Origin of the sequence: Pseudomonas sp. PI1, assembly GCF_000812405.1 — a bacterium.
Classification (GTDB): Bacteria; Pseudomonadota; Gammaproteobacteria; order Pseudomonadales; family Pseudomonadaceae; genus Pseudomonas; species Pseudomonas citronellolis.
The window spans coordinates 1-56,790 of the sequence record NZ_JWMC01000057.1 but is presented as its reverse complement, the minus strand read 5'-3'; the positions used below and the strand labels follow the sequence as shown (position 1 = coordinate 56,790).

Here is a 56,790-nt window from a genome sequence, read left to right as displayed (position 1 = left end):
CAATGCCTTGATCCGATGCAGCTTAGCGAAGCCTTCGGCGGTTTTCAGGAAAGCCGCGCCACCGGGGTGATCTGCCGTGGGTCGGTGCGCAGCTCGATCAGCGCCGGCTTGCCGCAGGCCTGGGCGCGCTGGAAGGCGGCGGCGAAGTCCTCGGTGCGCTCGACCAGCTCGCCGTGGGCGCCGAAGGCCCGGGCCAGGGCGACGAAGTCCGGGTTGTGCAGTTCGGTGGCGGAGATGCGCCCTGGATACTCGCGCTCCTGGTGCATGCGGATGGTGCCGAGCATGCCGTTGTTGACCACGATGACGATCAGCGCGGCGCCGAACTGCACGGCGGTGGCCAGTTCCTGCGGGTACATCATGAAGCAGCCGTCGCCGGCGAAGCACACCACCTCGCGCTGCGGCTCGCGCAGCTTGGCGGCGATGGCGGCGGGGAAGCCGTAGCCCATGGCGCCGTTGGTGGGCGCCAGCTGGCTGCGGGCGGCGCGATAGCGGTAGAAGCGGTGCACCCAGACAGCGTAGTTGCCGGCGCCGTTGCTGATCACCGCGTCTTCGGGAAGGGTTTCGGCGAGGTGGCCGACCACCGCGGCCAGGTCCACGCCCTGCAGTTCGGCGGGGCTGGCCGGCGGGGTGGAGTAGGCCAGGTAGTCGGCGCGGGCCTCGGCGGTCCACTCGGCCCAGGGGCGGTTTTCCAGGGGCGCCAGGGCGTCGAGGGCGGCGGCCATGGCCGGCAGGCTGGCCTGGATCGGCAGGTCGGCCTGGTAGACGCGGCCCAGCTCGCTGGCGTCGGGGTGGACGTGGATCAGCGTCTGCTCGGGTTTCGGGCTGCGCACCAGGGTGTAGCCGGCGCTGGGCGTCTCGCTCAGGCGCGAGCCGAGCACCAGCAGCAGGTCGGCCTCCTGCACCCGCGCGGCGAGCTTGGGCGAGGCACCGAAGCCGAGCTGGCCGACGTACTGCTCGTCGCGGTTGTCGTACAGGTCCTGGCGGCGGAACGAGGCCACCACCGGCAGTTCGTTGGCCCGGGCGAAGCGTTGCAGGGCGCGGCGCCCGGCCTCGTCCCAGTCGGTGCCGCCGATCACCAGCAGCGGCTTGCGGGCGCGGGCGAGCAGGCTGCGCAGCTCCTCCAGCGCGGCCAGCGGCGGGGCGACCTGCGCAATGCGCGGGGCGGGCGCATCCGCCACCTGCGCGGTGCCGAACAGCACTTCCTCCGGCAGGGCGACCACCACCGGGCCGGGGCGGCCGGACTGGGCCACGGCGAAGGCCCGGGCGACCACCTCGGGAATGCGCTGGATGTCGTCGATCTCCGTGGCCCACTTGGCCAGGCCGCCGAACATCTGCCGGTAGTCCACCTCCTGGAACGCCTCGCGGCCCTTGAAGGCGCTTTCCACCTGGCCGACGAAGAGGATCATCGGCGTGGAGTCCTGTTTCGCCGTGTGCACGCCGTTGGCCGCGTGGGTGGCGCCCGGCCCGCGGGTGACGAAGCAGATGCCCGGGCGCCCGGTGAGCTTGCCGTAGGCGTCGGCCATGTTCGAGGCGGCGCCTTCGTGGCGGGTGACGATGGTGCGGATCGAACGCGCGTCGTGCAGGGCGTCGAGCACCGGCAGGTAGCTTTCGCCGGGGATGCAGTAGACGGTGTCCACCGCGTTGCGCAGCAGGGCTTCGACGAGGATCTGGCCGCCATTGCGGGCGGGAAGGTCGGACATGGTGCGGGCTCCTGTGGAAGTCGGGACGGCGGCTTTCCGGGCCGCGCTGGCGCGTCGATCTTCGGCCCAAAGCCTGCACCGCGCCAAGCGAGCTTTCTTCGGGTAGTCATTCCACCCCGGAATGACTCCTGCGACAACCGGCCCCTTCGGCCGCGCGGATCATGGTCTAAGGTTCTCGGGGCCATGGCTAACCGCGAAAGGAGGCCCACCATGCGCCATCGAGGATTCCACCCGCTGTACGCCGCACTGCTGCTGAGCGGCAGCCTACCGGCCCTGGCCGCGCTGCCCCAGGCACCCGGCTACGTCGACGACAGCGGCTACCCGGCGGCGGCCAGGCAGCGCATCCTGCCGCCGATGTTCGAGCAGAAGCTGGCCAGCACCCGCTACCTGGCCAAGCCCGACGATCCGCTGATCACCCTGGCCGAGTCCAGCGGCTTCCGGCAGACCAGCGACTACCAGCAGACCCGCGAGTACCTGAAGAAGCTGGCCGATGCGTCCGGCGGCAGGTTGCAGCTGAGCGAGCTGCCGGAAAAGAGCGCCAGCGGCGAGTCGATGCTGCTGGTGACCGCGTCCACCGAGGCCGACAAATCGCCGGCCGGGCTGAACGGCTCGGGCAAGCCGACGCTCTTCGTCGAGGCCGAGATCCACCCCGGCGAGGCCAACGGCAAGGACGCCATGTTCATGCTGCTGCGCGACATGACCGCCGGGGCCAAGCCACTGGCCGGGCTGCTGGAGAAGGTCAACATCCTCTTCATCCCCACCGTGAACGTCGACGGCGACCTGCGCCGCAGCCCCTACGGGCGCATCAACCAGAACGGCCCGGAGGTCACCGGCTGGCGCGTCAACGGCCAGAATCTCAACCTCAACCGCGACTTCACCAAGCTCGACAGCGCGGAAATCCGCAACGTCGCCTGGGTGTTCAACCAGTACGACCTGAGCTTCTTCGCCGACACCCACTCCACCGACGGCGCCATGTACCCCTACGACAGCTCCTACTGCCACAATGGCAACGGCTGGTCGCCGGCGTCCAGCCAGTGGATGGACAAGGTCATGCGCGGCCCGGTGTACAAGGAGCTGGAGGGCGACGGCCACGTGGTGCACGAGTGCATCAGCCTCAACGACAACCAGGACCCGGCCAAGGGCTACTACCCCTACCGCACGGACCTGGCGCGCTTCTCCAACCAGTACGGCGACATCCGCAACGTGCCTTCGATCCTCATCGAGCAGCACGCGCTGCACCCGTATGAAACCCAGGTGCTGGGCAACTACGTGATGCTCAAGGCGATGTTCCAGGTGATCGGCGACAACGCCGAGTCGCTCAAGGCCGCCATCGCCAAGGACCGCGAGCGCCTGGAGGCGCAGAAGGAGGTGATCCTGACCTGGAAGCCGGGCAAGGAGCAGCACACGCCCTTCGTCGTCGGCGACTACCGCTACGAGCAATCGCCCATCACCGGCGCGAAGACCATCGTCTGGAGCAACAAGCCGAAGACCTTGCAGGTGCCGATCAGCGACAACTCGGTGCCCGACCTGGTGGTCAAGCGGCCGAAACAGTACGTGGTGCCGGTGCAGTGGAGCGAGGTCATCGCCCGGCTCAAGGCCCACGGCATCCGCATGAAGACCCTGGAGCAGCCGACCGCCATCGAGGTCACCCTGTACCGCATGGACGACATCAAGCTGGCCGGCGGCTTCGAACCGGACCGCGCCGCGGCCAACGAAATCCCCGGCTACGAGGGGCACCTGCTGGTCAGCGGAACCGGCAAGCCGTTCCAGCGCCTGCAGACCTACCCGGCCGGCTCGGTGGTGATCGACACCGACCAGCCGCTGGGTGTGCTGGCGATCAACCTGCTGACCGCCGAGAGCCCGGATTCCTTCTGGTCCTGGGGCTTCTTCAACTCGACGCTGGTGTCCGCGGAAGAGCCGGAGGAGTACGTGATGGAGCCGATGGCGCGCAAGATGCTCGCCGAGGACCCGCAGCTGAAGGCGGAATTCGAGAAGAAGCTGAAGGAGGACAAGGCCTTCGCCAAGGACCCGCATGCGCGGCTGGAATGGTTCTACCAGCGCACGCCCTTCTATGACGTGAATGCCTACGTCTACCCGGTTGGCACGGTGTTCTGAGGGACAGAGGCTCTTCCTACGAGAAGCCGGGCCCGCCGGTATGGTAGGGCTCCGCACGCGATGGACCGAACGCCGGCCCTGCCGGCGCAATCGCGGATGAATCCGCTCCTACGACGGCATTTCTCCTGTACCTGTAGGAGCGGGCCCTGCCCGCGAATCGCGCGCAGGGCGCGCTCCTACAGGGGAATGGCGCAGGTGGGGCAGCGTAAGCGGATCTCATCCGCGAATCGCGCCGGTGGCTTGGTTCATCGCGGACAAGGTCCGCTCCTACGAGGAAACTCCATGCCTCACGACAACTGTAGGAGCGGGCCCTGCCCGCGAATCGCGCGCAGGGCGCGCTCCTACAGGGGAATGGCGCAGGTGGGGCGGCGTAGGAGATCTCATCCGCGAATTGCGCCAGTAGCTTGGGCTATCGCGGACAAGGTCCGCTCCTACGAGGAAACTCCATGCCTCACGACAACTGTAGGAGAACAGCCCTGCCCGCGATTCGCGCGCAGGGCGCGCTCCTACAGGGGAATGGCGCAGGTGGGGCAGCGTAGGAGCGGATTCATCCGCGAATCGCGTCGGAGCCTCCGGCTATCGCGGACATAGCTCAGGACTTTCTCCGCACAGGTGATCATGTCGTCGACATAGAAGTATCAGACGCGCCCGGACGCCTCAGACATTCACCGCCTCCGCCTCGATGAAGGGCCACAGTTCGGGGCGCAGGGCCTTTTCGGTGACCAGGTCGACGCTGCTGCCCAGCAGGTCCTCGAGGTAGAACTGCACGCCGAAGTAGCGCTCGGAGGTGGCGGGGCCGTCGAAGGCCACCAGGATGTCCACGTCGCTGTCGGACCTGGCGGCATCGCGCACGGTGGAGCCGAACAGGGCTAGCCTGACCACGCCGAAGCGCTCGGCCAGCTCGGGCTTGCAGCTTTGCAGCAGGTTCAGGGCGTTGGTGCGGTTCATGGCGGTGGCCGGGCTCCGGGGATATGCCAGAAGGTAGCACAAGCGAAAAGCACAAGGCCCGCATTCGCGGGCCCTGTGGATGACGCCTGTTACAGGCTGGCGATCTTCTCGCGCTGCTGGATCAGGTTGGTCACCGCCTGCTCGGCTTCGGCGAGCTTGGCGCGTTCCTTCTCGATCACTTCGGCCGGGGCCTTGGCGACGAAGCCTTCGTTAGCCAGCTTGCCGCCCACGCGCTTGACCTCGCCTTCCAGGCGCTGGATTTCCTTGTCCAGGCGCGCCAGCTCGGCGGCCTTGTCGATCAGCCCGGCCATGGGCACCAGCACCTGCAGCTCGCCCACCAGCGCGGTGGCCGACATCGGCGGTTCCTCGCCTTCGTCGAGCACGCGTACCGACTCCAGCTTGGCCAGCTTCATCAGCAGCGGCTCGTTGTCGGCCAGGCGGCGGTGGTCTTCGGGGGAGGCGTTGTTCAGCACCAGGTCGATGCGCTTGGCCATGGAGATGTTCATCTCGCCGCGGATCTGGCGGATACCCAGCATCAACTGCTTGACCCACTCGATGTCGCCTTCGGCGGCGGCGTCGATCTTCGCCTCGTCGGCCACCGGCCAGGGTTGCAGCATCAGCGTGTCGCCGCTCTTGCCGGCGGAGGCCTTGATGCGCTGCCAGATTTCCTCGGTGATGAAGGGCATGAACGGGTGCGCCAGGCGCAGCGCGGTCTCCAGCACGCGCACCAGGGTGCGGCGGGTGCCGCGCTGGCGCTCGATGGGCGCGTTCTCGTCCCACAGCACCGGCTTGACCAGTTCCAGGTACCAGGCGCAGTACTCGTCCCAGACGAACTCGTAGAGGGCCTGGGTGGCCAGGTCGAAGCGGAAGGCGTCGAGCTGGCGGGCGACTTCCTGCTCGGTGCGCTGCAGGGCGGAGATGATCCAGCGGTCCACCGCGGACAGCTCGACCGGCTCGCCGTTCACGCCGGTGTCCTGGCCATCGGTGTTCTCGATGACGAAGTTGGCGGCGTTCCACAGCTTGTTGCAGAAGTTGCGGTAGCCCTCGACGCGGCCCATGTCGAACTTGATGTCGCGGCCGGTGGAGGCCAGCGAGCAGAAGGTGAAGCGCAGGGCGTCGGTGCCGTAGCTGGCGATGCCTTCGGGGAACTCGGCGCGGGTCTGCTTGGCGATCTTCTCGGCGAGCTTGGGCTGCATCATGCCGCTGGTGCGTTTTTCCAGCAGCGCGTCGAGGCTGATGCCGTCGACGATGTCCAGCGGGTCGAGCACGTTGCCCTTGGACTTGGACATCTTCTGGCCCTGGCCGTCGCGCACCAGGCCGTGGACGTACACGGTCTTGAACGGGATCTGCGGGGTGCCGTCCTCGTTCTTGATGAGGTGCATGGTCAGCATGATCATGCGCGCCACCCAGAAGAAGATGATGTCGAAGCCGGTCACCAGCACGTCGGTGGGGTGGAAGGTCTTCAGGTATTGCGTCTGTTCCGGCCAGCCGAGGGTGGAGAAGGTCCACAGGCCCGAGCTGAACCAGGTGTCCAGCACGTCTTCGTCCTGGCGCAGGGGCTGGTCGCCCAGGTTGTGCTTGGCGCGCACTTCGGCCTCGTCGCGGCCGACGTAGACGTTGCCGGCCTCGTCGTACCAGGCCGGGATGCGGTGGCCCCACCACAGCTGGCGGCTGATGCACCAGTCCTGGATGTCGCGCATCCAGCTGAAGTACATGTTCTCGTACTGCTTGGGCACGAACTGGATGCGGCCGTCCTCCACGGCGGCGATGGCGGGTTCGGCCAGCGGCTTGGTGGAGACGTACCACTGGTCGGTCAGCCAGGGCTCGATGACGGTGCCGGAGCGGTCGCCCTTGGGCACTTTCAGCGCGTGGTCGTCGATCTTCTCCAGCAGGCCCCTGGCCTCGAAGTCGGCGACGATCCGCTGGCGCGCGACGAAGCGGTCCAGGCCGGCGTAGGCGGCCGGCAGGCTGGCGTCCACATCCGGGTTGACGCTGCCGTCGAGCTTGAACACCTGGGCGGTGGCGAGAACGGCGGCGTCCTTGTCGAAGATGTTGATCAGCGGCAGGTCGTGGCGCTTGCCGACTTCGTAGTCGTTGAAGTCGTGGGCCGGGGTGATCTTCACGCAGCCGGTGCCGAACTCGCGGTCGACGTAGTCGTCGGCGATGATCGGGATGCGCCGGCCCACCAGCGGCAGTTCGACGAAGGTGCCGATCAGGGCCTGGTAGCGCTCGTCCTCCGGGTGCACGGCGACCGCGCTGTCGCCGAGCAGGGTTTCCGGGCGGGTAGTGGCGACCACCAGGTGGTCCTTGCCGTCGGCGGTCCTGTGGCCGTCGGCCAGGGGGTAGCGCAGGTGCCAGAGGTGGCCCTTCTCGTCGTGGTTCTCCACTTCCAGGTCGGAAATGGCGGTGTGGAACTTGGTGTCCCAGTTGACCAGGCGCTTGCCGCGGTAGATCAGGCCGTCGTCGAACAGGCGGACGAAGGCTTCCTTCACCGCGTTGGACAGGCCGTCGTCCATGGTGAAGCGCTCGCGCGACCAGTCCACCGAGGAGCCCAGGCGGCGGATCTGCCGGGTGATGGTGCCGCCGGACTGTTCCTTCCACTCCCAGACCTTCTCCAGGAACTTCTCGCGGCCGAGGTCGTGGCGCGCGATGCCCTGGGCGGCCAACTGGCGCTCCACCACCATCTGGGTGGCGATGCCGGCGTGGTCGGTGCCCGGTTGCCACAGGGTATTGCGGCCCTGCATGCGGCGGTAGCGGATCAGCGCGTCCATGATGGCGTTGTTGAAGCCGTGGCCCATGTGCAGGCTGCCGGTGACGTTCGGCGGCGGGATCATGATGGTGTACGGCTCGCCGGAACCCTGCGGGGCGAAGTAGTTGTTCTGCTCCCAGGTGGGGTACCAGTGGGATTCGATGGCGTGGGGCTGGTAGGTCTTGTCCATGAGCGCGGCGGGACCCTGTTAGCGGCTAGACGGAAAACCGGAGAGTATAACGGCTGCCGAGGGGCGGCGGCCACCGGCGATCAGGGGGCTGGAGGGGGCCGTTCGGCGTGGGCGGGAGGTCCGGTGTCAACCTGTAGGAGCGGGCCCTGCCCGCGAAATCGCGCGCAGGGCGCGCTCCTACAATGGGCAGGGGGCGTTACGGTGGGGCTTCGGGTTGGCCCCGTTGCCCTCACCCCAGCCCTCTCCCGGAGGGAGAGGGGGCCGTTCGGCGTGGGCGGGAGGGCCTGCGCCAACCTGTAGGAGCGGGCCCTGCCCGCGATTCGCGCGCAGGGCGCGCTCCTACAATGGGCGTGGTGTGAGGTGACCCGTAGGAGCGGATCTCATCCGCGATCGCGCCGGCAGGGCCGGCGTCAGGGCTTGCGCTGCGCCAGCAGCCTTTGCAGGCGCGCTTCCAGGCGGCGCTGCAGTTCGGCTTCGATCTGCGGCACGAAGTCGTCGATCACGTCCTGCAGGATCAGCTGCGCGGCGGCGCGCAGTTCGCTGTCCAGGCGGGCCTGCTCGCGGTTGTGGCCCGCCGGGGGCAGGTCGTCCTCGGGCTCTTCCTCGGCCGGGGCCGGGCGCGGCGAGGCCTGGACCACGTCGGAGAGCAGCGGGATGTTGTCCGGCTCGAAGGATTCGGTGAGCAGGGGCGGTTCGCCATCCGGCTCGCCGAGCAGGTCGTGGATCGACTCCAGGTCGTCGAGCAGGTGGTCGGGGTCTTGCGGTGGCTTGCGGCTGTCCATTTTTCCGGTAGAGCGTCAGAGGCGCGGCAGGCGATGGTCCTGCAAAGGATAGCCCTGCTCGCGGTAGTAGCGGAAATTCTCCCGCGCCGCCTGGCGGATGGCCGGCTCCTCCACCACCAGTTCGGCGATGCGCGAGAACTCGCCGGCGAAGGCCGGCACCGCCAGCGTCAGGTTGATCAGCAGGTCGCGGGGGCCCGCCGGCGGCTCGCCCAGGCCCAGGGTGACCGGGGCCTGGGCGTCTTCCTCGGCGGCGTTGTGCGGCACGAAGGCTTCCTTGCGGAAGCTCCACAGGCGCGCGTCCAGGGCTTCGCGCTGAGTTTCGTCGGCGCACAGCAGGTACACCCGCATGCCCTGCCGCCAGGCCTTGTCGGCCAGGCGGCAGGCGATGGTCAGGCGCGCGTCGGGATCGGCGCTGGGGATGACGTAGAAGTCGACCCGCGTCATGCCGGCGATCCCATCGAACGATTGCGCTTTGCCATTACTTCACGCGGTCCAGCAGGTACTGGGTGAGCAGCGGCACCGGGCGGCCGGTGGCGCCCTTGTCCTTGCCGCCGCTGATCCAGGCGGTGCCGGCGATGTCCAGGTGCGCCCAGTGGTACTTCTTGGCGAAGCGCGAGAGGAAGCAGCCGGCGGTGATGGTGCCGGCCTTCGGCCCGCCGATGTTGGCGATGTCGGCGAAGGGGCTGTCCAGCTGTTCCTGGTACTCGTCGAACAGCGGCAGTTGCCAGGCGCGGTCGTCGGCGTGCTCGCCGGCCTTGAGCAGTTGGCGCACCAGGGCGTCGTTGTTGCCCATCAGGCCCGAGGTGTTGGCGCCCAGGGCGACGATGCAGGCGCCGGTGAGGGTGGCGATGTCCACCACCGCCTGGGGCTTGAAGCGCTCGGCGTAGGTCAGGGTGTCGCACAGCACCAGGCGGCCTTCGGCGTCGGTGTTGAGGATTTCCACGGTCTGCCCGCTCATGGTGGTGACGATGTCGCCGGGGCGGGTGGCGCGGCCGCTGGGCATGTTCTCGGCGCAGGCCAGCAGGCCCACCAGGTTGATCGGCAGCTGCAGTTCCAGCACCGCGCGGAAGGTGCCGAAGACGCTGGCGGCGCCGCACATGTCGAACTTCATCTCGTCCATGCCCAGGCCGGGCTTGAGGCTGATGCCGCCGGTGTCGAAGGTGATGCCCTTGCCCACCAGCGCGTAGGGCGCCTCGTCCTTCTTGCCGCCGTTGTACTGCAGCACGATCAGCCGCGGCGGCTGCTCGCTGCCCTGGGCCACGGCGAGGAAGGCGCCCATGCCCAGCTCGCGGAGTTTCTTCTCGTCCAGCACCTCGACCTTGAGGTTCTTGTGCGCCTTGGCCAGGGCCTTGGCCTCGTCGGCCAGGAAGCTGGGATGGCAGAGGTTCGGCGGCAGGTTGCCGAGGTCGCGGGTCAGGGCCATGCCGTTGGCGATGGCCTGGGCCTGCCTGGCGCCCTGCTCGACGGCGGGGGTGTCGGCCTTGTCGGCCAGCAGGGTGATCTTCTTCAGCTTGGGCGCGTCGGCCTTCTGGCTCTTGAAGCGGTCGAACACGTACAGGCCATCGGCCAGCGTCTCCACCAGCAGGCGCGCCTTGCCGTGGGCGTCGCGGCCCTTGACCGCCAGGTCGCCCAGGGCCAGCACGGCGTCGCCGCCGCCCAGGCTCTTCAGGTTGCCCAGCACCGAGGAAACCAGTTTGCGGTATTGGCGGTCGGAGAGTTCGCGCTCCTTGCCCGCGCCCACCAGCAGCACGCGTTCGGCCTTAAGGTTGGGCAAAGCTTGCAGGAGTAGGGTCTGGCCGACCTTGCCGGCCAGGTCGCCGCGCTTGAGCAGGGCGGCGATGGCGCCGCCGCTGGCGGCGTCCACGGCCTGGGCCACGGTGCCGAGCTTGCGGCCTTCGCCGACGGCGAGCACCAGGGTGGCGGTCTTCAGGGTTTGCGGACTGACGCTTTTTACAAGGAATTCCATGACAAGGTGTCCCCGGAGCGAAGGGTCGAAGTGGCGGGCGGTCGGCGACCCGTCCCGGTGTCTGCGCAGTGACAGGCCCGGCGAATCGCAGGATAATGCCGCGTATTTTTCACCGGCCCGCTGCAATGCGGGCCGGCAGTGCCTCACGGCGGCTAGTTTGAGCGTAGCCGCCCGAGCGTGACAACCCTGGAGTGCCCGGTTTGATTGTCTTCCGTTACCTGTCCCGTGAAGTGTTGGTCACCATGAGCGCGGTGAGCGCCGTGCTGCTGGTGATCATCATGAGCGGCCGCTTCATCAAGTACCTGGCGCAGGCCGCCCAGGGCATGCTGGACCCCGGCTCGCTGTTCATGATCATGGGCGTGCGCCTGCCCGGCTTCCTCCAGCTGATCCTGCCCCTGGGGCTGTTCCTCGGCATCCTGCTGGCCTATGGCCGGCTGTACCTGGAAAGCGAGATGACGGTGCTCACCGCCACCGGCATGAGCCAGCAGCGCCTGCTGGCCTACAGCATGGCGCCGGCGGCGCTGATCGCTCTGCTGGTGGCCTGGCTGAGCCTGTCCCTGGCGCCCCAGGGCATAGCCCAGATGCAGCTGATCCTGAACAAGCAGGACGCCATGACCGAGTTCGACACCCTGGCGCCGGGGCGCTTCCAGTCGATGCGCGACGGCTCGCGGGTGACCTACACCGAGCAGCTGAGCAACGACCGCACCCAGCTCGGCGGGGTGTTCATCTCCGACAAGAACCCGCCGCGCAACGGCCAGGACCGCGGCCTCGCGGTGCTGGTGGCGACCAGCGGCGAGCAGCAGATCCACCCCGACGGCAGCCGCTACCTGATCCTCAAGGACGGCTTCCGCTACGACGGCGTGCCCGGCCAGGCCGACTACCGTGCCATCAGGTACGACACCTACGGCGTGCTGCTGCCCAAGCCGGAGGTGAGCAGCGAGATCGACGACCGCGACGCCATCCCCACCAGCGACCTGTTCGCCAGCAAGGAGCCGCGCATGCGCTCGGAGCTGCAGTGGCGCTTCTCCATCCCGCTGCTGGTGTTCATCGTCACCCTGCTGGCGGTGCCGCTGTCCAAGGTCAACCCGCGCCAGGGCCGCTTCCTCAAGCTGCTGCCGGCGGTGCTGCTGTACATGGCCTACCTGGCGCTGCTGATCGCCGCCCGCGGCATGCTCGACAAGGGCAAGATCCCCATGGCCCTGGGGCTGTGGTGGGTGCATGCGATCTTCCTGGCCATCGGCCTGCTGCTGGCCTTCTGGGAACCGCTGAGTCTGAAATGGGCGGCCTCGCGCGCACGCTCCGTGAAGGAGCGCAAGCATGCGTAAGCTCGACCGCTACATCGGCATCACCATTTTCGTCGCCATCCTCGCCGTGCTGGGGGTGATCCTCGGCCTGGCCCTGCTGTTCGCCTTCATCGATCAGCTCGGTGCCCTGGACGAGAACTACACCCTGGGCGTGGCCCTGAAATACGTACTGCTCACCGCGCCCAGCCGCGCCTACGACATGCTGCCGATGGCCGCGCTGATCGGCTGCCTGGTGGGCCTGGGCACCCTGGCCAGCAACAGCGAGCTGACCATCATGCGCGCCGCCGGGGTGTCGCTGCAGCGCATCGTCTGGGCGGTGATGAAGCCGATGCTGGTGCTGATGTTCGCCGGCATCCTGATCGGCGAATACGTGGTGCCCTACACCGAGACCCAGGCCCAGAGCGACCGCGCCCTGGCGCAGAGCAGCGGCGGCGCGGTCAGCTCGCGCAACGGCCTGTGGCACCGCCAGGGCCAGGAATTCATCCACATCAACGTGGTGCAGGCCGACGGCACCCTGCTGGGCGTGACGCGTTACGACTTCGCCGAGGGCCACGTGCTCAAGAGCGCCAGCTTCGCCAAGCGCGCGGTGTTCCGCGACGGCCAGTGGACGCTGGAAGAGGTGAGCACCACGCTGCTGCACCCGCAGGAAAAGCGCAGCGAAGTGGTCAGCGCGCCGTCGGAGGCCTGGAACATCCAGCTCAGCCCGCAACTGCTCAGCACCGTGGTGATGGAGCCCGAGGCGCTGTCCATCAGCGGCCTGTGGGAATACATCCACTACCTCAAGGACCAGGGCCTGAGCACCAACCGCTACTGGCTGGCGTTCTGGACCAAGGTGCTGCAGCCGGCGGTGACCGCGGCCCTGGTGCTGATGGCCATTTCCTTCATCTTCGGTCCGCTGCGCAGCGTGACCCTCGGCCAGCGGGTGTTCACCGGGGTGCTGGTGGGCTTTACCTTCCGCATCGCCCAGGACCTGCTGGGGCCGTCGAGCCAGGTGTTCAACTTCCCGCCGCTGTTGGCGGTGTTGCTGCCGGCGGCGATCTGTGCGCTGCTGGGGGCGTGGTTGCTCAAGCGGGCGGGGTGATATCCCTGGCGGTTCGGTGCGGCCGGCGGGCCTGATCGCGGACGGAGTCCGCTCCTACGTCCGTACCTCCCTGAACCTTAGGCTTAAGGCTTACGCCGAGGTGCTCTTCGTAGGATGGGTTGAGCTTGCGAAACCCATGCGGTTGCGCTGATGGGTATCGCTTCGCTCAACGCCATCCTACGAAAAGCCGTGCTTCCTGGAACCGTAGGAGCGGATTCCGTCCGCGATTGGACTCACCGGCCACGCCGGACGCCCCGGCGGCACGAACGGCCCCAGCCTCACCCCCGCCCCTGCGTCGCCTTGCGCACCGCCTTGGGAATCTGGATCACCACGCTCTCCGAATAGCGATCGTGCCAGGTGCGCTTGTCCTTGTCCCAGAGCATCCACAGGAAGCCCAGCCCGCCACAGGCCCAGGAGCCGATGGCGATCATGAAGCGCAGCAGTGCCTGCATCAGGCTGATCGGCGTGCCGTCGGCGTTCTGCACGCGCACGCCCCAGACCTGCATGCCGAGGGTCTGGCCCTTGTGCGTCCAGAACTTGGCGAAAAAGGCGAACAGGCTGATGAACAGCAGGCTGGACAGCAGCGGGTCGCCGACCAGAGCGCCCTGGTCGGCGAGCTGCCGGAGCTTTTCGCCGCCCAGGATCAGCCGCAGCAGCACCTGCTGGTAGAGCAGGGTGACCACCATCAGCAGGGCCACGCAGAGCAGGAAGTCGTAGAACATGGCCGCGAAGCGGCGCAGCAGGGGCGCGGGGGGGAAGTTCCCCTCCGGCTGGAGTCGGGCTTTGGGCATGGCGTCGTTCGGCGCTCGGAGCAGGGACGAGGGCGGGGATTATACGACCTTTGGCCGATCGCCACCGAGGCCAGGGTGCCGCAGGCGGAATGATCTACGCTGGTTTCAGGCGCCCGCTCAGGCTGCTCGCCGAGCCCGATGACAGCGGCGGCGCCCGGGATGACACGGATGCCTGGATCGAGCAAAGTCCGGCGCCTGCTCTGGCGCCTGTGCGTTTCCCTGCTGGTCGCCCTGCTGCCGCTGCTGCTGGGCGGGGGCATCATCTATTGGCAGACCCTGGTCAGCCTCCAGCGCGAAGCGGGGCTCGCCTCGAGCGAGGCGCTGCACCTGATCGACATCATGCTCGGCAACGCCGCCGGCTCGGCGCGGGCCACCATCGCCTACGCCGAAGGGCCATGCGCCGTGGCCGAGCTGGTGCTGCGCGAGCAGGTCGCCACCGTGCCCTTCGTGCGCACCGTCAACCTGGTGCGTGACGACCGGGTGTTCTGCAGCTCGCTGTTCGGCAACGTCGACGAAGCGGTGAACACGGCCGATTTCGTCGACGGGCGCCTCAACCTGTTGCCCGGCAATGCGGTGACGCCGGACTTCGCGCTGATCGTGTACCGCCTGGCCGAAGGCCCCGCCGCCGTGCTGGCGGCGGTGGACGGGCGCTACCTGAGCAACGTCCTGCAACTGGTGGACCAGCGCAGCGAACTGCTGGTCCAGGTCGGCCCGCGCTGGATGGACGAGGCGGGCGAGGTGCACGAGGGCGCACCCGACGCCTTCCCCCTGGCCGAGACGCGCCAGGCCTCGACGCGCTTTCCCTACCAGGTGGTCGGCGGCTTCCCGGCCGGCGCCCAGTGGGGTGTGATGCGCGACGACTACTGGCCGCTGTTCGCCATGCTGGCGGTGCTTGGCGGGCTGTTCGGCCTCGGTTGCCACTGGATGCTGGGGCGCGCGGCGACGCCTGCCCGCGAGATCGAGCGGGCCATGTACGCCGGCGAATTCGTGCCCTTCCTCCAGCCGCTGGTGGACGCCGCCAGCGGCCGCTGGATCGGCGCCGAGGTGCTGATGCGCTGGCGCCACCCGCGCGCGGGGCTGGTCAGCCCGGACATCTTCATCCCCCTGGCCGAGCAGAGCGGCCTGATCGTACCCATGACCCGCGCGCTGTTGCAGCAGTTGGCGGCCCAGTTGCCGAAGCACGCGCACCTGCTGGGCGAGGGTTTCCATCTGGGCGTCAACGTCAGCGCCGTGAATTGCCGCAGCAGCAGCCTGTTGACCGATTGCCTGGACTTCCTCGGCGCCTTCCCGGTGGGTTCGGTGCAACTGATGCTGGAGCTGACCGAGCGCGAACTGATCGACACCCCCACCGACGACCTGCTCGGCTGCCTGCGCGACCTGGGCGTGACCCTGGCGATAGACGACTTCGGCACCGGCCATTCCAGCCTGGCCTATCTGCGCCGCTTCCGCGTGGATGCCCTGAAGATCGATAAGAGCTTCGTCGCCACCGTCGACGACGACAGCCGCTCCCGGCACATCCTCGACAGCATCCTCGACCTCTGCGACCGCCTGGACCTGCAGGTCATCGCCGAAGGCATCGAGACACCGGCGCAGCGCGACTACCTGGCGGCTCGCGGCGTGCCCTGCCTGCAGGGCTACCTGTTCGGCAAGCCGATGCCGCTGGCGGAGTTCGTCGCCGAACTGGAGCGCCGCGTCCGCGCGGGCGTCTAGGACGGTGGTGGACTGAACTGCGTATGCCGAGCCCATACCGACGGCGCCCAGCGGGCACCGTCGGCAGCGCAGCGGCGATCAGACGTAAGCTTGGGCGCGGCGGTTGCCGCGGGGCAGGCGGGTCTTGCCGGACAGGGCGCTCAGGCGCGCCTGCCAGGCTTGCCGGGCGGCGTCGCGGCCGGATTGCGCCGGTGCCGGTGCCGGTGCGCGGGCGGGCTGCTTGCTCTTCGGCGCCGCAGCCGGCGCAGGCTTCGGGACGGCGGGCGCGCTGCCCGCGGCTTCCTGCGCCTGGGTGAAGGCGTTGGTGCGGCGGCAGGTCTTGCAGCTGACCTGCGCGACGTCCTGCGAGCCCGCCACGTTCGGGTCGCTGCGGCCGCAGGCGGCCTGGCTGGTGCCAATCAGGAAGTGAGTGACCATGTGGACCTCCTAGTCAAAAAAGGGGCGGCATTATTCCACAGGGTTCCCGGCGCGCCAGCGCTGCCGGTCATTTTCGGATGAACGTCCGAATCAGCCGTGCTGCACCCCGGCGCGCTTGAGCAACTGCTTGCAACGCTCGGACAGGTGCACCACGCGCAGGTGCTTGCCGGCCCTGGCGTAGCGCTCGCGCAGGGTCTTCAGCGCGGCGATGGCCGAGTAGTCGACGAAGCTCAGGTGGCGGCAGTCCAGGGTGACCTGCGGCGGGTCGCCGGCCGGGTCGAACTGCTCCAGGAAGGTCGTGGTGGAGGCGAAGAACAGCGTGCCGTGGAGGCGGTAGAGCTTGCTGCCGTCGGCCTCCAGGTGGCTGTCGGCGTAGAGTTCGCGGGCGTGCTTCCAGGCGAAGTCCAGGGCGGCCACGACTATGCCGCAGAGCACGGCGGTGGCCAGGTCGGTGAACACGGTGATGACGGTCACCACGACGATCACCAGCACGTCGCTCGCCGGCACCTTGTTCAGCACCCGCAGCGAGGCCCAGGCGAAGGTCTGCTGGGCCACCACGAACATCACCCCGACCAGCGCCGCCAGCGGGATGCGCTCGATCAGCGGGGAGAGGAACAGCACGAAGAGCAGGATCATCACCCCGGCGACCACCCCGGAAACCCGCCCGCGGCCGCCGGAGCCAAGGTTGATCATGGTCTGGCCGATCATGGCGCAGCCGCCCATGCCGCCGAACGCCCCGGAGACCATGTTGGCCGCCCCCAGGGCCACGCACTCGCGGTCCGGGTAGCCGCGGCTCCGGGTGATTTCGTCGGTGAGGTTGAAGGTCAGCAGGGTTTCCAGCAGGCCGACCAGCGCCATGAGGATGGCGTAGGGCGCGATGATCCGCAGCGTCTCCAGGTTCCACGGCACCTGCGGCAGGGCGAAGGCGGGTAGGCCGCCGGCGATGTGCGCCATGTCGCCGAGGGTGCGCGTGGGCAGGCCGAGCAGGTACACCAGCAGGCCGACGCCGAGGATCGCCACCAGCGCCGGCGGCACCGCGCGGGTCAGCTTCGGCAGCAGGTAGACGATGGCCATGGTCAGCGCCACCAGGCCCAGCATCAGGTACAGCGGCGCGCCGTCGAGCCAGGCCCCGCCGGTCTTGAAGTGCTCCAGCTGGGCCAGGGCGATGACGATCGCCAGGCCGTTGACGAAGCCCAGCATCACCGGGTGCGGCACCATGCGCACCAGCTTGCCCAGGCGCAGCAGGCCGAAGGCGATCATCACCAGGCCGCCCAGCAGCACGGTGGCCAGCAGGTACTGCACGCCGTGCTGCACCACCAGCGCCACTATCACCACGGCCATGGAGCCGGCGGCCCCGGAAACCATGCCCGGCCGGCCGCCGAACAGGGCGGTGAGGGTGCAGATGAAGAAGGCGCCGTACAGGCCCATAAGCGGGTTGAGATGCGCCACCAGGGCGAAGGCGATGCACTCGGGCACCAGGGCGAAGGACGTGGTGAGGCCGGCCAGGATGTCGGCGCGCAGACGGGCGGGTTTCATGGCGTTCCTGAGGTCAGGGCCGGTGGTGCCGGCCGCGGGTGGTGCGGATAGAGGACGCGCATGGTACGCAATGCCGCATGCTCGAACCAGTCGCGGCGCATGCCGTTTTGTCCGGGCCCCATCCCGGTGCTTCCCTCATGGCGAAGGGTTCGCTGCCCACAGGTGGCAGCGAACCCTTGAAAGGCGCCGCTGTTGCGAGCGGCGAATGTATGGCCTGTTCAGCGACTGCTGGAAATGGCCAGCTTGCCGGTGGCTATGAGTGCGGCGATTTCCTCCATGTGCAGGGATGTCTCCTTCAACGCCTCCACCACACCTTCGATCAGGTGTTGCGAGAGTGGGTTGGCGACAGGCAGCCCCTTCAGGTAGTCGGCGAGAAGCTCGGCCGCCATGTCGTTGTTGTAGGCGGTCGTCATCAGAGAGCTGTGGATATTCTTCGGATCGAGAAACATGGCTTCCACCTGCGGGGGCGCGCGGACGCGCCCCCGTCACACTGAGTCAATCCCACTGGTAGCCAACGCCTACCGAGACGCCGACGTCGCCATCGCTGTCCGCGCTTCCCTGGAGCTTGGTGACCCACTTGCCGTCCTTGGTGATGTGCGACACGCCGACCGCCAGCGCCTGCTCGCCACGGAAGTTGCCCAGGCCGGCGGAGGTCATGCTCGCCCCCGGCGCATGGGGCTGGGGCAGGCTGGCCATGGCCATGGCCCCGGCGATGCCGGCACTGAGTTCGTCGTCCAGTTCGTTCATGTCCTTGCGCAGGGCGTGGTAGCTGGCGTCGGTGTAGGCCTTGGCGCCGCTGATGCCGCTGTTCAACTGACCGAGGTTGACGGCGTCGGTGGCCTGGGTGCCGGCGGCGACATTGGTGATCTGCCGGGCGTTGGTCGCGCTGCCGACGGATACCGTGTTCGCCCTGTCGGCCACCGAGTTGGCGCCCAGGGCCACCGAGTTGGAGGCCTTGGCGTGGGCGCTTTCGCCCAGCGCGGTGCTGTGCTCGGCGCTCGCCTGGGCCCTGGTGCCGATCGCCGCGCTGTTCCTGCCGCTGGCCTGGGCGCCGGCGCCGCCGGCGATCGCATCCTGGCCGACAGCCTGCGGCTTGCTCAGCGCAGAGCTGTTGTTGCTCTGGAACATGCCGTCGGTGCCGTTCTGCAGGTTGGTCACATGGTTATGGACATCGCTGACCCGCTGGTCCACCTGCGCCACGCTGTCGTTCAGGGCGCCGGCCGAGGTGTTGACGGCGTCCGTGAGCTGGTCGACGTTGACCGCGTCGGTGCCGGCGGTGCCGCGGGCGACATTGGTGATCTGCCGCTCGTTGCCCTGGCTGCCCACGGAAACGCTGTTGTCGCGATCGGCCAGGGAGTCCGCGCCCAGGGCCACGGCGTTGCTGGCGGTGGCATTGGCGCCGCTGCCGATGGCGGTACTGCGTTCGCCGCTGGCTTGTGCAGCGCTGCCCACCGCCGTGGCGTCCGCCGCGCTGGCGGAGGCGCCGGCGCCAGCGGCCATGCTGCGCTCGCCGCTCGCCTGGGCGGCGTCGCCCAGGGCCATGGACGAGGTGCCGGTGGCCGAGGCGGCCGGTCCGACTGCGATGGAGTCCGCGCCGGCCGCAGAGGCATCGGCCTTTTCCGAATTGGCGCGGAAGTAGCGTGACACGCCGGTCTGGTTGATCCCGTCCTCCAGGGCGCTGACGCGGGTGTCGGTGCGGTACAGCTGCGAGCCGACCACCACGTCGCTGGAATCCGCGGCGATCCGGCCTTCCTCGACATTGGTGATGCGCGAGCGGCTGGTTGCGCCGGCGCTGCCATGCATGGCGCTGAAGGCGCCCAGGGAGTCGTCCCAGAGCAGGGCGTCACCGCGCAGTTCGCTCACTTCGTCGCGGGTGGCGTTGAGTTGGGAGACGTTCACGGCGTCGGTGTCATTGCTACCCGCGGCGACGTTGGTGATCCGCCGCTTGAGATCCTGGTTGCCCACCGAAACGCTGTCGTCGGCATCGGTTACCGAACCATGGCCCAGGGCCACGCTGCGGGCGTGTTCGGCGCGGCTGGCGGTGCCCAGCGCCATGGAGTGCTCGCCGCTGGCCACGGACCAGCCGCCGATGGCGTTGGCGGCCTGGCCTGTCGCCGCCGAGGCGATGCCCAGGGCGGTGCTGCCGTCGGTGGAGGCCAGGGCTTCCTTGCCGAGCGCCGTGCTGCCTACGCCCAGAGCGCGGGACCAGGCGCCGGCCGCCGTGCTGGCGAGGGCCGCCGCCTCGGCTTCGGCGCCCAGGGCGGTGGCGCTTTGCGCCGTGGCTTCGGCGCTGTTGCCCAAGGCCACGCTGTGCCCGCCGGTGGCCTGGCTCCAGGCGCCGACGGCAGTGCTTTGCTGACCGCTGGCCTGCGCGCTGGTACCCAGTGCGGAGCTCTTTTCACCGCTGGCCTGCGCCTGCACACCCAGGGCGCTGGCGCCGGCGCCGCTGGCGCTGGACCAGCCGCCGACGGAGGTGGCGCTGCTGCCCGTCGCCTGGGCCTGCAGGCCTATCGCCGTGCTGCCATGGGTGCTGGCCCGGGCCTCCTTGCCGACCGCGGTGGCGCCAATGCCATGGGCCATCGCCCAGTTGCCGACGGCGGTGGCGGAGTTCGCGCTCGCTTCGGCATCGACACCCACTGCCAGCGCGTCGCTGGCGGTGGCTTCGGCACTGCTGCCCAGCGCGGTGCTGCGCTCACCGGTGGCCTGGCTCCAGCCGCCCAGCGCGGTGGCGCGATCGCCGAGGGCATCCGCCCTGACGCCAACGGCCGTCGCGTGCTGGCCGGATGCGTGGGCCTGGTTGCCGGCTGCCAGCGCGTTCTCGCCGCTGGCCAGCGCCGCCGTGCCCATGGCGATGGCGTTGCTGCCGCTGGATTCGGACTGCGGGCCTATGGCAATGGCGTTCTCGCCGCTGGCGTTGGCGTCCGGGAGTTCGGAGTTGGCGCGGAAGTAGCGTGTGCCGCGCTGGTAAACGTCGCCCAGCCAGTCCGCTACGTCGCCAATGGCGTCGGCCGCTTCTTCGCCCAGGCGCTGGAGTTGCGAGAGGTTGACCGCGTCGGTGGCCTGGGTGCCCTCGGCCACGTTGGCGATGCGGCGCTGCAGGTCGGCGTTGCCGACCGAGACCTCGTTGTCCGCTCCTGTGGCGGAGTTCAGGCCCAGTGCGACGCTGCCCTGATGCGACGCCAGGGCTTCCTTGCCGAGAGCCACGCTGCCGATACCGCTGGCCTTGGACCAGGTGCCCACGGCAGTGCTGGCCAAGGCGGCGGCTTCGGCTTCGGCGCCGAGCGCGGTGCTGTCCTGTGCGGTGGCTTCGGCGCTACCGCCCACGGCGGTGCTGCGCAGTTGCGTGGCCTGGCTCCAGGCCCCGAGGGCGAGGGCACGTTCGCCCGCCGCGTCGGCGGAGACACCCACCGCAGTGGCGTTCGCGCCGCTGGCGGAGCTTTGCGTGCCGAGTGCGGTCGAGCCGCCGGCGGTGGCGCTGGCCAGCTTGCCCAGCGCAGTGGCGTTTTCGCCGCTGGCTGCGGTTCTTGCGCCAACTGCGGTTGCCCCGTCGCCGGTGGCCTGGGCCGCGATGCCCAGGGCGCTGGCATCGCCCTGGGAGGCCAGGGCTTCCTTGCCGATGGCCACGCTGCCGACGCCGCTGGCCTTGGACCAGGTGCCCACGGCAGTGCTGGCCAAGGCGGCGGCTTCGGCTTCGGCGCCGAGCGCGGTGCTGTCCTGTGCGGTGGCTTCGGCGCTACCGCCCACGGCGGTGCTGCGCAGTTGCGTGGCCTGGCTCCAGGCCCCGAGGGCGAGAGCGCGTTCGCCCGCCGCGTCGGCGGAGACGCCCACCGCAGTGGCGTTCGCGCCGCTGGCTTGGGCGGCGCTGCCCATGGCGATGCTGTCGCTGCCCGAAGCCACGGCCTCGGGGCCGATGGCTACGCTGTCCTGGCCGTTGGCTTGGGCCATCGCCTTGTCGGAGTTCGCCTGGAAATACTTCGTCCCGCTTTCATAGACGTCGCTGAGCCAGTCGGAAACCGACTGCAGCGCTGCTTCGCCTTGCTGGCGCAGCGTCTCCAGCTGGGAAAGGTTGATGGCGTCGTTGGCCTGGGTGCCGTCGGCTACATGGGTCAACTGGCGATCGAGGTTGGCGTTGCCGATGGAGACGCTATCGTTCCTGTCGGTCGCCGAGCCGGCACCCAGGGCTACCGAGTTGGCATGGTTGGCGCCAGCCCAGGCCCCCAGGGCCAGGCCATTGGCGCCGGCCGCCTGCGAATCCAGGCCCAGCGCGGTGCTGTGCTCGCCCTGGGCGGTGGCTCCCTTGCCGATCGCCGTGCTGGCCAGGCCCGATGCCGAGGAGTACGCGCCCAGGGCGGTGCTGCTGGCCTGGCTGGTGGCGGCGTTGCGGCCGATGGCCAGGCTGCTGTCGCCCTTGGCCTCGGTATTTCGTCCAAGCGCCACGCTGTTGTCGCCATAGGCGGCCGCCCACGGGCCGACGGCGGTGGCGTGGCTTGCCGATGCCGTGGCGTAGTCGCCCAGGGCCGTGCTGTTTACACCTGACGCACTGGCGCCGGTGCCTTCCTGCACGCTGGTGAGCATGGCGCCCAGGCGCACCTCGGCGCGCGGCTGGACCACCTGGCTGGCGCTGGCCTTGTCGTCGCCCTCGATCTCGGCTTCGGTGACCGCCCCGGCAGGAATGCCGAACAGCGCCAGGCAGGCGGAGGAAAGCAGGCCCACTGCGCCGGCCAGGCCGCGGTTGCGGTGCTTGCCGTGGCTTCTGGCGAATTCGCTGGCGACTACCCAGGCGCGGCGCGCCGCACTCCAGACCAGTCGGAATGACTTGTTCATGAGAGACTCCTTGCGGGGAGCTCCCCGCAAATGGTGAGAGGCCCCTGATCCGGGATCAGCGGGCGTTCGAGGTGGGGAGAGGGGGAAGGGCGCGTGCCGCCTGGGCAATCAGCGGGCGCTCCGGACAGGCCACCGGCGGTAGCCCCAGCTCCACCTGGTAGAGCCATCGGGCAGCGGCAGCGTCGTTACGCATGCCTTGCAGGTAGCCGCCGGCGAAGAGGGTGGCTTCGGCGATCAGGGCCCGGCGTTGCGGCAGCGTCAGCGGCATCCGGTCGATCGCCGCGAAAACACTGGCGGAGTCGGCCTTGCCGCGATACAGCTCGACCAGCGCGTGCTGCGCCGCGTCGTCGGGCCGCACTGCGGCGAGCAGGCGCTTGAACGCCGTGTCGCGGGCGCGCCTGGAGGAGGCGTTGTCGCGCGTGACCAGCCATAGCCGCCAGAGCTGCGCATAGGCCTTCTCATCGGCGTTCGCGCCCTTCGAGGCGATTTGCGCGAAGGCACGGTCGGCGTCGCGGTAGCGCCCCAGGGCGGCCAGGTTGGCGGCAGAAGGCAGGGCGACCAGGTCGCTCCAGACGGAGCGGCCCAGCCGGTCGTAGTGGCGCCGTGCCTGCTGCGGCCTGCCCAGGGCGTCGTCGACCAGGGCCAGTTCCATTTCGAGCCGTCCGCTGCTGGTGCCCTTGGCCAGGAGTTTGTCGAGGAGGCGGTCGGCGCCCTGGAAATCGCCGGCGAGATAGGCCGCATGGGCGGTGCCCAGAAGCTGCTGGCTTTCGCTGGCGTTGACCATTGCGGCGAACAGCCAGCAGGCCAGGGCGATGAGCAGCCAGGTGGCTTGCGAGGGGCGGCCACGCCGGCCGCGGCCTCTGGCGTTCGTTCGAAGGCTATGAGCGCTGAATCCGAACATGATGTCTGCTCCCAAGAAAACGATGGGGGCAGGCTATGGCCGAAGGCTTCGTGTGGCTGTCGTGATGCGCCGGGATCGTTGTAGCGATTGCGCTACGCCGGGGGAGAGGGCGGCGGTTCAGGGCCGGAGAGCAACTGCAGTTCGATGACGCAGGGCAGCCGCAAGGGCAAGCCGGAAAACGTCAGCGAGGCCCGTATCAGGGGGGCCAGGCGCCTGGCCAGGCCGAGATGGGCGTCGAACCTGTCGAAGGGGAGGCCGGCATCCGGCGAGTTCACGTCGATCCGCCAGACGGACTCGCCGTGGCCGCGGTATTCCTGCCGTGCTTCCACATGCAGGTTCGCCGAGGACTCCGCGCTGACGAAGGCCAGGGCCGTCGCCAACAGTTCGCCGTACAGTCCGGCGTCCATCCAGGCGCATGTCGCCGTTTGCGGCAGCGAGAGCGTCACGCTGGCGGCGTAGCGCCTGGCGAAGGTCTCGACCGCCTGGTTGGTGAGCGCGTTCAGGTCGCAGGTCTCCGGTAGCGGAACCCTGTTGCCCTGGTCCAGTTCGGCCAGTTCCAGCAGCAGCTCGGTATGTCGCTTGAGCATGCCGACGGGGTTTCGCAGCGAAGCCGCCTCCGGGGTGCTTTTCGCCAGGTCGGCCAGTTGCTCTTCCAGGATCGATAGCTGCTCTTCGAAGCGCTTGCATTCGGCGATGAAAAAATGGGTGCGCAGCTGCCGCAGGGAGAGCATTCGCTGCTGCGCTTGCGTCAGTTGGGCCACTTCGCTGTCGAAGTCGCTGACATCCACGATCGCGCACAGCATGCCGAGCACCTGGCCGCTTTCGTCCCGGTGGGGCACGCCCCAGACCCGCACGGTGCGGGGGCCCTGGGGGAAGTGGGCCACGAAATCCGACACGAAGGATCTGGCGTCGGCCACGGCCTTGAGATAGCCACGACGCACCTGCTCGGTGAGTTGTTCCCCTACGATGCCGTTGGGGGCGATCTCCATGCCCAGACACGCCTGCCGGGAAAGACCATGCAGGTCGGCGAAGCCCTGGTTGCACAGCAGCAGGGCCCCGTCCCGCGCGCGCAGTGCCGTCGGGAAAGGCAGCATTTCGATGAATTCCTGCAGGCGCGAGCCTTGCCCGCTGGCGAAATGCATTTTCCCCAGGCCCGCGGCGGGGGCGACGCCATGCCGCCAGGCGAATGCCAGCAGGTCCGCGTTCGAGTGCAGGTCCAGCTTCTGGAACAGGCGCGTCTTGTAGGTGCTGACGGCGCTGGGGCTCAGCTTCATGGTGGCGGCGATGGACTTGATCGGGTTGCCCTGCGCCAGTTGCTTCATTACGGTCAGCTCGCGGGGTGACAGGGTGGCCAGCAGCCGGCTCTCCTGGCGGTCGCCCGGGCGCCGCGACACATCCTCGAAGGCATGGCGCGGAAAGAAGGTCCGGCCACTGAGCAGCGTCCGAACCGCGAGAAGCAACTGCTCGGGCGGCTCGGACCTGGACAGGTACCCGGCTGCCCCGTATTGGCGGGCGAGATCGATGAAATGGGGCTGGTAGTCGTTTCCCAGGACCAGCACGGGGAGGTTGCGTCCGCTTTGCCGCAGCCACTGCAGAACTTCGGTGCCGTTGGTATCCGGAAGCATGAAGTCGAGCACCAGCAGGTCCGGCGCAGTGCTCCGCAGCGCGGCTATCGCGGCGGCCCCGTTGAACACACAGGTGGGAACCTCATGCGCCTGGTCTTTCAGGGCGGAGCTGGCACCGGCGCTGAACAGGGGTTCAATGCATGCAAGCAGTATGTTCGCCATGCGGACACCTCGGGTTGCCGAGCAGAGTAGTAAAAAAACCGGCGATTGGCGAAAAGGCGGGGCATGGGCTGGAGCCGCCGCCCCGTTCGCGGGGCGCGACGCGGCATGGCGGGGCCCGAAGGGGCTTGCAGAGGGAAGGGCGGGGAAGGGCAGGCAACAAAAAACCGGCTCGATGGCCGGTTCTTCTGGTGTTCCGAAATTCGCTGGGAATCTGGATGGTGCCCCGGGAGAGACTCGAACTCTCACTCTGTCGCCAGAAACGGATTTTGAATCCGCCGCGTCTACCATTCCGCCACCGAGGCAATGGCGCGGCAGTATAGGGAGGCCCTCGGTACCGGTCAATCCACCCGCGTGGCGATGCCATCGCAATTCCAGTAATATATCCGGCCCTTCGAGATATACCCCATGCGCGTCGCCGACTTCCATTTCGATCTGCCCGAGGCCCTGATCGCCCGCCATCCGCTCGCCGAACGTCGCGCCAGCCGCCTGCTGGTGCTGGACGGGCCGAGCGGCGCCCTCAGCCACCGTCACTTCGCCGACCTGCTGGAATACCTGCGGCCGGGCGACCTGATGGTATTCAACAACACCCGGGTGATCCCGGCGCGGCTGTTCGGGCAGAAAGAGTCCGGCGGCAAGCTGGAGATCCTCGTCGAGCGCGTGCTGGACAGCCGCCGCGTGCTGGCCCACGTGCGTTCGAGCAAGTCGCCCAAGCCGGGTTCGAAGATCCTCATCGACGGCGGCGCCGAGGCGCAGATGCTGCAGCGCCACGACGCGCTGTTCGAGCTGGGCTTCGCCGAAGACGTGCTGCCGCTGCTGGAGCGCGTCGGGCACATGCCGCTGCCTCCCTATATAGACAGGCCCGACGAGGCCGCCGACCGCGAGCGCTACCAGACCGTCTACGCCGAGCGCGCCGGCGCCGTGGCCGCGCCCACCGCCGGGCTGCACTTCGATGAAGGGCTGCTGGCGGCCATCCGCGAGAAGGGCGTGGACACCGCCTTCGTCACCCTGCACGTCGGCGCCGGCACCTTCCAGCCGGTGCGCGTGGAGAAGATCGAAGACCACCACATGCACAGCGAGTGGCTGGAGGTCGGCCAGGACGTGGTCGACGCCGTGGCCGCCTGCCGCGCCCGTGGCGGCCGGGTGATCGCCGTCGGCACCACCAGCGTGCGTTCGCTGGAGAGCGCGGCCCGCGACGGCCAGCTCAAGCCGTTCAGCGGCGACACCGACATCTTTCTCTACCCGGGCCGGCCCTTCCATGTGGTCGATGCCCTGGTGACCAACTTCCACCTGCCCGAGTCGACCCTGCTGATGCTGGTCTCGGCCTTCGCCGGCTACCCGGAGATCATGGCCGCCTATGCCGCGGCGGTGGAGCACGAATACCGTTTCTTCAGCTACGGCGATGCCATGTTCATCACCCGCAACCCCGCGCCGCGCGGGCCCGAGGACTGATCCATGAGTTTCATGAAGTTCGAACTGCTGGCCACCGACGGCAAGGCCCGGCGCGGCCGCCTGAGCTTCCCCCGCGGAGTGGTCGAGACCCCGGCGTTCATGCCGGTGGGCACCTATGGCACGGTCAAGGGCATGTTGCCGCGCGACATCGAGGGCATAGGCGCGCAGATCATCCTCGGCAACACTTTCCACCTGTGGCTGCGCCCGGGCACCGAGGTGATCCGCAAGCACGGCGACCTGCACGACTTCATGCAGTGGCAGGGGCCGATCCTCACCGACTCCGGCGGTTTCCAGGTGTTCAGCCTGGGCGCGCTGCGCAAGATCAAGGAAGAGGGCGTGTACTTCGCCTCGCCGGTGGACGGCGCCAAGGTCTTCATGGGCCCCGAGGAGTCCATGGCGGTGCAGCGCGCGCTGGGCTCGGACATCGTGATGATCTTCGACGAGTGCACCCCGTATCCGGCCGAGTTCGACGTGGCCAAGCGCTCCATGGAGCTGTCGCTGCGCTGGGCCAAGCGCTCGAAGATCGCCCATGGCGACAGCCCCTCGGCGCTGTTCGGCATCGTCCAGGGCGGCATGCATGAAGAGCTGCGCATGCGTTCGCTGGAAGGCCTGCAGGAAATCGGTTTCGACGGCCTGGCCATCGGCGGCCTGTCGGTGGGCGAGCCCAAGGAAGAGATGATCCGCGTGCTGGACTTCCTGCCGCCGCGCATGCCGGCCGACAAACCCCGTTACCTGATGGGGGTGGGCAAACCCGAGGACCTCGTGGAAGGTGTGCGCCGCGGCGTCGACATGTTCGACTGCGTGATGCCCACGCGCAACGCGCGCAACGGCCATCTGTTCGTCGATACCGGGGTGATCAAGATCCGCAACGCCGTGCACAAGCACGACGAGTCGCCGCTGGACTCGACCTGCGATTGCTACACCTGCAAGCACTTCTCCCGCGCCTACCTCTACCACCTGGACAAGTGCGGGGAAATGCTCGGCAGCATGCTCAATACCATCCATAACTTGCGGCATTATCAGCGGCTTATGGCTGGTTTGCGCGAGGCAATCCAACAGGGTACATTGGCCGCCTTTGTCGACGCCTTCTATGCCAAACGCGGCCTTCCGACGCCGCCGTTGGGCGATTGATCCCGATTTTCCAAAAGAATATAGAGACAGGAGTATCCGATGAGCTTTCTGATTCCCGCCGCCTACGCCGACGCCGCTGCTCCCGCGGCCGCCGCAGGCCCGATGGGCACTGGTTTTGAGTGGGTCTTCCTGGTCGGCTTCCTGGTCATCTTTTACCTGATGATCTGGCGTCCGCAGGCCAAGCGTAACAAGGAGCACAAGAACCTCCTGTCCAGCCTGCAGAAGGGTGACGAAGTCGTCACTTCCGCGGGTATCGCCGGCAAGGTGCTGAAAGTCGCCGAGGACTTCGTGGTCGTCGAGGTCGCCGACAACGTCGAGCTGAAGTTCCAGAAGGGCGCCATCGCCGCGACCCTGCCGAAAGGCACGCTCAAGGCCATCTGAGTTCCAGGCAAAGAAAACCAATAGACGGGGCGCATGAAGCGCCCCGCGTCATAACGGGCGGTATCAATGCTCAACAAATATCCCCTGTGGAAATACCTGCTGATCCTGGCGGTGCTTGCCGTCGGCTTCATCTATTCCGCACCCAACCTCTACCCGGACGATCCGGCCGTGCAGGTCAGCGGCGCCAGCAGCGCGCTGCAGATCACCCAGGCCGACATCGACAAGGCCAGCAAGGCGCTGACCGACGCGGGCATCGCCGTCAAGGCGGGCAGCCTCGGCAAGAACAGCGGCCTGATCCGCCTGGTCAAGCAGGAAGACCAGCTTCCCGCCAAGGACATCGTGCGTCGCGCCCTGGGCGACGACTACGTGGTCGCCCTGAACCTGGCGCAGACCACCCCGAACTGGCTGCGCAGCATCGCCGCCCACCCGATGAAGCTGGGCCTCGACCTTTCCGGGGGCGTGCACTTCCTCCTCGAAGTGGACATGGACAAGGCCGTCGACGCCCGCCTGAACGTCTACGAGAGCGAGATCAAGAGCGCCCTGCGCAAGGAGCGCCTGCGCTACCGCAGCCTGCCGGTGCAGGACCGCGCCATCCAGCTGGGCTTCACCGACGACGAATCGCTGGACAAGGCCAAGGCGCTGATCGCCAAGGACTACCGCGACTTCGAGGTGACCCAGGATTCGCGCAACGGCATGCAGGTGCTGCGCCTGGCCATGACCGCGGCCAAGCTCGCCGAAATCCGCGAATACTCGATCAAGCAGAACCTCACCACCGTGCGCAACCGCGTCAACGAGCTGGGCGTGTCCGAGCCGCTGGTGCAGCGCCAGGGCGCCAACCGCATCGTGGTCGAGCTGCCGGGCGTGCAGGACACCGCCGAAGCCAAGCGCATCCTCGGCAAGACCGCCAACCTGGAGTTCCGCCTGGCCGCCGAGCCCGACGCCATCAAGTCGGCCACCGAGACCTTCGAATTCCGCGAGCCGCGCCGTCCGCCGGTGGCCCTGGAACGCAGCGTGATCATCACCGGCGACCAGGTCACCGACGCCAGCGCCAGCTTCGACGAGAACGGCCGCCCGCAGGTGAACATCCGCCTCGACGGCCACGGCGGCGAGCTGATGAACCGCGCCACCCGCAACAACGTCGGCCGCAGCATGGCGGTGGTGTTCATCGAGCAGAAGCCGATCACCCGCTATGCCAAGCAGGTGGTCGACGGCGTCGAGCAGGAAGTCGCCGTCCCGGCCTTCAAGGAAGAGAAGAAGATCATCAGCCTGGCGACCATCCAGTCGGCTCTGGGCAATCAGTTCCGCATCACCGGCCTCGACGGCCCGGGCGAGTCCTCGGAACTGGCCCTGCTGCTGCGCGCCGGCGGCCTGGCCGCGCCGATGTACTTCGCCGAGGAACGCACCATCGGCCCGAGCCTGGGTGCGGACAACATCGCCAAGGGCATCGACGCCTCCCTGTGGGGCATGGTGTTCGTGTCGCTGTTCATCATCGTCATCTACCGCTTCTTCGGCGTGATCGCCACCGTCGCCCTGGGCTTCAACATGGTCCTGCTGGTGGCGCTGATGTCGATCCTCGGCGCGACCCTGACGCTGCCGGGCATCGCCGGTATCGTGCTGACCATGGGCATGGCGGTGGACGCCAACGTGCTGATCTTCTCGCGGATACGCGAGGAACTGGCCGGCGGCATGTCGGTGCAGCGCGCCATCCACGAAGGCTTCAACCGCGCCTTCACCGCCATCGTCGACGCCAACCTGACCTCGCTGCTGGTCGGCGGCATCCTCTACGCCATGGGCACCGGCCCGGTGAAGGGCTTCGCCGTGACCATGTCGCTGGGCATTCTCACCTCGATGTTCACGGCCATCATGGTCACCCGCGCAATGGTCAACCTGATCTTCGGCGGGCGTGACTTCAAGAAGCTGTGGATCTAAGGGGGATCATGAGATGAATATCAAGATCGGTACCATCAACTTCATGGGCGTGCGCAACATCGCGTTCGCCGCCACCCTGGTCCTCACCCTGATCGCCCTCGGCAGCTGGATCACCAAGGGCATCAACTTCGGCCTGGACTTCACCGGTGGCACCCTCATCGAGCTGAACTACCAGCAGCCGGCCGACCTGGGCAAGGTCCGCGACGAGCTGGTCAAGGCCGGCTACGCCGAAGCCGTGGTGCAGAGCTTCGGCGACACCAGGGACGTGCTGGTGCGCATGCCCAGCGAAGACCCGGAGCTGGGCAAGAAGGTCGCCGCGGCGCTGCAGCAGGCCGACACCCAGAACCCGGCCAGCCTCAAGCGCGTGGAATACGTCGGCCCGCAGGTCGGCGAGGAACTGCGCGACCAGGGCGGCCTGGGTATGCTCCTGGCCCTGGGCGGCATCCTCATCTACGTCGGCTTCCGCTTCCAGTGGAAGTTCGCCGTGGGCGCCATTCTCTCGCTGATCCACGACGCCATCATCGTGATGGGCGTGCTGTCGTTCTTCCAGATCACCTTCGACCTCACCGTGCTCGCCGCGGTGCTGGCGGTGGTGGGCTACTCGCTGAACGACACCATCGTGATCTTCGACCGGGTGCGCGAGAACTTCCGCGTGCTGCGCAAGGCCAGCCTGATCGAGAACATCAACATCTCCACCAGCCAGACCCTGCTGCGGACCATGGCCACCTCGATCTCCACCCTGCTGGCCATCGCCGCGCTGCTGTTCTTCGCCGGCGACAACCTGTTCGGCTTCTCCATCGCGCTGTTCGTCGGCGTGCTGGCCGGCACCTACTCGTCGATCTACATCGCCGACGTGGTGCTGATCTGGCTGAAGCTCTCGGCCGAGGACCTGATCCCGCCGCAGGCCAAGGAAGTCGACGACCGCCCCTGAGGCTGTCCCGCCGCTCCTCGAAACTCCCGCTCCGGCGGGAGTTTTTCTTTGTGCGCGATCCGGCCGTGTGTCGGCATGCAGTGGCGCATCGCGAAGGAATGTCGGAACTTTCCTAAGGATTCCCTGCTCCAAGGCAAGGACAAGGGCAAGTGCCCATATGAAAGGAAAGCCAGGAGGTCTATGTGAACAAGTCGTTGCTCATCGGTACCGTGTTGGGCGCAGTCGGCGTTACGGCAGGTGGAGCGGTGGCCACGTACAGCCTGGTGGACCGCGGCCCCGAGTATGCCGAGGTGGTCGCCGTCCAGCCGGTCAAGGAGACCATCAAGACACCGCGCCAGGTCTGCAAGGACGTGGCGGTCACCCACCAGCGCCCGGTCAAGGACCAGCACCAGATCGTCGGCACCGCCATCGGCGCCATCGCCGGCGGCCTGCTGGGCAACCAGATCGGCGGCGGCAATGGCAAGAAGATCGCCACCGTGGCCGGTGCGGTCGGCGGCGGCTACGCCGGCAACAAGGTGCAGGAAGGCATGCAGGAGCGTGACACCTACACCACCACCGAAACCCGCTGCAGCACCGTGAACGACACCAGCGAGAAAGTGGTGGGCTACGACGTCAAGTACATGCTCGACGGCAAGGCCGGCCAGGTGCGCATGGACCGCGACCCGGGCAGCCAGATCCCGGTGGACAAGAGCGGCCGGCTGATCCTCAGCCAGCAGTAAGCATCGAAGCACGAGAAGGCGCCCCGCGGGGCGCCTTTTTCGTTTCCACAAAGGCTCTTCGTAGGATCTCATCCGCGATCCGCGCCGGGACGTCCGGCTATCGCGGACAAGGTCCGCTCCTACGGGAGAGGAGGAATACCATGCTCCCCGGCAACCTGTAGGAGCGGGCCCTGCCCGCGATTCGCGCGCAGGGCGCGCTCCTACAGGGGGATGGCGTGGGTGGGGCGGCGTAGGCGGATCTCATCCGCGAACCGCGCCGATAGTTCCGGCTATCGCGGACAAGGTCCGCTCCTACGGGAGAGGAGGAATACGATGCTCCCCGGTAACCTGTAGGAGCGGGCCCTGCCCGCGATTTCGCGCGCAGGGCGCGCTCCTACATGGGAATGGCGTGGGTGGGGCGGCGTAGCGGATCTTATCCGCGAATCGCGCCGATACCTCCGGCTATCGCGGACAAGGTCCGCTACAGGGGGCTGTGCCGAGGTGCTTTCGTAGGATGGGTTGAGCTTGCCGAACAAAAAGCCCGGCACATGGCCGGGCTCTTTCATTTGGCTGATGCTCAGCGCTTGAACGACGGCGGCAGGTGCGGCTGGATGCTGGTCAGCAGCGCCTTGAAGCACTTGGTGTTGCCGGCCACGATGTGACCCTTCTCGAGGAATTCGTGGCTGCCGGTGAAGTCGCTCACCAGGCCGCCGGCTTCCTGCACCAGCAGGGCGCCAGCCGCCATGTCCCACTCGGACAGGCCGAATTCCCAGAAGGCGTCGAAGCGGCCGGCCGCGACGTAGGCCAGGTCCAGGCTGGCGGCGCCGGCGCGGCGGATGCCGGCGGTCTGGCCGACCAGGCTGCGGAACATGCCCAGGTAGGCGTCGAGGTGGTCCAGCTGGCTGTCGCGGAACGGGAAGCCGGTGCCCAGCAGGGCGCCTTCCAGGCTCTTGCGGTTGCTCACCCGCAGGCGGCGGCCGTTCAGCGCGGCGCCGCGGCCGCGGCTGGCGGTGAATTCTTCCTGGCGCACCGGGTCGAGGACCACGGCGTGCTCCAGGCGGCCCTTGTACTTGCAGGCGATGCTGACGGCGAAGTGCGGGACGCCGTGGATGAAGTTGGTGGTGCCATCCAGCGGGTCGATGATCCACAGGTAGTCGGCGCCTTCGCCGCTGCCCTCGAGGAAGCCGCCTTCCTCGCCCATGATGCCGTGGTTCGGGTAGGCCTTGCGCAGGGCGGTGACGATGCTGAGTTCGGCGGCGCGATCGACTTCGGTGACGTAGTCCTTGGCGTCTTTTTCGTTGACCGAGAGGGTGTCCAGGCGTTCGATGGAGCGGAAGATCAGTTCACCGGCGCTGCGGGCCGCGCGCAGGGCGATGTTCAGCATGGGCTGCATGGAGAGGTCACCTGGATGATGTTAAAGAAAGCCGAACATTGTACCAGAAAACCGTGGCACTCATAGGGCGGCCTGTCGCTTGCGTGGCGCAAGACCGAGCGCTGCGGTAGGATTCCGTTCCTTTTCGTATCTGCTTGTGTGGAGAGCTTCGGTTGCTCGACAGAATTCGCGTGGTGCTGGTGAACACCAGTCATCCCGGCAATATCGGCGGTACCGCCCGGGCCATGAAGAACATGGGCCTGTCGCGCCTGGTGCTGGTCGACCCCATGGACTTCCCCAGCGGCGAGGCGGTGGCCCGCGCCTCCGGGGCGACCGACATCCTCGACGCCGCCCAGGTGGTGCCGACCCTGGAAGACGCCCTGGTGGGCTGCAGCCTGGTGCTCGGCACCAGCGCCCGTGACCGGCGCATCCCCTGGCCGCTGCTCGACCCCCGCGAATGCGCGACCACCAGCCTGCAGCACGCCCAGCAGGGCGGCGAGGTGGCCCTGGTGTTCGGCCGCGAGTATGCGGGTTTGACCAACGAAGAATTGCAGCGATGTCAGTTCCACGTGCACATTCCCGCCAACCCCGAGTTCAGCTCGCTGAACCTGGCGACGGCGGTCCAGGTGCTCGCCTACGAGGTGCGCATGGCCTGGCTGGCCGCCGAAGGCCAGCCGACCAAGCAGGAGAAGCTGGAGACCACCGCCATGCTCAACAGCCTGCCGGTGACCGCCGACGAGCTGGAGCGCTTCTATTCGCACCTGGAGTCCACCCTGGTCGACATCGGCTTCCTCGACCCGCAGAAGCCGCGGCACCTGATGTCGCGCCTGCGCCGCCTGTACGGCCGCGCCGGGGTCAGCAAGCTGGAGATGAATATCCTCCGGGGTATCCTCACCGAAACACAGAAGGCCGCGCAGGGCGCGGCCTGCAAGCGGAGTGAAGATGATGTTTGAGCGTGTGCGCGAAGATATCCAGAGCGTATTCCATCGCGACCCGGCAGCGCGCAATGCCTTCGAGGTACTCACCTGCTACCCCGGCCTGCACGCCGTGTGGCTGCACCGCCTGGCGCACCTGCTGTGGACTTCCGGCTGGAAGTGGCTGGCGCGCCTGGTGTCCAACTTCGGCCGCTGGATGACCGGCATCGAGATCCACCCCGGCGCCAGGATCGGCCGGCGCTTCTTCATCGACCACGGCATGGGCATCGTCATCGGCGAGACCGCCGAGATCGGTGACGACGTCACCCTCTACCAGGGCGTGACCCTCGGCGGCACCAGCTGGAACAAGGGCAAGCGCCACCCGACCCTGGCCGACGGCGTGGTGGTCGGCGCCGGCGCCAAGGTGCTCGGCCCGTTCACCGTCGGCGCCGGGGCGAAAGTGGGCTCCAACGCCGTGGTCACCAAGGAAGTGCCGCCGGGCGCCACCGTGGTCGGCATTCCCGGGCGCATCATCATGAAGGACGATGCCGAGCAGCAGGCCAAGCGCCAGGCCATGGCCGAGAAGCTCGGCTTCGACGCCTACGGCGTCAGCCAGGACATGCCCGACCCGGTGGCCCGCGCCATTGGCCAACTGCTCGACCACCTGCAGGCGGTCGACGGCCGGCTGGAGGGCATGTGCCAGGCGCTGACGGCCCTGGGTAGCGACTACTGTGCGAAAAAACTGCCAGAGCTGCGTGAAGAGGACTTCGCCGGCGTCAAGGATGAAGAGGGCAAGGCGGCGCATTGATGCGTCGCTAACGATTTCCTGCTACATTATGCCGCCCTTCGCTGGCTAATCCCGAGTAATTTGATAGGTCTTATAGTTGACTCAAATACTCGGAAATGGCATCCTTTCGCCAGTCCAGTGATCCATTCGGGAATGTCCCATGCGTCTGACCACCAAAGGCCGCTATGCCGTAACCGCCATGCTCGACCTGGCGTTGCATGCCCAGCGTGGTCCGGTTTCCCTGGCGGACATTTCCGAGCGCCAGGGCATATCCCTGTCCTATCTCGAACAGCTGTTCGCCAAGTTGCGCCGTGGCAACCTGGTGACCAGCGTGCGCGGTCCCGGCGGCGGCTACCAGCTGTCCCGCGACATGGCCGGCATCCACGTCGCCCAGGTGATCGATGCGGTCAACGAATCGGTCGATGCCACGCGCTGCCAGGGGCAGGGGGATTGCCACTCCGGCGACACCTGCCTGACCCACCACCTTTGGTGCGACCTCAGCCAGCAGATCCACGAATTCCTCAGCGGCATCAGCCTCGCCGACCTGGTCGAGCGCCGTGAAGTCCAGGAAGTCGCGCAGCGGCAGGATGAGCGTCGTTGCGGAGGCACCGGCAAACGGCCGAGCCTCGATAAGATTGAAGCGTCCGCCATCGATTGAGCGCGCGCCAGCCTGTAGGAGTTACCTGATGAAATTGCCGATCTACCTCGACTACTCCGCCACCACCCCGGTGGATCCGCGCGTCGCTCAGAAGATGGCTGACTGCCTGCTGGTGGATGGCAACTTCGGCAACCCCGCCTCGCGCTCCCACGTGTTCGGCTGGAAGGCCGAGGAAGCCGTGGAGAATGCCCGCCGCCAGGTCGCCGAGCTGGTCAATGCCGACCCCCGCGAAATCGTCTGGACCTCCGGCGCGACCGAGTCCGACAACCTCGCCATCAAGGGCGTGGCGCACTTCTACGGCAGCAAGGGCAAGCATATCGTCACCTCGAAGATCGAGCACAAGGCGGTGCTGGACACCACCCGCCAGCTGGAGCGCGAAGGCTTCGAAGTGACCTACCTCGACCCCACCGAGGAAGGCCTGATCACCCCGGCCATGGTCGAGGCGGCGCTGCGTGACGACACCATCCTGGTCTCGATCATGCACGTGAACAACGAGATCGGCACCATCAACGACATCGCCGCCATTGGCGAGCTGACCCGCTCGCGCGGCATCCTGTTCCACGTCGACGCCGCGCAGTCCACCGGCAAGGTCGACATCGACCTGGACAAGCTCAAGGTCGACCTGATGTCCTTCTCCGCCCACAAGACCTACGGTCCCAAGGGCATCGGCGCCCTGTACGTGCGCCGCAAGCCGCGCGTGCGCCTGGAAGCCCAGATGCACGGCGGCGGCCACGAGCGCGGCATGCGCTCGGGCACCCTGGCCACCCACCAGATCGTCGGCATGGGCGAGGCCTTCCGCATCGCCAAGGAAGAAATGCACGCCGAGAACGAGCGCATCCGCGCCCTGCGCGACCGCTTCTTCGCCAAGCTCGAAGGCCTGGAAGAGCTCTACGTCAACGGCAGCCTGACCCAGCGCGTGCCGCACAACCTGAACCTGAGCTTCAACTACGTGGAAGGCGAGTCGCTGATCATGGCCCTGAAGGACCTCGCGGTCTCTTCCGGTTCGGCCTGCACCTCCGCCTCCCTGGAGCCGTCCTACGTGCTGCGCGCCCTGGGCCGCAACGACGAGCTGGCGCACAGTTCCATCCGTTTCACCTTCGGCCGCTTCACCACCGAGGAAGAGGTCGATTACGCCGCCGGTATCGTGGGGCAAGCCGTTTCCAAGCTGCGCGAGCTCTCGCCGCTGTGGGACATGTTCAAAGAGGGCGTCGACCTGTCCAAGGTCGAATGGCAGGCCCACTGACCCGCCCCATAGAGAGTGAGGATTAGCCATGGCATACAGTGACAAGGTCATCGACCACTACGAAAACCCGCGCAACGTCGGCAAGCTCGACGCCGAGGATCCCGATGTCGGCACCGGCATGGTCGGCGCGCCGGCCTGCGGCGACGTGATGCGCCTGCAGATCAAGGTCAACGAGCAGGGCGTGATCGAAGACGCCAAGTTCAAGACCTACGGCTGCGGTTCGGCCATCGCCTCCAGCTCCCTCGCCACCGAGTGGATGAAGGGCAAGACCCTGGACGAGGCCGAATCCATCAAGAACACCACCATCGCCGAAGAGCTGGCCCTGCCGCCGGTGAAGATCCACTGCTCGGTGCTCGCCGAGGACGCCATCAAGGCGGCCGTGCGCGACTACAAGCAGAAGAAGGGTCTGCTCTAACCGCTCAGTTGAGTAAGGAGTTCCCATGGCCATCAGCATGACCGAAGCCGCCGCCAAGCATGTCCAGCGCTCCCTCGAGGGGCGCGGCAAGGGCGAGGGCATTCGTCTTGGCGTGCGCACCACCGGGTGTTCCGGGCTGGCCTACGTGCTCGAGTTCGTCGATGAGCTGGCGCCCGAGGACCTGGTCTACGAGAGCCACGGCGTGAAGGTCATCATCGACCCGAAGAGCCTGGTCTACCTCGACGGCACCGAGTTGGACTTCACCAAGGAAGGCCTCAACGAGGGCTTCAAGTTCAACAACCCGAACGTTCGTGGCGAGTGTGGCTGCGGCGAAAGCTTCAACGTCTGAGGCCGGCGTGGGTAGTCCTTGCCACTTCGCGCTCTTCGACCTGCAGCCGGCTTTCCGCCTCGATCTGGATGCCCTTGGCCAGCGTTACCGTGAGCTGGTCCGCAGTGTCCATCCGGACCGTTTCGCCGATGCTTCCGAGCGCGAGCAGCGCGTGGCGCTGGAACGCGCCGCCGAGCTGAACGACGCCTACCAGACGCTGAAAAGCGCGCCGCGCCGGGCGCTGTACCTGCTGTCCCTGCGTGGCCAGGCGCTGCCGCTGGAAGCGACGGTGCAGGACCCGGAGTTCCTCCTGCAGCAGATGCAGTTGCGCGAGGAGCTGGAAGACCTGCAGGACAGCGCCGACCTGGATGGCGTAGCCGCCTTCAAGCGCCGCCTGAAGGCCGCCCAGCAGCAGCTGGAGGACAGCTTCGCCGATTGCTGGGACGACGCCGCGCGCCGCGAGCAAGCCGAGCGCCTGGTGCGCCGCATGCAGTTTCTCGACAAGCTGGCGCAGGAAGTGCGCCAGCTCGAAGAGCGACTCGACGATTAATCCGCGCGGCCCGTGCCGCGCCCGTTACGCCTGATTAGAAGCCGCATGGTCCTATTGCAGATCGCCGAGCCCGGACAAACCCCTCAGCCGCACCAGCGCCGGCTGGCCGTGGGCATCGACCTGGGCACCACCAATTCCCTGGTCGCCGCCGTGCGCAGCGGCGTCGCCGCACCTCTGGCCGATGCCGAGGGGCGCCTGATCCTGCCCTCGGCGGTGCGCTACCTGGCCGACCGCGTCGAGGTCGGCGAGTCGGTCAGGCGCGGCGCCTCCGCCGACCCGCTGAACTCCATCATCTCGGTCAAGCGCCTGATGGGCCGTGGCCTGGAGGATGTGAAGCAGCTCGGTGGCCAGTTGCCCTACCGCTTCACCCAGGGCGAGTCGCACATGCCCTTCATCGAGACCGTGCAGGGCCCGAAAAGCCCGGTCGAGGTCTCCGCGGAAATCCTCCGCAGCCTGCGCCAGCGCGCCGAAGCCACCCTGGGTGGCGAACTGGTCGGCGCGGTGATCACGGTGCCGGCGTATTTCGACGACGCCCAGCGCCAGGCCACCAAGGACGCCGCGCGCCTGGCCGGCCTGCACGTGCTGCGCCTGCTCAACGAGCCCACCGCCGCGGCGGTCGCCTACGGCCTGGACAAGAACGCTGAGGGCGTGGTGGCCATCTATGACCTGGGCGGCGGCACCTTCGACATTTCCATCCTGCGCCTGACCCGCGGCGTCTTCGAGGTCCTGGCCACCGGTGGCGACAGCGCCCTGGGCGGCGACGACTTCGACCATGCCATCGCCAGTTGGATCATCCAGCAGGCCGGCGCTTCCGACGACCTCGACCCGGGCAGCCAGCGCCAACTGCTGCAGGCCGCCTGCGCGGCGAAGGAAGCCCTGACCCTCAACGAAAGCGTCGAGGTCGCCTATGGCGATTGGCGCGGCAAGCTGGACCGCAGCCAGCTGGATGCCCTGATCGAACCCTTCGTCGCCCGCAGCCTCAAGGCCTGCCGTCGCGCCGTGCGCGACTCCGGCATCGAGCTGGAAGACATCGGCGCGGTGGTCATGGTCGGCGGCTCCACCCGCGTGCCGCGTGTGCGCCAGGCGGTGGGCGAGCTGTTCGGCCGCGAACCGCTGGTGGACATCGACCCCGACCAGGTGGTGGCCATCGGCGCCGCCATCCAGGCCGACGCCCTGGCCGGCAACAAGCGCGGCGAAGAGCTGCTGCTGCTGGACGTCATCCCGCTGTCCCTGGGCCTCGAGACCATGGGTGGGCTGATGGAGAAGGTGATCCCGCGCAACACCACCATCCCGGTGGCCCGCGCCCAGGAATTCACCACCTACAAGGATGGCCAGACGGCCATGATGATCCACGTGCTGCAGGGCGAGCGCGAGCTGGTCAAGGACTGCCGCTCCCTGGCGCGCTTCGAGCTGCGCGGCATCCCGCCGATGGTGGCCGGCGCGGCGAAGATCCGCGTCAGCTTCCAGGTGGACGCCGACGGCCTGCTGGCGGTGTCCGCCCGCGAGATGAGTTCCGGCGTCGAGGCGAGCATCCAGGTCAAGCCGTCCTACGGCCTGACCGACGGCGAGATCGCCCGCATGCTGCAGGACTCCTTCCGGTACGCCGGCGACGACATGAACGCCCGCGCGCTGCGCGAGCAGCAGGTCGAGGCCGAGCGTCTGCTCGAAGCCGTGCGCTCGGCGCTGGACGCCGATGGCGAGCGCCTGCTGGACGCCGACGAGCGGCTGGCCATCGAAGCCAGCATGGATACCCTGCGCGAACTGGCCGCCGGTAGCGATACCGCCGCCATCGAGCAACAGATCAAGCGTCTGTCCCAGGTGACCGACGCCTTCGCCGCGCGACGGATGGACGCTTCCGTCAAGGCCGCCCTGGCCGGTCGCCGGCTCAACGAAATCGAGGAATAAGCGAAGATGCCGCAGATCGTATTTCTGCCCCACCCCGAGCATTGCCCGGAGGGCGCGGTGGTCGAAGCCCAGCCGGGCGAGACCATCCTCAAGGCTGCGCTGCGCAACGGCATCGATATCGAGCACGCCTGCGAGATGTCCTGCGCCTGCACCACCTGTCACGTGATCGTGCGCGAGGGCTTCAACTCCATGGAACCGTCCGACGAGCTGGAAGACGACATGCTGGACAAGGCCTGGGGCCTGGAGCCGGATTCGCGCCTGTCGTGCCAGGCGGTGGTGGCGGACGAGGACCTGGTGGTGGAGATTCCGAAATACACCATCAACCAGGTTTCCGAAGGTCATTGAGGGAGCGGACATGAGCCTGAAATGGACCGATGTGCTGGAAATCGCCATCCAGCTGGCCGATAGCCATCCCGACGTGGACCCGCGCTACGTCAACTTCGTCGACCTGCACAACTGGGTGGTCGGCCTGCCGGAGTTCAGCGACGACCCGTCGCGCGGCGGCGAGAAGGTCCTGGAAGCCATCCAGGGCGCCTGGATCGAAGAGGCGGAATAGGTGGGCTGGAAGCTGGAAGCCGGAAGCTTGAAGCCGGAAGCTTGAAGCCGGAAGTGAAAGGCGCCACGCTTTCTAGCTTCTAGCTTCTAGCTTCTAGCTTCTAGCTTCTAGCTTCTAGCTTCTAGCTTCTAGCTTCTAGCTTCTAGCTTCTAGCTTCTAGCTTCTAGCTTCTAGCTTCCAGCTTCCAGCTTCCAGCTTCCAGCTTCTAGCTTCTAGCTTCTAGCTTCTAGCTTCTAGCTTCTAGCTTCCAGCTTCCAGCCGCCCTTATGCTTTTCCCCGAACCCGCGTATAATTCGCGGGTTTTATCTTTAGGTGTTCGCTCAGGTTCCCCGCGGTGCCTGTCGATACCGCCGGAGCGCTGCGTGCGTACCGGCCCCGCGCGTGCCAGCCAGAGGCTGCCGCTGTCGCGCGGCTCACCCTGAATCACAGAAGCTCCTGGGCTCGTCCCAGGGGCTTCTCGGCATTACCAACCTTGCTTTTCGGAGTTATCCCAAATGGCCCTGCAACGTACCTTCTCCATCATCAAGCCCGACGCCGTCGCCAAGAACGTCATCGGCGAAATCCTGACCCGCTTCGAGAAGGCCGGTCTGCGCGTCGTCGCTTCCAAGATGGTCCAGCTGTCCGAGCGCGAAGCCGGCGGCTTCTACGCCGAGCACAAAGAGCGCCCCTTCTTCAAGGACCTGGTTGCCTTCATGACCTCCGGCCCGGTCGTTCTGCAGGTTCTGGAAGGCGAAGACGCCATCGCCAAGAACCGTGAGCTGATGGGCGCCACCGATCCGAAGAAAGCCGACGCCGGCACCATCCGCGCCGATTTCGCCGTTTCCATCGACGAGAACGCCGTTCACGGTTCCGACTCGGAAGCTTCGGCTGCCCGCGAAATCGCCTACTTCTTCTCCAGCACCGAGGTGTGCGAGCGCATTCGCTGATCCAGGCGAATGGGCGAGGGTGAATCCATGACTGATACCGCTGCAAAGGCCAACCTGCTGGGCATGACCAAGCCCCAGCTCGAGGAATTCTTCGAGTCCATCGGTGAAAAGCGCTTCCGCGCCGGCCAGGTGATGCAATGGATTCACCACTTTGGCGCCGAGGATTTCGACGCCATGACCAATGTCGGCAAGGCCTTGCGCGAAAAGCTCAAGGCCTGTGCCGAGATTCGCGGCCCCGAAGTGGTCAGCCAGGACATCTCCAGCGACGGCACCCGCAAGTGGGTGGTGCGCGTGGCGTCCGGCAGTTGCGTCGAGACCGTGTACATCCCGCAGAACGGCCGCGGCACCCTGTGCGTGTCGTCCCAGGCCGGCTGCGCCCTGGATTGCAGCTTCTGCTCCACCGGCAAGCAGGGCTTCAACAGCGACCTGACCTCCGCCGAGATCATCGGCCAGGTGTGGCTCGCCAACAAATCCTTCGGCACCGTGCCCGGCAAGATCGACCGCGCCATCACCAACGTGGTGATGATGGGCATGGGCGAGCCGCTGCTGAACTTCGACAACGTCGTCACCGCCATGAGCATCATGATGGAGGACTTCGGCTACGGCATCTCCAAGCGCAAGGTGACGCTGTCCACCTCCGGCGTGGTGCCGATGATCGACAAGCTCGGCGAAGTCACCGACGTGTCCCTGGCGCTGTCGCTGCATGCGCCCAACGACGAGCTGCGCAACCAACTGGTGCCGATCAACAAGAAGTATCCCCTGGCGGTGCTGCTGGACGCCTGCCAGCGCTACATCGGGCGCCTGGGCAAGGAGCGCGTGCTGACCGTCGAGTACACCCTGCTCAAGGACGTCAACGACCAGCCCGAGCACGCTGAGCAGATGATCGCATTGCTCAAGGAAATTCCTTGCAAGATCAACCTGATTCCGTTTAATCCGTTCCCCCATTCCGGTTACGAGCGGCCGAGCAACAATTCGATCCGCCGTTTCCAGGACATGCTGCACAAGGGCGGCTTCAACGTCACCGTGCGCACCACCCGCGGCGACGACATCGACGCCGCCTGCGGCCAACTGGTCGGCCAGGTGATGGACCGTACCCGCCGCAGCGAACGCTACATCGCCGTACGCCAGCTGGCGGCCGACGCCGAGAAGGCGCCCGCCAATCGAAACTGATCTCGAGGGAGGATTCCGATGACCTTGCGCGCCGCGCTGTTCGTGTTCCTGGCCAGCCTGCTGGCGGGTTGCGTGACGTCTGGGAAGCAGGACCCCCTGAGCACCGCCAAGGGCCGTGAAGAGGCCCGCGACGCCTACATCCAGCTGGCCATCGGCTACCTGCAGAACGGCAGTACCGAGCAGGCCAAGGTGCCGCTGCGCCAGGCCCTGGAGCTGGACTCCTCGAGCGCCGACGCCCACGCCGCGCTGGCCCTGGTCTACCAGCAGGAGATGGAGCCCAAGCTGGCCGAGCAGGAATACCGCAAGGCGTTGTCCTCGCGCTCGGATGCGCGCATCTGGAACAACTACGGCAGCTTCCTGTACGAACAGAAGCGCTACGACGAGGCCACCAATGCCTTCCAGAAGGCCGCCGAGGACAGCCTCTACCCGGAGCGCTCGCGGGTCTTCGAGAACCTCGGCCTGGTCAGCCTCCAGCTGAAGCAGCGCGAGCAGGCCAAGCAGTACTTCGAAAAGGCCCTGCGCCTGAACCGCCGGCAGCCCAGCGCCTTGCTGGAAATGTCGCAGCTGTCCTACGACGATCGCCAGTACGTGCCGGCGCGCGACTACTACAACGAATACCTGAAGCAGGGACAGCAGAACGCCAAGAGCCTGCTGCTGGGCGTGCGGCTGGCCAGGGTCTTTGACGACAAGGACACCGCCGCCAGCTACGGCCTGCAGCTCAAGCGCCTGTATCCCGCATCCCCCGAATACCAGGCATACCAGGCAGAGAAATGATGAAGACGTCGCAGCCAGAAGTCGCCAGCACGAGCCGCGCCAATCCGGGTGAGGCCTTGCGCCAGGCGCGCGAGAGCCGGGGCTGGTCGACCTCGCAGGTGGCCGGTCAACTGAACCTCACCGAGAACTCCCTGCGCCAGCTGGAACTGGGCAATTTCGACAAGCTGCCGGGCCACACCTTCGCCCGCGGCTACGTGCGCGCCTACGCCAAGCTGCTGGGCATGGACCAGGCGCAGATGGTCAGCGCCTTCGACCAGTACACCGGCACCGACGCCACCGGCAGCAACGTGCAGAGCCTCGGCCGGGTGGCCGAGCCGATGCGCCTGTCGCGCAACCTGCTGCGCCTGTTCAGCCTGCTGCTGCTGGCCCTGCTGGTGGGCTTCGGCTACTTCTGGTGGCAGGAGCGCGCCGGGCGCAACCTCGCCGAGAACAGCGGCCTGAACCTGGAGCACGTCGAGGTCGAGAGCGCCGACGGCACCACCGAAGTGCACAGCCTCGACGAGCCCGAAGACCAGGCCGTCGCCGAGGACAAGGCCAGCGCGCCGAGCGAACCGGCTGGCGACAGCGGCGCCGCCGAGCCCGAACAGAACGCCGAGGCCCCGGCCAACCCGGCCGAGACCGCGCCCCAGGTGGCCGCCCCCGCAGCGCCGGCTGCTCCCGCCGCGCCGGCCGCCAACACCGCCGCCGTGCCTGCGACTCCGGCCGCTCCTGCCGCCCCGGCGGTTCCGGCCGCGCCCGCAGCCGAACCTGCTGCCCCGGCTGCCGCTCCGGTGGTGGCTTCGGCCGGCCAGGGCGTGGTCAAGGTGCAGTTCATCGCCGACTGCTGGACCCAGGTCACCGATGCCGACGGCAAGGTCCTGGTCAGCGCGCTCAAGCGCAAGGGCGACTCCATGGAAGTCGCCGCCAAGGTTCCCCTGGAGCTGCGCCTGGGCTTCGCCCGCGGCGCCCAGGTCAGCTACAACGGCCAGCCGGTCGACGTTTCGCCCTATTCCCGCGGCGAGACGGCACGCATGAAGTTGGGTGGTAACTAAAGATGCATTGCGCTTCTCCGATCAAACGCCGCCAGTCCCGCAAGATCTGGGTCGGCTCGGTGCCGGTGGGCGGTGACGCGCCCATCGCCGTGCAGAGCATGACCAACACCGATACGCTGGACGTGGCCGCCACAGTCGCGCAGATCCGCCGCCTGGAAGACGCCGGCGCGGACATCGTGCGCGTCTCGGTGCCGGACATGGACGCGGCCGAGGCCTTCGGCAAGATCAAGCAGCAGGTCCGCGTGCCGCTGGTGGCCGACATCCACTTCGACTACAAGATCGCCCTGCGCGTGGCCGAGCTGGGCGTCGACTGCCTGCGCATCAACCCCGGCAACATCGGCCGCGAGGACCGCGTCAAGGCGGTGGTGGACGCGGCCCGCGACAAGAACATCCCGATCCGCATCGGCGTCAACGCCGGTTCGCTGGAGAAGGACCTGCAGAAGAAATACGGCGAGCCGACCCCCGAGGCCCTGCTGGAATCGGCCATGCGCCACGTCGAGCATCTCCAGCGCCTGGACTTCCAGAACTTCAAGGTCAGCGTGAAGGCCTCCGACGTGTTCATGGCCGTGGCGGCCTACCGCCTGCTGGCCAAGGAAATCGAGCAGCCGCTGCACCTGGGCATCACCGAGGCCGGGGGCCTGCGTTCGGGCACCGTGAAGTCCGCGGTGGGCCTGGGCATGCTGCTGGCCGAGGGCATTGGCGACACCATCCGCATCTCCCTGGCCGCCGACCCGGTGGAAGAGATCAAGGTCGGTTTCGACATCCTCAAATCCCTGCACCTGCGCTCGCGCGGCATCAACTTCATCGCCTGCCCGAGCTGCTCGCGGCAGAACTTCGATGTGGTCAAGACCATGAACGAGCTGGAAGGCCGCCTCGAAGACCTGCTGGTGCCGATGGACGTGGCCGTGATCGGCTGCGTGGTCAACGGCCCGGGCGAAGCCAAGGAGGCCCACATCGGCCTCACCGGCGGCACGCCGAACAACCTCGTCTACATCGACGGCAAGCCGGCGCAGAAGCTGCAGAACGAAAACCTGGTGGATGAGCTGGAACGGCTGATCCGCGAAAAAGCGGCCGCCAAGGCCGAAGCCGACGCCGCCCTGATCGTGCGCGGCTGACCGCAACAAGGACAACATGTGAGCAAGTCCCTGCAAGCCATTCGTGGCATGAACGACATCCTGCCGGACCAGACCCCGGTATGGCGCTACCTGGAAAACACCTTCGCCGGCCTGCTGGAAGAATACGGCTACAGCGAGATCCGCCTGCCGATCATGGAGTTCACCGAGCTCTTCGCCCGCGGCATCGGCGAAGGCACCGACGTGGTCGACAAGGAGATGTACACCTTCCTCGACCGCAACGAGGAGTCGCTGACGCTGCGCCCCGAAGGCACCGCGGGCACCGTGCGGGCCATGCTCGAACACGGCCTGACCGGCGGCGGCCAGGTGCAGAAACTCTGGTACACCGGGCCCATGTTCCGCTACGAGAAGCCGCAGAAGGGCCGCTACCGCCAGTTCCACCAGATCGGCGTGGAAGTCTTCAACCTGCCGGGGCCGGACATCGACGCCGAGCTGATCATCCTCACCTGGCGCCTGTGGCAGAAGCTGGGCATGGCCGACGCCGTGACCCTGCAGCTCAACACCCTGGGCTCCAGCGAGGCCCGCGCGCGCTACCGCGAAGCGCTGGTGGCCTACCTGCAGGAACGCTTCGAGCAGCTCGACGAAGACAGCCAGCGGCGCATGACCACCAACCCGCTGCGCATCCTCGACAGCAAGGTGGAAAGCACCCAGGCGCTGCTGGTCGGCGCGCCGACCCTGCACGACTACCTGGACGAAGAGTCGATCGCCCACTTCGAGGGCCTGAAGGCCCGTCTGGACGCGGTCGGCCTGCGCTACGAGATCAACCAGAAGTTGGTGCGCGGCCTGGACTATTACTGCCGCACCGCCTTCGAATGGGTCACCGACAAGCTCGGCGCCCAGGGCACCGTCTGCGGCGGGGGCCGCTACGACGGCCTGGTCGGCCAGTTCGGCGGCAAGCCGACGCCGGGCGTGGGCTTCGCCATGGGCGTGGAACGCCTGGTGCTGCTGCTGGAGACCCTGGGCGTGGTGCCCGCCGAGCTGAAGCGCCCGGCCGACGTCTACGTCTGCGCCTTCGGCGAGCCGGCCGAACTGGCCGCCCTGGGCCTGGCCGAGAAGCTGCGCGACGCCGTCCCCGGCATCCGCCTGCTGCTCAATGCCGGCGCCGGCAGCTTCAAGAGCCAGTTCAAGAAAGCCGACAAGAGCGGTGCCCAATTCGCCCTGATCCTGGGTGACGACGAACTGGCCGCGCGCGTGGTAGGTTTCAAGCCCCTGCGTGGCGAGGGTGAGCAACAGAACATAGCCTGGGAGGCTCTGCCCGAGCACCTGGCAGCCTGCATCCAGCGGGCCTGAGAATCGAGCGGATTAGGAGTATTGGGGTGACCACGCGTACCGAAGAAGAACAACTGGCGGATCTCAAGGACTGGTGGCAGCGCAACGGCATGCCCCTGCTCACCGGGGCCGCCCTGGCGCTGGTGGTGGTGTTCGGCTGGCAGGCCTGGAAGAAGTACCAGGCCAACCAGGCGCAGAACGCCTCCATCCTCTACCAGCAACTGGTCGAAGCCTCGCTGACGCCCTCCGGCCAGCCGGACACCGCGCGCGTCGCCGAGCTGGCCAACAAGCTGACCAGCGAGTACGGCGGTACCCACTACGCCCAGTACGGCCGCCTGTTCGTCGCCAAGGTGGCGGTGGACGCCGGCAAGCTGGACGATGCCGCCAGCGAGCTGAAGGCCGTGGTCGACAAGCCGGTTGACGCCACCCTCGGCGAACTGGCCCGCCAGCGCCTGGCCCGTGTCCTGGCCGCCCAGGGCAAGGCCGAGGACGGCCTGAAGCTGCTCGAAGGCGACGCCGACAAGGCCTACGTCTCCAGCCGCGAAGAACTCAAGGGCGACCTGCTGGTGCAGCTCAAGCGCACCGACGACGCCCGCAGCGCCTACGAGAAGGCCAAGGCCGCCCTGCCCGAAGAGGCCGCCGCCGGCGCCCTGCAGGTGAAACTCGACGACCTCGCCAAGGGAGGTGCGTAAGATGCTGCGCTGGAAACATGCGGCGCTGCTGGCGCTGACCCTGCTCGCGGTCGGTTGCAGCAGCAACAGCAAGAAGGAACTGCCGCCGGCGGAACTCACCGACTTCAAGGAAGAGGTGCGCCTGGACAAGCAGTGGAGCCGCTCGGTCGGTGACGGCCAGGGCGACCTCTACGAACTGCTGCAGCCGGCCGTGGACGGCTCCAGCATCTATGCCGCTTCCGCCGAAGGCCGCGTCATGGCCATGCAGCGCGAGAACGGCGACGTGCTCTGGAAACAGGACCTCGACCTGCCGATCTCCGGCGGTGTCGGCGTCGGTGGCGGCCTGGTGCTGCTCGGCACCCTGAAGGGCGACGTCATCGCCCTGAACGCCGCCAACGGCGAGCAGAAGTGGCGTACCCGCGTGCCCAGCGAAGTGCTGGCGGCGCCGGCCACCGACGGCGACGTGGTGATCGTGCAGACCCAGGACGACAAGCTGATCGCCCTCGACGCCAGCACCGGCAACCAGCGCTGGGTGTACGAGAACACAGTGCCCGTGCTGACCCTGCGCGGCACCGGCGCCCCCATCATCGCCGGGCGCATGGCCATCGCCGGCCTGGCCAGCGGCAAGGTGGTGGCGGTGGACGTGCAGCGTGGCCTGCCGATCTGGGAAACCCGCGTCGCCGTGCCCCAGGGCCGTTCCGAGCTGGACCGCGTGGTGGACATCGACGGCGGCCTGACCCTGGTCGACAACGTGATCTACGTAGCCAGCTACCAGGGCCGCGCCGCCGCCCTCGACCTAGCCAGCGGCCGGGTGATCTGGCAGCGCGAGGCCTCCAGCTACGCCGGCGTCGCCGAAGGCATCGGCAGCGTCTACGTCAGCGATGCCAGCGGCACCGTGGAGGCCCTGGACGGCCGCAGCTCGTCCTCGCTGTGGAGCAACGACGCCCTGGCGCGCCGCCAGCTGTCGGCCCCGGCGGTGTTCTCCAGCAACGTGGTGGTGGGCGACCTGGAAGGCTACGTGCACCTGCTGAGCCAGGTGGACGGCCGCTTCGTCGGCCGCGAGAAGGTCGACGGCGACGGCGTGCGCGTGCGCCCGCTGGTGGTCGACCGGTGGATGTACGTGTATGGCAACAGCGGAAAGCTGGTCGCCTTCACCATTCGCTAAGCTATGTTCTACCTGCCGGCCGCTGTTGGATGACGACAGCGGCCGGCGTGTTTTTTACGAATTCCTGAAATTTCCTGGAGAGCCGCATGGTTCCCGTAATCGCCCTGGTGGGCCGCCCCAACGTCGGCAAGTCCACCCTGTTCAACCGCCTGACCAAGACTCGCGACGCCATCGTCGCCGAGTACGCCGGCCTGACCCGCGATCGCCAGTACGGCGAGGCCAAGTGGCAGGGCAAGAAATTCATCGTCATCGATACCGGCGGCATCACCGGTGACGAGGAAGGCATCGACGCCAAGATGGCCGAGCAGTCGATGCAGGCGATCGAGGAAGCCGATGCGGTGCTGTTCATGGTCGACGCGCGCGCGGGCCTGACCGCCGCCGACGAGATGATCGCCGAGCACCTGCGCAAGCGGAACAAGCGCAGTTACCTGGTGGCCAACAAGATCGACACCGTCGATCCGGACATCGCCCGCGCCGAATTCAGCCCGCTGGGCCTGGGCGACGCCCTGACCATCGCCGCGGCCCACGGCCGCGGCATCACCCACATGCTGCAGACGGCCCTGGGCGAGATGTTCCAGCCCGAGCCCGAGGCGCCGGAAGACAACGACCTGCCGGACGAGCTGGAAGAGGTCGCCGAGGGCGAGGAAGCCAAGCGCATTCCCGGCCCCAGCGAGAAGGATGGCATCAAGATCGCCATCATCGGCCGCCCCAACGTCGGCAAGTCGACCCTGGTCAACCGCATGCTCGGCGAGGAGCGGGTGATCGTCTACGACCAGGCCGGCACCACCCGCGACAGCATCTACATCCCGTTCGAGCGCAACGAAGAGAAGTACACCCTGATCGACACCGCCGGCGTGCGCCGCCGCGGCAAGATTTTCGAGGCGGTGGAGAAGTTCTCGGTCGTGAAGACCCTCCAGGCCATCCAGGACGCCAACGTGGTGATCTTCGTGATGGACGCCCGCGAGGGCGTGGTCGAGCACGACCTCAACCTGCTCGGCTTCGTGCTGGAGACCGGCCGCGCGCTGGTCATCGCGCTGAACAAGTGGGACGGCATGGAGTCGGGCGAGCGCGACTACGTCAAGACCGAACTGGAGCGCCGCCTGCTGTTCGTCGACTTCGCCGACATCCACTTCATCTCGGCGCTGCACGGCACCGGCGTGGGGCACCTGTACAAGTCGGTGCAGGAGTCGTTCCGCTCCGCCGTCACCCGCTGGCCCACCAGCAAGCTGACGCAGATCCTCGAGGACGCGGTGCAGACGCACCAGCCGCCGATGGTCAACGGCCGCCGCATCAAGCTGCGCTACGCCCACCTGGGCGGCGCCAACCCGCCGCTGATCGTGGTCCACGGCAACCAGACCGAAGCGGTGCCCAAGGCCTACACCCGCTACCTGGAGAAGACCTACCGGCGCGTGCTCAAGCTGGTCGGCACGCCGATCCGCATCGAGTACAAAGGCGGCGAGAACCCCTTCGAAGGCAAGAAGACCCAGCTCACCGAGCGCCAGGTCAACAAGAAGCGCCGGCTGATGTCGCACCACAAGAAGGCCGAAAAGAAAAAGAAAGACAAGAAGCGCTAGCCGCAAGCCTGAAGCTGGAAGCCGGAAGTAGGGCGCTTCCAGCTTCCAGCTTCCAGCTTCCAGCTTTAAGCTAGGCAACCCCCTTCGCCTGCAGTCCTTCGCCATGCTCACCAGCAAACTGCCCAACGTCGGCACCACCATCTTCACCCGCATGTCGCAGCTCGCCGCCGAGTGTGGCGCGCTCAACCTGTCCCAGGGCTTCCCCGACTTCGACGGCCCCGCCGCCTTGCGCGAGGCGGTAGCTCGCCACGTCATGGCCGGGCACAACCAGTACTGCCCGATGACCGGCCTGCCGGCGCTGCGCGAGCAGGTGGCGGCCAAGGTCGCCGCCTTCTACGGGCGCAACGTCAGCGCCGACGCCGAGGTGACCATCACCCCCGGCGCCACCGAGGCGATCTTCTGCGCCGTGCAGGCGCTGATCCGCCCCGGCGACGAGGCCATCGTCCTCGACCCCTGCTACGACAGCTACGAACCCTCGGTGGAACTGGCCGGCGGCCGCTGCGTGCACGTGCCGCTGAACCTGCCGGACTTCCGCATCGACTGGCAGCGCCTGGCCGACGCCATCACCCCGCGCACCCGCCTGATCTTCCTCAACAGCCCGCACAACCCCAGCGGCGCGCTGATCGACCGTGCCGACCTGGACCGCCTGGCGGCGCTGATCCGCGAGCGCGAGATCTACGTCATCAGCGACGAGGTCTACGAGCACCTGATCTACGACGGCGTTCAGCACGCCAGCGTGCTGGCCCACGACGAACTCTATGCCCGGGCCTTCGTGGTCAGCTCCTTCGGCAAGACCTACCACGTCACCGGCTGGAAGACCGGCTACGTGGTGGCGCCGCAGGCTTTGTCGGCTGAGATGCGCAAGATCCACCAGTACGTGAACTTCTGCGGCGTCACCCCGCTGCAGTGGGCGCTGGCCGACTTCATGGCCGCGCACCCCGAACACCTGTGCGAGCTGCCGGGCTTCTACCAGGCCAAGCGCGACCTGTTCTGCGACCTGCTGAACGGCTCGCGCTTCAGCTTCCAGCGCGCCGCCGGCACCTACTTCCAGGTGGTCGACTACTCGGCGATCCGCCCGGACCTGGACGACGTCGCCATGGCCGAGTGGCTGACCCGCGAACACGGCGTGGCGGCCATCCCGGTCTCGGTGTTCTACCAGCAGGCCCCGGCGGACATGCGCCTGGTGCGTTTCTGCTTCGCCAAGAAAGAGGAGACGCTGCGCCAGGCGGCGGACAAGCTATGCGCGATCTGAGCCAACTGCCCGACCTCAACCTTGCCCTGGTGCAGACTACCCTGGCCTGGCACGACGCGCCGGCCAACCGCGCGCACTTCGACGCGCTGCTGGAACAGGCCCGCGGCGCCGACATCGTCATCCTCCCGGAGATGTTCACCACCGGCTTCTCCATGGACTCCGAGGCCCTGGCCGAGGCGGAGGAGGGCGAGACCTACGCCTGGCTGCGCCACCAGGCCGCGCGCCTGGACGCCGTGGTGACCGGCAGCGTGATCGTCCGCACCGCCGATGGCAGCCACCGCAACCGCCTGCTCTGGGCCCGCCCGGACGGCGAGATCCTGCACTACGACAAGCGCCACCTGTTCCGCATGGCCGGCGAGCACAAGCACTACACCGCAGGCGATGCCCAGGTGCTGCTGGAGTGGAAGGGCTGGCGGGTGCGTCCGCTGGTCTGCTACGACCTGCGCTTCCCGGCCTGGAGCCGCGACGCACAGGACACCGACCTGCTGCTCTACACCGCCAACTGGCCAGCCGCCCGCCGGTTGCACTGGAACCGTCTGCTGCCGGCGCGGGCCATCGAGAACCTGTGCTACGTGGCGGCGGTGAACCGCGTGGGCGAGGACGGCAAGGGCCACGCCTATGCCGGCGACAGCCAGGTGCTGGACTTCCAGGGCGAAGCGCTGCTGGAAGCGGCCAACGGCGACGGTGTGTTCCACGCCAGCCTCTCGGCCCAGGCGCTGGCCGCCTACCGCGAACGCTTCCCGGCCTACCTCGACGCCGACCGCTTCGTCATCGAGCCCTGAGGCTGTAGGCAAGCTTTTCGTAGGATGGTGTTGAGCGAAGCGATACCCATCGCCCCGCTCGACTGCACGCCGTCCCTGTCGACGCAATCGCTGGGCCTGCTCCATGCCTCCCTGTAGGAGCGGGCTCTGCCCGCGAATCGCGCGCAGGGCGCGCTCCTACAGGTTGATGCCGAACCTTGCAATGCCGGACAGCCCTCTCTCCCGCTTGCGGGAGAGGAGCGGCGTAACCCACAACACGGTTGTCGCCGGTAATCACCATTCGCGAGCAAGCTCGCTCCTAGCGCATGAGCGAGCATGGCTTTTCGTAGGATGGTGTTGAGCGAAGCGATACCCATCAGCGCAACCGCATGGGTTTCGCAAGCTCAACCCATCCTACGAAGAGCGTCCCGGTGCGCCCCGCAAGACAGTTGCTCCTACAGGCGAAATGCCATGCCTTGCGCCCCTGTAGGAGCGGACTCCGTCCGCGATTCGACCGTCAGGACGCCGCCAGCAACCCCTCGATACGCCGATGCAGGTTGCCCAGCGGGGTGAAGTGCGCCGGATCGATGTGGTTGGAATTCTGCTCCAGCTGCACCAGGCGCATGCCGCCGGTGACCTGCCCGCGCAGTTCCTCGTAGGCGGCGATGACCTCTTCCGCCAGGGCGCGGGCGTGCTCCGGCACCTGATCCAGGCTGTAGCGCCTGACCCGGGCGTTGTCGTAGTAGCCGGCGGCCTCGCCCAGGTCGACGCCCAGCCATGCGCCGGTGTCGCGCAGCACCGCCTCGCCGAGGTCCTCGTGGAACACCGCCCTGACCGAAGGCAGGTTGCGCAGGAAGCGGATGTACAGCGCCATCACCTGCAGGAAGCTCTTGAGCACCGTGTCGTAGCCGGCTGCCTCGTCGCCGTTCAGCTCGGCCAGGCCGCGGGTCGACATGAGCACGTCGATGGGGTTGCGGAAGGTGAAGACGTAGTGCGAACGGTAGAAATGCCGGCAATGGAATTCGAACAGTTGCTGGCAGGTGCGCGCGGCCTCGTGGGGATTGACCACGATCTTGCTGCCGACGTAGCGGTAGTGCCGGGCTAGCCGGGCCAGGTAGTGGTGCCAGGGGGCGTCTTGCTGGAACAGCGGCGGGCAGAAGCTGCTCTTGTTCTCCTGGTTGCCCCAGGACCTGTGCATGGCGTTGTAGCGCGCGGCGAAGTCCGGGGTGCCCGGGTCGTCCTGCAACGCCGGTTCGCCGAGGAGGAAGATCTCCGGCGAGCTGTTCAGGGCATTCTGGAAGACAGTGGTGCCGCTGCGCGCCGCGCCGATGACGAACAGGCCGCGGTCGTCTGGCACCACGATGTCGGCGGTTTCCGTGAGGAGCGATTCTTCGCGCTGCGGGTTGGACTTCAGAACCTGCCAGAGGCGTTGCGGCGTGGACAGCATTCTCTGCTCCATTTTTCTTCTTGTCGGGGAGACGCGCAGCAGAGAGTACGGGGCCATGGGAGGCCGCGGCAAGTCTCCGCGGCCACCCGGCAGGCGCCTCAATAGGCGCTCGCCGCATCCAGCCGGTGGATATCCTCCTGGCTCAGTTGCAGCCGCGTCGCCGCGACCAGGTCCGGCAACTGCTCGAGGTTGGAGGCGCTGGCGATGGGCGCGGTGATGCCCGGGCGGGCGATCAGCCAGGCCAGGGCCACCTGGGCCGGGGTGGCGTCGTATTCCTCGGCCACTTCGTCCAGGGCCACGAGGATGGTCACGCCGCGCTCGTTCAGGTAGCCCTTGACCTTGTCCGCCCGCGCCGGGCTCTTGTCCAGGTCGGCTTCGCTGCGGTACTTGCCGCTGAGGAAGCCGCCGGCCAGGCCGTAGTAGGGGATGACGCCGATGCCCAGTTCGCGCACCGTCGGTTCCAGGCGCGTTTCGTAGTCGGCGCGGTCGTAGAGGTTGTAGTTCGGCTGCAGGCTCTGGTAGCTGGGCAGGTGCAGGTGCTCGGCCACCTCGCGGGCCTCGCGCAGGCGCCGGCCGTCGTAGTTGGAGGCGCCGATGACGCGCACCTTGCCCTTCTTCACCAGCTCGGCGTAGGCGCCGAGGGTTTCCTCCAGGGAGGTGTGGGTGTCGTCGCAGTGGGACTGGTAGAGGTCGATGTAGTCGGTCTGCAGGCGCTGCAACGAGTGCTCTACGGCCTGTTCGATGTAGGCCGCGGAGAGGCCCTTGTGGCCGTTGCCCATGTCCATGCCGACCTTGGTGGCGATGATCACCCTGTCGCGGTTGCCGCGCTGCTTCATCCACTTGCCGATGATGGCCTCGGACTCGCCGCCCTTGTGCCCGGGCACCCAGCGCGAGTAAACGTCGGCGGTGTCGATGCAGTTCAGCCCGGCGTCCAGCAGGGCGTCGAGCAGGCGGAAGGAAGTCGCCTCGTCGGCGCTCCAGCCGAAGACGTTGCCGCCGAACACCAGCGGCGGAATGGCCAGCCCGGAGCGGCCCAGTTCGCGAGAGTTCACCTGTCACTTCTCCATACTGCGGTGTGGTTGAACCAGCATAGACCCTAGGAGAAGGTTGACAGCCAAGTCCGACGTTGAGCATATTCGGTGCCTGATTCGCGCAACGGACTTCCCATGTTCGCCAACTCCGACCACTCGCTGCCGCTCCCGGGCTCCTTCGCCCCGGCCTGCGCGTGCGTCGCCGTTGCCAAGAAATCGAAGAAACAGTCGCTCATTTGACCGGGGCGCGCTGTCCCGTCAGATGGGCTGACAGGACAACCAGGCGCCAGGTCGATCTTCCCCCGCTTGCATCCCGCACCCTCCCTGACGGCGACCAGACGGTCAGCCACAAGGAGTTTTCGCATGTCTACGTTTCGTGGGATCTGGGTGGCCCTGGCCACGCCCTTGCGTGCCGGGGAAATCGACTTCGCCGCCCTGCGCGGCCTGGTGGGCAGGTTGCTGGAGGACGGCGTCGCCGGCTTCGTGGTCTGCGGCACCACCGGCGAGGCCGCCGCGCTCAGCCATGAGGAACAGCTGGCGGTGCTCGACGCCGTGCTGCAGTGGGTGCCGCCGCAGCAGGTGATCATGGGCCTGGCCGGCAACAACCTGCGCGAGTTGCTGGCCTTCCAGCAGGAAATCCAGCGCCGCCCCGTGGCCGGTCTGCTGGTGCCGGCGCCTTACTACATCCGCCCGTCGCAGCCGGGCCTGGAGGCGTTCTTCCAGACTGTGGCCGACGCCGCCAGCGTTCCCGTGGTGCTCTACGACATTCCCTATCGCACCGGCGTGCGCATCGAGCGCGAGACCCTGCGGCGCATCGTCCGCCACCCGCGCATCGCCGCGGTCAAGGACTGCAGCGGCGACTTCGAGACCACCCTGGCGCTGATCGCCGACGGCGACGTCGAAGTGCTGGCCGGCGAGGACCTGCAGATCTTCGCCAACCTGTGCCTGGGCGGCGCGGGGGCCATCTCCGCGTCCGCCCACGTGCGCGCCGACCTCTACGTGCGCATGCAGCGCCAGGCGGAGGCGGGCGACCTGGCCGGTGCGCGGGGCACCTTCCTGCGCCTGCTGTCGTGGATGCAGGCCGCCTTCGCCGAGCCCAACCCGGCGCCGCTGAAGGCCGCCCTGGCGTTGCAGGGGTTGATCGCCGACGAACTGCGCGAGCCCATGCAGCCCTGCTCGGCGGCCACCGTCGAGCGTCTGCGCGGCGTGCTGGCGGCGCTGGCCGACTAGGCGGGGAGGGCCGCCGGCGGGGCTTTGCTCTATGATGGCGGCCTGTCTCACCGGGAATACGAAAAATGTCCGACGAAACCCTCTACCTGCTGGACCAGCTCGAACTGACCGACATGCTCGAACTGGACGGCCTGCACGCCTGGGAATTCAGCCTCGACGAAGACCTGCTGGACCGCGCCGAGATCGCCGCCGAAGCCGGCCAGGCCTTCGCCAGCGAAGACGTGGTGCTGCGCGTGGAGGTGGTCGACGGCCGCGACAAGCGGCGCTGGCAGTTCACCTACAACGAGGTGATGGAAGCCCAGTACGAGGCCAGCGACGACAGCTGGACGCTGCAATCCGACGGCAGCGAGCACCGCCTGCGTTGCCTGGGCGCGGTGAGCGCCAGCGGCGACGACGAATAGCATTCCCCTGGCTGGCCGGTGGGCGCTTCCGGGCGATCGGTAGTTCGAGTGGCCTGTAGTGTGTTGTAGTATGTTGTAGCGATACATATTACAACCGAGGTGCCCCATGCCCGTGATGTCCCTGCGTCTGTCGGACGATCAGTCCGATACCCTCGCGAGGCTTGCCCAGGCGACCGGCCGCAGCAAGAATTTCCTCGCCGCCCAGGCACTGGACGAATACCTCGCCCGGGAAGCCTGGCAGATCGGCGAAATCCAGCAGGCCATCGTAGAGGCCGATGCCGGCGATTTCGCCAGCGGGGCGGAAGTCGAAGCGGTACTGCACAAGTGGACGCGCAATGCAGGTTGAGTGGCTGCGCAAAGCGCTGCAGAACCTCGACGACGAAGCCGCCTATCTCGCCCAGCACAATCCGGCCGCCGCACGCGACTTCGTCGCTGCGGTGTTCGACGACATCGCACAACTGGCCCTCCACCCCGCGATGGGGCGCGAGGGACGCGTACCCGGCACCCGCGAATGGCCCATGCCTGGCCACCCTTACCTGATCCCCTATCGCGTTCGTGACGGGAAGCTGCAGATCCTGCGCATCTTCCACACCCGGCGCCTGCCTCCCGAGCGGTGGTAGCCCGGCAAGCGTGCTGCGGAGAAAGTTACAAGCGAAAACGCTGGAGAACGCCTGAGGCAGAATGCTCTTCGTAGCCATGCCGATGGGTATCGCTTCGCTCCACCCATCCTACGGAAAGCGCCATGCCTCCCGGCGGGTTGTAGCGGGCCCTGCCCGCGAATCGCGCGCAGGGCGCGCTCCTACAGGGGAATGGTGCGGGTGGGGCAGCGCAGGAGCGGATCTCATCCGCGATCCGCGCCGGGACGTCCGGTCATCGCGGACAAGGTCCGCTCCTACGCCTCCGGCAAACACCACACCCCGTAGGATGG

Annotated in this window: 51 protein-coding genes and 1 tRNA gene; 35 read left to right on the top strand and 17 right to left on the bottom strand. The window is 67.5% G+C overall.

The window, feature by feature from the left end; translation table 11 throughout:
• Positions 1-44: 44 nt before the first annotated feature.
• Positions 45-1,700: a thiamine pyrophosphate-binding protein gene (locus tag RN02_RS18960; RefSeq protein WP_043315915.1), complete on the bottom strand. Its 1,656-nt coding sequence runs from the start codon at positions 1,698-1,700 to the stop codon at positions 45-47.
• A 210-nt stretch (positions 1,701-1,910) separates the two neighbouring features.
• On the opposite strand from RN02_RS18960, the gene RN02_RS18955 reads away from it, so the two are divergent.
• The gene (locus RN02_RS18955; protein ID WP_043315913.1) at positions 1,911-3,815 is read left to right on the top strand and encodes a M14 family metallopeptidase; all 1,905 of its coding nucleotides are present in this window, start codon (positions 1,911-1,913) and stop codon (positions 3,813-3,815) included.
• 657 nt (positions 3,816-4,472) lie between these two features.
• On the opposite strand, the gene RN02_RS18950 is transcribed toward RN02_RS18955, so the two are convergent.
• The 5 genes from RN02_RS18950 to RN02_RS18930 all read right to left on the bottom strand — a co-directional run bounded on the left by RN02_RS18950 (position 4,473) and on the right by RN02_RS18930 (position 10,450).
• A complete protein-coding gene (locus RN02_RS18950) occupies positions 4,473-4,763 on the bottom strand; it encodes a nucleotidyltransferase family protein (protein ID WP_043315911.1) in 291 nt (96 codons plus the stop codon).
• Positions 4,764-4,852: 89 nt separating this feature from the next.
• Entirely contained in the window at positions 4,853-7,702 is a 2,850-nt protein-coding gene (locus RN02_RS18945) for a valine--tRNA ligase (RefSeq protein ID WP_043315909.1), read from the bottom strand.
• A gap of 410 nt (positions 7,703-8,112) precedes the next feature.
• Entirely contained in the window at positions 8,113-8,484 is a 372-nt protein-coding gene (locus RN02_RS18940) for a hypothetical protein (RefSeq protein ID WP_009616139.1), read from the bottom strand.
• Positions 8,485-8,499: 15 nt separating this feature from the next.
• The gene (locus RN02_RS18935) at positions 8,500-8,928 is read right to left on the bottom strand and encodes a DNA polymerase III subunit chi (RefSeq protein WP_043315907.1); all 429 of its coding nucleotides are present in this window, start codon (positions 8,926-8,928) and stop codon (positions 8,500-8,502) included.
• A gap of 34 nt (positions 8,929-8,962) precedes the next feature.
• A complete protein-coding gene (locus RN02_RS18930) occupies positions 8,963-10,450 on the bottom strand; it encodes a leucyl aminopeptidase (RefSeq protein ID WP_043315905.1) in 1,488 nt (495 codons plus the stop codon).
• A 200-nt stretch (positions 10,451-10,650) separates the two neighbouring features.
• On the opposite strand from RN02_RS18930, the gene lptF reads away from it, so the two are divergent.
• Complete coding sequence (lptF, locus tag RN02_RS18925) at positions 10,651-11,775, top strand: LPS export ABC transporter permease LptF (protein WP_009616142.1); 1,125 nt, start codon at positions 10,651-10,653, stop codon at positions 11,773-11,775.
• The gene (gene lptG / locus RN02_RS18920) at positions 11,768-12,835 is read left to right on the top strand and encodes an LPS export ABC transporter permease LptG (RefSeq protein ID WP_009616143.1); all 1,068 of its coding nucleotides are present in this window, start codon (positions 11,768-11,770) and stop codon (positions 12,833-12,835) included. The genes lptF and lptG overlap by 8 nt, the downstream gene beginning before the upstream one ends.
• Before the next feature lie 278 nt (positions 12,836-13,113).
• Here the strand turns inward: lptG and RN02_RS18915 are convergent, their stop codons facing one another.
• Entirely contained in the window at positions 13,114-13,626 is a 513-nt protein-coding gene (locus RN02_RS18915; protein WP_043273048.1) for an RDD family protein, read from the bottom strand.
• A gap of 168 nt (positions 13,627-13,794) precedes the next feature.
• Between RN02_RS18915 and RN02_RS18910 the strand changes: the two genes are divergently transcribed.
• Positions 13,795-15,336: an EAL domain-containing protein gene (locus RN02_RS18910; RefSeq protein WP_043273046.1), complete on the top strand. Its 1,542-nt coding sequence runs from the start codon at positions 13,795-13,797 to the stop codon at positions 15,334-15,336.
• Between the two features lie 78 nt (positions 15,337-15,414).
• Here RN02_RS18910 and RN02_RS18905 read toward each other — a convergent pair whose 3' ends face one another.
• From RN02_RS18905 to RN02_RS18875, 7 genes are all read right to left on the bottom strand, one after another.
• A complete protein-coding gene (locus tag RN02_RS18905; RefSeq protein WP_043315903.1) occupies positions 15,415-15,753 on the bottom strand; it encodes a hypothetical protein in 339 nt (112 codons plus the stop codon).
• A 90-nt stretch (positions 15,754-15,843) separates the two neighbouring features.
• Positions 15,844-17,289: a SulP family inorganic anion transporter gene (locus tag RN02_RS18900; protein WP_043315901.1), complete on the bottom strand. Its 1,446-nt coding sequence runs from the start codon at positions 17,287-17,289 to the stop codon at positions 15,844-15,846.
• 218 nt (positions 17,290-17,507) lie between these two features.
• Complete coding sequence (locus tag RN02_RS18895) at positions 17,508-17,738, bottom strand: hypothetical protein (RefSeq protein ID WP_009616149.1); 231 nt, start codon at positions 17,736-17,738, stop codon at positions 17,508-17,510.
• 46 nt (positions 17,739-17,784) lie between these two features.
• Complete coding sequence (locus RN02_RS33325; RefSeq protein ID WP_043315899.1) at positions 17,785-22,113, bottom strand: YadA-like family protein; 4,329 nt, start codon at positions 22,111-22,113, stop codon at positions 17,785-17,787.
• Positions 22,114-22,168: 55 nt separating this feature from the next.
• The gene (locus RN02_RS18885; protein WP_009616151.1) at positions 22,169-23,014 is read right to left on the bottom strand and encodes a hypothetical protein; all 846 of its coding nucleotides are present in this window, start codon (positions 23,012-23,014) and stop codon (positions 22,169-22,171) included.
• 92 nt (positions 23,015-23,106) lie between these two features.
• Positions 23,107-24,801: a LuxR C-terminal-related transcriptional regulator gene (locus RN02_RS31705; RefSeq protein WP_052267766.1), complete on the bottom strand. Its 1,695-nt coding sequence runs from the start codon at positions 24,799-24,801 to the stop codon at positions 23,107-23,109.
• Positions 24,802-25,017: 216 nt separating this feature from the next.
• Positions 25,018-25,103, bottom strand: a tRNA-Leu gene (locus tag RN02_RS18875).
• 103 nt (positions 25,104-25,206) lie between these two features.
• Here RN02_RS18875 and queA point away from each other — a divergent pair.
• From queA to RN02_RS18845, 6 genes are all read left to right on the top strand, one after another.
• Positions 25,207-26,250, top strand: coding sequence for a tRNA preQ1(34) S-adenosylmethionine ribosyltransferase-isomerase QueA (gene queA, locus RN02_RS18870; RefSeq protein ID WP_043315897.1), 1,044 nt, complete (start codon positions 25,207-25,209; stop codon positions 26,248-26,250).
• 12 nt (positions 26,251-26,262) lie between these two features.
• Entirely contained in the window at positions 26,263-27,381 is a 1,119-nt protein-coding gene (gene tgt / locus RN02_RS18865) for a tRNA guanosine(34) transglycosylase Tgt (protein WP_141766257.1), read from the top strand.
• A 39-nt stretch (positions 27,382-27,420) separates the two neighbouring features.
• Entirely contained in the window at positions 27,421-27,762 is a 342-nt protein-coding gene (gene yajC, locus RN02_RS18860) for a preprotein translocase subunit YajC (protein WP_009616155.1), read from the top strand.
• Between the two features lie 66 nt (positions 27,763-27,828).
• Positions 27,829-29,691 carry a protein translocase subunit SecD gene (secD, locus tag RN02_RS18855; protein ID WP_043315895.1) on the top strand — a complete coding sequence of 621 codons (1,863 nt, stop codon included), beginning with the start codon at positions 27,829-27,831 and terminating at the stop codon, positions 29,689-29,691.
• A 13-nt stretch (positions 29,692-29,704) separates the two neighbouring features.
• Positions 29,705-30,622: a protein translocase subunit SecF gene (gene secF, locus RN02_RS18850; RefSeq protein ID WP_043315893.1), complete on the top strand. Its 918-nt coding sequence runs from the start codon at positions 29,705-29,707 to the stop codon at positions 30,620-30,622.
• A gap of 182 nt (positions 30,623-30,804) precedes the next feature.
• Entirely contained in the window at positions 30,805-31,341 is a 537-nt protein-coding gene (locus RN02_RS18845; protein WP_009616158.1) for a glycine zipper 2TM domain-containing protein, read from the top strand.
• Positions 31,342-31,897: 556 nt separating this feature from the next.
• Here the strand turns inward: RN02_RS18845 and suhB are convergent.
• Complete coding sequence (gene suhB, locus RN02_RS18840) at positions 31,898-32,713, bottom strand: type III secretion system regulator SuhB (RefSeq protein WP_043315890.1); 816 nt, start codon at positions 32,711-32,713, stop codon at positions 31,898-31,900.
• A gap of 152 nt (positions 32,714-32,865) precedes the next feature.
• Here suhB and trmJ point away from each other — a divergent pair, with 152 nt between their 5' ends.
• The 21 genes from trmJ (at position 32,866) to RN02_RS18735 (ending at position 51,795) form a co-directional block, all read left to right on the top strand.
• Positions 32,866-33,645: a tRNA (cytosine(32)/uridine(32)-2'-O)-methyltransferase TrmJ gene (gene trmJ / locus RN02_RS18835; RefSeq protein WP_043273030.1), complete on the top strand. Its 780-nt coding sequence runs from the start codon at positions 32,866-32,868 to the stop codon at positions 33,643-33,645.
• On the top strand, positions 33,638-34,414 hold the full coding sequence (gene cysE / locus RN02_RS18830; protein ID WP_009616161.1) for a serine O-acetyltransferase: 777 nt from the start codon (positions 33,638-33,640) through the stop codon (positions 34,412-34,414). Before trmJ ends, cysE begins: the two co-directional genes overlap by 8 nt.
• Positions 34,415-34,553: 139 nt before the next feature.
• A complete protein-coding gene (iscR, locus tag RN02_RS18825; RefSeq protein WP_009616162.1) occupies positions 34,554-35,051 on the top strand; it encodes a Fe-S cluster assembly transcriptional regulator IscR in 498 nt (165 codons plus the stop codon).
• Positions 35,052-35,079: 28 nt separating this feature from the next.
• Positions 35,080-36,294 (top strand): IscS subfamily cysteine desulfurase, encoded by a 1,215-nt coding sequence (locus tag RN02_RS18820; protein WP_009616163.1) that lies wholly within the window; start codon positions 35,080-35,082, stop codon positions 36,292-36,294.
• Positions 36,295-36,322: 28 nt separating this feature from the next.
• Complete coding sequence (gene iscU, locus RN02_RS18815; protein ID WP_009616164.1) at positions 36,323-36,709, top strand: Fe-S cluster assembly scaffold IscU; 387 nt, start codon at positions 36,323-36,325, stop codon at positions 36,707-36,709.
• Between the two features lie 25 nt (positions 36,710-36,734).
• A complete protein-coding gene (gene iscA, locus RN02_RS18810; protein ID WP_009616165.1) occupies positions 36,735-37,058 on the top strand; it encodes an iron-sulfur cluster assembly protein IscA in 324 nt (107 codons plus the stop codon).
• A 7-nt stretch (positions 37,059-37,065) separates the two neighbouring features.
• Positions 37,066-37,587 (top strand): co-chaperone HscB, encoded by a 522-nt coding sequence (gene hscB, locus RN02_RS18805; RefSeq protein ID WP_043273029.1) that lies wholly within the window; start codon positions 37,066-37,068, stop codon positions 37,585-37,587.
• 45 nt (positions 37,588-37,632) lie between these two features.
• Positions 37,633-39,492 carry a Fe-S protein assembly chaperone HscA gene (gene hscA / locus RN02_RS18800; protein ID WP_043315888.1) on the top strand — a complete coding sequence of 620 codons (1,860 nt, stop codon included), beginning with the start codon at positions 37,633-37,635 and terminating at the stop codon, positions 39,490-39,492.
• A gap of 6 nt (positions 39,493-39,498) precedes the next feature.
• Positions 39,499-39,837 (top strand): ISC system 2Fe-2S type ferredoxin, encoded by a 339-nt coding sequence (gene fdx / locus RN02_RS18795; protein ID WP_009616168.1) that lies wholly within the window; start codon positions 39,499-39,501, stop codon positions 39,835-39,837.
• Between the two features lie 10 nt (positions 39,838-39,847).
• Positions 39,848-40,048, top strand: a complete 201-nt coding sequence (iscX, locus tag RN02_RS18790) for a Fe-S cluster assembly protein IscX (RefSeq protein WP_009616169.1) — start codon at positions 39,848-39,850, stop codon at positions 40,046-40,048.
• 494 nt (positions 40,049-40,542) lie between these two features.
• Positions 40,543-40,974: a nucleoside-diphosphate kinase gene (ndk, locus tag RN02_RS18785; protein ID WP_009616170.1), complete on the top strand. Its 432-nt coding sequence runs from the start codon at positions 40,543-40,545 to the stop codon at positions 40,972-40,974.
• A 27-nt stretch (positions 40,975-41,001) separates the two neighbouring features.
• Positions 41,002-42,144: a 23S rRNA (adenine(2503)-C(2))-methyltransferase RlmN gene (gene rlmN / locus RN02_RS18780; RefSeq protein ID WP_009616171.1), complete on the top strand. Its 1,143-nt coding sequence runs from the start codon at positions 41,002-41,004 to the stop codon at positions 42,142-42,144.
• A gap of 18 nt (positions 42,145-42,162) precedes the next feature.
• Positions 42,163-42,918 carry a type IV pilus biogenesis/stability protein PilW gene (gene pilW, locus RN02_RS18775; RefSeq protein ID WP_043315885.1) on the top strand — a complete coding sequence of 252 codons (756 nt, stop codon included), beginning with the start codon at positions 42,163-42,165 and terminating at the stop codon, positions 42,916-42,918.
• Positions 42,915-43,949, top strand: coding sequence for a helix-turn-helix domain-containing protein (locus RN02_RS18770; protein ID WP_009616173.1), 1,035 nt, complete (start codon positions 42,915-42,917; stop codon positions 43,947-43,949). The genes pilW and RN02_RS18770 overlap by 4 nt, the downstream gene beginning before the upstream one ends.
• Positions 43,950-43,951: 2 nt before the next feature.
• Complete coding sequence (ispG, locus tag RN02_RS18765) at positions 43,952-45,064, top strand: flavodoxin-dependent (E)-4-hydroxy-3-methylbut-2-enyl-diphosphate synthase (protein ID WP_009616174.1); 1,113 nt, start codon at positions 43,952-43,954, stop codon at positions 45,062-45,064.
• 18 nt (positions 45,065-45,082) lie between these two features.
• A complete protein-coding gene (hisS, locus tag RN02_RS18760) occupies positions 45,083-46,372 on the top strand; it encodes a histidine--tRNA ligase (RefSeq protein ID WP_009616175.1) in 1,290 nt (429 codons plus the stop codon).
• Positions 46,373-46,398: 26 nt separating this feature from the next.
• The gene (locus tag RN02_RS18755) at positions 46,399-47,043 is read left to right on the top strand and encodes a YfgM family protein (RefSeq protein ID WP_009616176.1); all 645 of its coding nucleotides are present in this window, start codon (positions 46,399-46,401) and stop codon (positions 47,041-47,043) included.
• 1 nt (position 47,044) lies between these two features.
• Positions 47,045-48,187: an outer membrane protein assembly factor BamB gene (bamB, locus tag RN02_RS18750; protein ID WP_152623784.1), complete on the top strand. Its 1,143-nt coding sequence runs from the start codon at positions 47,045-47,047 to the stop codon at positions 48,185-48,187.
• Between the two features lie 86 nt (positions 48,188-48,273).
• Positions 48,274-49,761 (top strand): ribosome biogenesis GTPase Der, encoded by a 1,488-nt coding sequence (gene der / locus RN02_RS18745; RefSeq protein ID WP_009616178.1) that lies wholly within the window; start codon positions 48,274-48,276, stop codon positions 49,759-49,761.
• Between the two features lie 103 nt (positions 49,762-49,864).
• The gene (locus RN02_RS18740) at positions 49,865-51,013 is read left to right on the top strand and encodes a pyridoxal phosphate-dependent aminotransferase (RefSeq protein ID WP_043315881.1); all 1,149 of its coding nucleotides are present in this window, start codon (positions 49,865-49,867) and stop codon (positions 51,011-51,013) included.
• A complete protein-coding gene (locus tag RN02_RS18735; RefSeq protein ID WP_043315880.1) occupies positions 51,001-51,795 on the top strand; it encodes an amidohydrolase in 795 nt (264 codons plus the stop codon). Before RN02_RS18740 ends, RN02_RS18735 begins: the two co-directional genes overlap by 13 nt.
• 475 nt (positions 51,796-52,270) lie before the next feature.
• Here RN02_RS18735 and RN02_RS18730 read toward each other — a convergent pair whose 3' ends face one another.
• On the bottom strand, positions 52,271-53,212 hold the full coding sequence (locus tag RN02_RS18730; RefSeq protein ID WP_161796253.1) for a sulfotransferase: 942 nt from the start codon (positions 53,210-53,212) through the stop codon (positions 52,271-52,273).
• 86 nt (positions 53,213-53,298) lie between these two features.
• Entirely contained in the window at positions 53,299-54,252 is a 954-nt protein-coding gene (locus RN02_RS18725) for an aldo/keto reductase (protein WP_043315876.1), read from the bottom strand.
• Between the two features lie 342 nt (positions 54,253-54,594).
• Here RN02_RS18725 and dapA point away from each other — a divergent pair, with 342 nt between their 5' ends.
• The 4 genes from dapA (at position 54,595) to RN02_RS18705 (ending at position 56,482) form a co-directional block, all read left to right on the top strand.
• Positions 54,595-55,461 (top strand): 4-hydroxy-tetrahydrodipicolinate synthase, encoded by an 867-nt coding sequence (gene dapA, locus RN02_RS18720; protein WP_043315872.1) that lies wholly within the window; start codon positions 54,595-54,597, stop codon positions 55,459-55,461.
• 65 nt (positions 55,462-55,526) lie between these two features.
• Positions 55,527-55,862, top strand: coding sequence for a DUF5629 family protein (locus RN02_RS18715; RefSeq protein ID WP_043315869.1), 336 nt, complete (start codon positions 55,527-55,529; stop codon positions 55,860-55,862).
• Positions 55,863-55,968: 106 nt separating this feature from the next.
• Positions 55,969-56,208: a CopG family ribbon-helix-helix protein gene (locus tag RN02_RS18710; protein WP_043315866.1), complete on the top strand. Its 240-nt coding sequence runs from the start codon at positions 55,969-55,971 to the stop codon at positions 56,206-56,208.
• Positions 56,198-56,482 carry a type II toxin-antitoxin system RelE/ParE family toxin gene (locus RN02_RS18705; protein ID WP_009616187.1) on the top strand — a complete coding sequence of 95 codons (285 nt, stop codon included), beginning with the start codon at positions 56,198-56,200 and terminating at the stop codon, positions 56,480-56,482. The genes RN02_RS18710 and RN02_RS18705 overlap by 11 nt, the downstream gene beginning before the upstream one ends.
• Positions 56,483-56,790 lie beyond the last annotated feature (308 nt).

Excerpts from the sequence above, each read along its gene's own strand:
- RN02_RS18960 (WP_043315915.1), bottom strand. The coding sequence starts at position 1,700 with ATGTCCGACCTTCCCGCCCGCAATGGCGGCCAGATCCTCGTCGAAGCC.
- RN02_RS18955 (WP_043315913.1), top strand. The coding sequence starts at position 1,911 with ATGCGCCATCGAGGATTCCACCCGCTGTACGCCGCACTGCTGCTGAGC.
- RN02_RS18950 (WP_043315911.1), bottom strand. The coding sequence starts at position 4,763 with ATGAACCGCACCAACGCCCTGAACCTGCTGCAAAGCTGCAAGCCCGAG.
- RN02_RS18945 (WP_043315909.1), bottom strand. The coding sequence starts at position 7,702 with ATGGACAAGACCTACCAGCCCCACGCCATCGAATCCCACTGGTACCCC.
- RN02_RS18940 (WP_009616139.1), bottom strand. The coding sequence starts at position 8,484 with ATGGACAGCCGCAAGCCACCGCAAGACCCCGACCACCTGCTCGACGAC.
- RN02_RS18935 (WP_043315907.1), bottom strand. The coding sequence starts at position 8,928 with ATGACGCGGGTCGACTTCTACGTCATCCCCAGCGCCGATCCCGACGCG.
- RN02_RS18930 (WP_043315905.1), bottom strand. The coding sequence starts at position 10,450 with ATGGAATTCCTTGTAAAAAGCGTCAGTCCGCAAACCCTGAAGACCGCC.
- lptG (WP_009616143.1), top strand. The coding sequence starts at position 11,768 with ATGCGTAAGCTCGACCGCTACATCGGCATCACCATTTTCGTCGCCATC.
- RN02_RS18915 (WP_043273048.1), bottom strand. The coding sequence starts at position 13,626 with ATGCCCAAAGCCCGACTCCAGCCGGAGGGGAACTTCCCCCCCGCGCCC.
- RN02_RS18910 (WP_043273046.1), top strand. The coding sequence starts at position 13,795 with ATGCCTGGATCGAGCAAAGTCCGGCGCCTGCTCTGGCGCCTGTGCGTT.
- RN02_RS18905 (WP_043315903.1), bottom strand. The coding sequence starts at position 15,753 with ATGGTCACTCACTTCCTGATTGGCACCAGCCAGGCCGCCTGCGGCCGC.
- RN02_RS18900 (WP_043315901.1), bottom strand. The coding sequence starts at position 17,289 with ATGAAACCCGCCCGTCTGCGCGCCGACATCCTGGCCGGCCTCACCACG.
- RN02_RS18895 (WP_009616149.1), bottom strand. The coding sequence starts at position 17,738 with ATGTTTCTCGATCCGAAGAATATCCACAGCTCTCTGATGACGACCGCC.
- RN02_RS33325 (WP_043315899.1), bottom strand. The coding sequence starts at position 22,113 with ATGAACAAGTCATTCCGACTGGTCTGGAGTGCGGCGCGCCGCGCCTGG.
- RN02_RS18885 (WP_009616151.1), bottom strand. The coding sequence starts at position 23,014 with ATGTTCGGATTCAGCGCTCATAGCCTTCGAACGAACGCCAGAGGCCGC.
- RN02_RS31705 (WP_052267766.1), bottom strand. The coding sequence starts at position 24,801 with ATGGCGAACATACTGCTTGCATGCATTGAACCCCTGTTCAGCGCCGGT.
- queA (WP_043315897.1), top strand. The coding sequence starts at position 25,207 with ATGCGCGTCGCCGACTTCCATTTCGATCTGCCCGAGGCCCTGATCGCC.
- tgt (WP_141766257.1), top strand. The coding sequence starts at position 26,263 with ATGAAGTTCGAACTGCTGGCCACCGACGGCAAGGCCCGGCGCGGCCGC.
- yajC (WP_009616155.1), top strand. The coding sequence starts at position 27,421 with ATGAGCTTTCTGATTCCCGCCGCCTACGCCGACGCCGCTGCTCCCGCG.
- secD (WP_043315895.1), top strand. The coding sequence starts at position 27,829 with ATGCTCAACAAATATCCCCTGTGGAAATACCTGCTGATCCTGGCGGTG.
- secF (WP_043315893.1), top strand. The coding sequence starts at position 29,705 with ATGAATATCAAGATCGGTACCATCAACTTCATGGGCGTGCGCAACATC.
- suhB (WP_043315890.1), bottom strand. The coding sequence starts at position 32,713 with ATGCAGCCCATGCTGAACATCGCCCTGCGCGCGGCCCGCAGCGCCGGT.
- cysE (WP_009616161.1), top strand. The coding sequence starts at position 33,638 with ATGTTTGAGCGTGTGCGCGAAGATATCCAGAGCGTATTCCATCGCGAC.
- iscR (WP_009616162.1), top strand. The coding sequence starts at position 34,554 with ATGCGTCTGACCACCAAAGGCCGCTATGCCGTAACCGCCATGCTCGAC.
- RN02_RS18820 (WP_009616163.1), top strand. The coding sequence starts at position 35,080 with ATGAAATTGCCGATCTACCTCGACTACTCCGCCACCACCCCGGTGGAT.
- iscU (WP_009616164.1), top strand. The coding sequence starts at position 36,323 with ATGGCATACAGTGACAAGGTCATCGACCACTACGAAAACCCGCGCAAC.
- iscA (WP_009616165.1), top strand. The coding sequence starts at position 36,735 with ATGGCCATCAGCATGACCGAAGCCGCCGCCAAGCATGTCCAGCGCTCC.
- hscA (WP_043315888.1), top strand. The coding sequence starts at position 37,633 with ATGGTCCTATTGCAGATCGCCGAGCCCGGACAAACCCCTCAGCCGCAC.
- fdx (WP_009616168.1), top strand. The coding sequence starts at position 39,499 with ATGCCGCAGATCGTATTTCTGCCCCACCCCGAGCATTGCCCGGAGGGC.
- iscX (WP_009616169.1), top strand. The coding sequence starts at position 39,848 with ATGAGCCTGAAATGGACCGATGTGCTGGAAATCGCCATCCAGCTGGCC.
- ndk (WP_009616170.1), top strand. The coding sequence starts at position 40,543 with ATGGCCCTGCAACGTACCTTCTCCATCATCAAGCCCGACGCCGTCGCC.
- rlmN (WP_009616171.1), top strand. The coding sequence starts at position 41,002 with ATGACTGATACCGCTGCAAAGGCCAACCTGCTGGGCATGACCAAGCCC.
- pilW (WP_043315885.1), top strand. The coding sequence starts at position 42,163 with ATGACCTTGCGCGCCGCGCTGTTCGTGTTCCTGGCCAGCCTGCTGGCG.
- RN02_RS18770 (WP_009616173.1), top strand. The coding sequence starts at position 42,915 with ATGATGAAGACGTCGCAGCCAGAAGTCGCCAGCACGAGCCGCGCCAAT.
- ispG (WP_009616174.1), top strand. The coding sequence starts at position 43,952 with ATGCATTGCGCTTCTCCGATCAAACGCCGCCAGTCCCGCAAGATCTGG.
- bamB (WP_152623784.1), top strand. The coding sequence starts at position 47,045 with ATGCTGCGCTGGAAACATGCGGCGCTGCTGGCGCTGACCCTGCTCGCG.
- der (WP_009616178.1), top strand. The coding sequence starts at position 48,274 with ATGGTTCCCGTAATCGCCCTGGTGGGCCGCCCCAACGTCGGCAAGTCC.
- RN02_RS18740 (WP_043315881.1), top strand. The coding sequence starts at position 49,865 with ATGCTCACCAGCAAACTGCCCAACGTCGGCACCACCATCTTCACCCGC.
- RN02_RS18735 (WP_043315880.1), top strand. The coding sequence starts at position 51,001 with ATGCGCGATCTGAGCCAACTGCCCGACCTCAACCTTGCCCTGGTGCAG.
- RN02_RS18730 (WP_161796253.1), bottom strand. The coding sequence starts at position 53,212 with ATGGAGCAGAGAATGCTGTCCACGCCGCAACGCCTCTGGCAGGTTCTG.
- dapA (WP_043315872.1), top strand. The coding sequence starts at position 54,595 with ATGTCTACGTTTCGTGGGATCTGGGTGGCCCTGGCCACGCCCTTGCGT.
- RN02_RS18715 (WP_043315869.1), top strand. The coding sequence starts at position 55,527 with ATGTCCGACGAAACCCTCTACCTGCTGGACCAGCTCGAACTGACCGAC.
- RN02_RS18710 (WP_043315866.1), top strand. The coding sequence starts at position 55,969 with ATGCCCGTGATGTCCCTGCGTCTGTCGGACGATCAGTCCGATACCCTC.
- RN02_RS18705 (WP_009616187.1), top strand. The coding sequence starts at position 56,198 with ATGCAGGTTGAGTGGCTGCGCAAAGCGCTGCAGAACCTCGACGACGAA.